Source organism: Pseudomonas sp. zfem002 (genome assembly GCF_032621685.1).
GTDB lineage: Bacteria > Pseudomonadota > Gammaproteobacteria > Pseudomonadales > Pseudomonadaceae > Aquipseudomonas > Aquipseudomonas japonica.
The window spans coordinates 394,358-449,664 of sequence record NZ_JAVYJH010000002.1; the positions used below are offsets into that span (position 1 = coordinate 394,358).

Consider the following 55,307-nt stretch of genomic DNA (forward strand, 5'->3'; position numbering starts at 1 on the left):
AAATCAGAGGGATTGATCGAATCGACCGGCAAAGGGCGTGGGGCGAAATGGAAGCGCATCACGGCAGGCACCGCCGGTAATACGGTGGTTCTGGCACCCGGTTACCAGATGGATCAGTGAGGCCCCCCAATGGATAACGTTTTTCAATTCCGCGACCAGCTCATTGAACACTATGGTAGTTTTTCCCGCAGCTTCGTTCGCATCGCCACACCCGATATCCAGGCCGAGGTAGAACATCTGGCCGCTCGGTTTTTCAGGCTGTCGACCGCGATCTTGAAGATGCTGAAGCTTGCCAAGGGTTGTGGCAATCCCGATTTTTCAATGTGCGGGTGATCGACTTCGTGGACGAGGGTAGTGTCGCACTGATGAGAATGTGGGATAAGCGCCAAGCAGGCTACAAAGCGATGGGGTACCGCATGACCGACTCCCTGCTTACCCTAGATCTGCTTTGAACGTAACTTCACTGCGCAGAGAGCACCCTCCCCGCTGAAAAATCCCCACGCGACACAACCTGTCGCCCCCCTGGCCGAAGATAGTCGAAAGACCAGGAGGAGCATTCCATGAAGAACGTATTGGCCGTCATCGGTCTGGCCGTGGTGCTGAAGAAAGGCTACGAGCTGTACTGCGAATACAGCGAGATGAAACGCGAACTGGAAACCCGCAAGCCGGCCACGCCGTCCTGAGCGCGCCGTGCCTGTCGACCTTGGTCGCAGGCCCGCGCACGATAAGTAGCAAAGCGCCATTATTGTCGGTAGCATCCGGGCAACGTGGCGCCAGGTATTCAACTCACTGGCGGTCAAAACAAGGTCGTTCCCCCATGTCACAAGCGAAGGATACGCTGCTCAGGCTATTTGCCTTGCTGCGCCTCATTCCCACCGAGCCTCATCGCATCGCGACCACAACGCTGCTGGAAAAACTGCGCGAACGGGGCTTTTCCGTCACCCTGAGATCGATCCAGCGTGACCTCAATCGCCTGTCGATGCCCTTCTCGCTCGTCTGCGATGCCAGCGAAGCGCCGTTTCGCTGGAGCTTCACCCGCGATGCACCGCTGGACCTGGAGGACATGGACGCGCCCACCGCGCTGGCGCTGTTCCTCTCGGAAAACCACCTCAATACCCTGCTGCCGCAGACCGTCCTCGATCAGTTCGGCCCGCAGTTTCGTCGCGCCCGCAACTTTCTCGGCGGCCTGGGCGGCAACGAGCTGGCAGGCTGGGCCAGGCGGGTGCGCACCCTGCCCTACGGCAAGACCCTGATCCCGGCGCCGGTCAGCGCGCAGACCTGGGCCCAGGTGTCCACCGGGCTGCTGGAACGCAGGCTGCTCGACATCGCCTACATGAGTCGCAGCAAAGGCGAACTCAAGCGCCTGCGCATACACCCCGCCGGCATGGTGTCGCGCCATGCCGTCAGCTACCTGGTCGGCTCCGTCGATGGCTATGGCGACCTGCGCCAGTTCGCCCTGCACCGCATCGAGGAAGTCAGCGTGCTTGACCAGCCGAGCCTGGAGCACCAGGACTTCGATGTGGACGCCTATATCTCCAGCGGCGTGTTCAGTCACCGCGAGGCCGAGGCCCAGGTCGAACTGATCGCCGACGTGCGTCCGCAGATCGCGGTGCTGCTCAGCGAAACACCGCTGAGCCAGCAACAGACCTTGAGCGACGGCGAGGAAGAAGGCTGGAAACGCCTGCACGCCACCGTGCCACTGGACCGGGAAACGCTCTGGTGGATCTTCGCCCTCAACGAAAACATTCGCCTGCACGCGCCAGCGGTGTGGGTAGACGAAATTCGCCAGCGCCTGCAGTCGATGCAGGCGCTTTACCAGGACACGCCTGCCTCACCTCAGGCACAACCTGCCTGAACCCAACGAACCCCGAAAAGGATCCTGCCATGCCACTTCCTCTCATCCTCGGCGCCGCGGCGCTGGTCACTGCCGCCTACGGCGCCAAGAAGGGCTACGACGGCTATCAGAAGCACTCGGAAGCCGACGATATCGTCAACGCCGCCAAGCAGCGCTATGACAGCAACCGCAAAACCTTCGACACGCAGGAACGCAACACCGTCCTGGCCCTCGAAGCACTGGGTCAGGAAGAGCTGAGGATCGGGCAGAACTTCAACGACTTCAAAAACCTCGCCGACAAGCTGCTGGAAAAAATGAACGCGGGTCGCCAGGACAAACTGGAACTCAACATTCCCAAGCACAAGCTCAAGCGCGTCGAGAACTACAGCTACACCGCCATCGGTGTGCTGGGCGCCGCCGCCGGAGCCGGCGCCGCGGGCGCGGCCGCAGGGTTCGCGGTGTACGGCGGGGTCATGGCCCTGGGCGCGGCGTCCACCGGCACGGCCATCTCGTCGCTGGCCGGCGTCGCGGCGACCAACGCTACCCTGGCCGCCATCGGTGGCGGTTCGCTCGCCACCGGCGGCCTGGGCATGGCGGGCGGCACCGCGATCCTCGGCGCCGCCGTGGCCGGCCCGGTGCTGGCCATCGCGGGCTGGGCCTACGACAGCCATGGCGAGGAAGCCCTGAAGAACGCCAACAAGGCCAGCCAGGACGTCGACAGCGCGGTCAGCAAGCTGGAAAAGGCCCGCAAGCAGCTGAGCCAGGCGGAAGACTACGCCTTCGACATCAACGATGTGCTGAAGTCGGTGTACGGCCAGTTCGACAAGTACTTCGAACACCTGAAGTACCTCGACCGCCATATCGAGGAAGTGCGCAGCCGTCGCCTCGACCCGCAGGTGGAAATGGCCAAGTTCAGCGACACCATCCTGCAACTGATCGACAACGGCTACGCCCTGGCCGCGATCCTCGTCGACCTGATCACCACCCCGCTGTTCAAGGTCAAGGAAGTCAACGGCGAGGTGGTCAAGGACAAGAACAACGTCCCGGTCATGGCCACCGACGCCGATGGCTCGATGATCCTCAACGCCGCCACCCTGGACCAGCAGATCGCCGACACCAGGACCAAGGCCGCCGCCATCAATCCGGCCTGACCCGCACGGGGCCGCAAGGCCCCGTCTCCCCGCTCGCTCCATTCATTCGTCAGGGACGCACCCCATGCACGCCGCCGCGCGAGATTTCCCCTGGGCCGAAGAGCTCGAAAAAACCGTCGTCACCAGCCTGGTCACCAGCTTCGGCCTGGACTTCCTGTTGTTCCAGGACAAGAAAGGCGGCGAGGTCGACACCATCCACAACGTGCGCAACGGCGTCTGGGCGACGGACGAGGCGAAACGACGCTACGACAAGCACATTGAAGCCGGGTACAACGCCAAGCCCTACCACCAGCACCCCGACTACATCGCCACCGGCGCGGCCGACAAGGCCAGGCAGGCGGCGGGCACGCTGCACGACCCCTACCGCAACACCGTCATGGCGGCCCACGAGCAACGCAACCTGGACCACGTGATCAGCGCCAGGGAAATCCATGGCGACCCCGGGCGCGACCTGGCCGGGCTCGACGGCGTGGCGCTGGCCAACCAGCGCAGCAACCTGCAGACCACGCACGAAAGCGTGAACAAATCGAAGAACCAGACGCCCATCAAGGAATACCTGGGCGAACTGCCCCGCCTGATCAGCCAAAATGAGGCAACCCTGAGCAAGGACCGCGAGCGCCTCACCCGCCTGCCCCGCAATACGCCGCAGGAGCAGCACAAGGCCCGCGAGCTGGAAGACAGCATTCGCAAGACCGAAAAGAAACTCACCGCGCTCAAGGCGGTGGACGCCGAAGGCATGCTCAAGCGCGATGCCGAGGCCCGGGCCGCCTACGACAGCCAGATCAACCACGCCTACTACACCAGCACGGCCTTCCTCCAGAACAGCGCGATCGCGGCCAGGAACGCGGGCTTCGCCATGGGCACCCGGCAGATGCTCGGCATGATCATGGCCGAGGTCTGGTTCGAACTGCGCGAGCAACTGCCCGCCCTGCTGGACAAACTCAGGCACCAGTTCAGCTTCGAAGCCTTCGTGGACAGCATCACCCGCTCGCTCAAAGGCATCTGGGAGCGCGTGCAACGGCGCTTCAGCGATTTCCTCGTGGCCTTCAAGGACGGCGCCTTCGCCGGCATCCTCGGCAGCCTGACCACGACCCTGTTCAACATCCTCGCCACTACCCAGGCGATGGCGATCAAGATCATCCGCGAGGTCTGGGGTCAGTTGGTCAAGGCCGTCAAGCTGATGGTCTTCAACCCCGATCAGCTGAGCTTCGTCGAACTGTGCAAAGCCGTGACCAGCCTGTTGTCGGTGGGCGCCGCCACCGTGGTCGGCTCCATGGCCTACGCCCAGTTGCTGCCGGTCTGCAGCTTCCCGTTTGGCGCCGAGCTGGCCGCCTTCGCCAGCGCGCTGGTCACCGGGGTGATTACCCTGGGCCTCAACTATTTCCTGCTGCACAGCGGGATGGCCGCCAAGCTGTGGGCCTTCGTCGAATCGCTGACCCCGCATGCCGGGGTCATCCGCGAATTCCAGGCGATCAACGCGGAGCTCGACCGCTACCTGCTCGAACTGGGCCGGCTGGAGTTCAACCTGGACGTGGAAGAGCTGCAGCTCTTCGCGATGGAACTGCAGGCGTGCAGCGACGAAACCCAGCGTGGCGCGGTCCTGCAAAAGGCCGTGGAGGCCCGCGGTATCGAATTGCCGTACGAGATGGGCAATGCGGCGAGTACACGCAGCTGGCTGGCTTCGCTGGTATGACCTTGCCGGCGTTCCCCTGCAGCCAGTGCGGCCTGTGCTGCCGCAATGTGCATCTGGCGCCGGTCACGCAGTATCTGGACCGCGGTGACGGCACCTGCCGGCATTACCACGATGCCGACCGCAGCTGCCTGATCTACGAGACCCGTCCGGACATCTGCCGCGTCGACCGCCAGTACCGCCAGCACTACGCCGGGCAGTACAGCTGGGAGGCCTTCGTGCAGGCCAACCTCGAGGTCTGCCACACGCTGCAACGCCTCGACGGTGCCTGACTGCGCAGTGCGCCTCACCCTGCCCGCAGGGTGAGGCACGGCTCTGTCAGTTGCGCAGCAACTCGTGGCGGAAGCGTGCTTCCAGCGACGGGATCTCCAGCAGGACTTCCTCATCCTTCCACAGCTCGTAGGAACGAATCATCTCGACGTCCCCGGACATGAACGCCTCATCGAACGGCGCATCGTCATCGATCTCTTCGTGCAGCTCCGAGGTATAGCCCTTGATCCACAGCTTGCGCATGCCGGCACTGACCACGTAGCCGGAGGTGTACTCGGTGCCGGGCAGGCGATCGGGCATCGCGCTGCCCTTGCGCCCCAGGGCGGTGATGGCGATGACCAGGTGAGCCAGCTCATCCATGTCCGGGCAGACCTCCTCATGGAAGGCCGGCCAGAATTCCTCGTCGTCCTCCGAGGCACGCCAGCCCTTGGCATCGTTGACCTGGCTGAGGTCCCTGTAGGGGTGCGAATGGAAGGTGCCGATCAACTCCAGTTGCGGCCAGTATTCGCGGAAGAAATCCCGCTTCATCCGGATCGATTTGAAATCCGGCTGGACCCACTCGGCATGGCGCAATGCCGAGGTTTCCACGGTCGCGACCACCGCGACGAGACGCGCCGGGACACCCTCGCGCACGGGCAACGCATAGCCCCACAGCAGGCCGAAGGTTTCCAGGCGGTCGTTGCCGCGCCCGCGGGCATGGGCCTTGTGGGACACCTCGTAGGCCTCGATCGCCGATGTCAGCAGCTGTGGCACAACGTGGTCTTCAATGATGATCTGGGTGCGCATGGTTTCTCCCTGATGACGGCAACGTCCTGCAAGCGCCTGGGCGCCGGGTTGATCGAAGGGCAGGATGATGGCAGATCGACACTTCCCCAGTCACCCTCACCTTCGCCACTCAGACGTGAGACAACCACGGCAATCCCTCCGGCTTTTTTGCACATCTACCCGGATTTTCTGCGCGTACTCCGCCACGCCACCCCCACCTATACTCGGCCGAAACCGTATCGCCCCCATAACAACAATCCAGGGCCGCCCGCCATGAACGACCGTCATGCTTTCCTCGCCGCGCGCGATTTTCTCCTCGACCACCGTACTGACTACACCACCGCCAGCCGCGATTTCCGCTGGCCGCAACTCGACGAATTCAACTGGGCCCTCGACTACTTCGACGAGATGGCCCGCGGCAACCAGGCCACCGCGCTGTGGATCGTCGAGGAGGACGGCAGCGAGCGCCGCTACAGCTTCGAGGAACTGACGCAGCGCTCCAACCGCGTCGCCAACCATCTGCGCGCCCTTGGCGTGAAGCGCGGCGAGCGGATCCTGCTGATGCTCGGCAACCACATCGCCCTGTGGGAAACCATGCTCGCCGCATTCAAGCTCGGCGCGGTGGTGATCCCAGCCACCGCCCTGCTCACCGCCGACGATCTGCGCGATCGCCTGGAGCGCGGCCAGGTGCGCCACCTGGTGGTCGGCGGCGCGCATCTGGAGAAATTCGCCGGGCTGGCCGACGCCTGCACGCGCATCAGTGTCGGCGCCCAGGCACCGGGCTGGATCGCGCATGAAGCGGCGCACGAGCAGTCCAGCGCGTTCGAGGTCGACGGCACCACCCGCGCCACCGACCCGATGCTGCTGTACTTCACCTCCGGCACCACCTCCAAGCCGAAGATGGTCCTGCACAGCCACCAGAGCTACCCGGTCGGCCACCTGTCGACCATGTACTGGATCGGCCTGCAGCCCGGCGACCTGCACCTGAACATTTCCTCGCCAGGCTGGGCCAAGCACGCCTGGAGCTGCTTCTTCGCGCCGTGGAACGCCGGCGCCTGCATCTTCATCCACAACACCTCGCGCTTCAGCGCCAGCGCCCTGCTGCGCGTACTCGAGCAATACGGCGTGACCAGCCTGTGCGCGCCGCCGACGGTGTGGCGCATGCTGATCCAGGAAGACCTCGCCGCCTGTCGCCCACGCCTGCGCCTGCGCGAGCTGGTCGGTGCCGGCGAGCCGCTCAACCCGGAAATCATCGAGCAGATCCACCACGCCTGGGGCCTTGACCTGCGCGATGGCTTCGGCCAGTCGGAAACCACCGCGCTGGTCGGCAATACCCCCGGCCAGCCGCTCAAGCCCGGCTCCATGGGCCGCCCCCTGCCCGGCTACCAGGTGACCATGCTCGACCCCGACGGCCAGCCGGCCAGCGAGGGCGAAGTGGCCCTGCCGCTGACGGTACGGCCGCTGGGCCTGATGCTGCGCTACGAGGACAGCCCGGAGAAAACCGCGGAGGTCATGCGCGACGGCTACTACCGCACCGGCGATACCGCGCAGATCGACGCCGAGGGCTACATCACCTTCGTCGGGCGCGCCGACGACGTGTTCAAGGCTTCGGACTACCGCATCAGCCCCTTCGAGCTGGAAAGCGCGCTGATCGAACACCCGGCGGTGATGGAAGTGGCCGTGGTGCCCAGCCCCGACCCGGTGCGCCTGGCGGTGCCCAAGGCGTTCCTGATCCTCGCCCACGACCAGCCGGGCAGCGCCGAGCTGGCTCGCGAGATCCTCGCCTTCGCCCGCGACAACCTGGCGCCGTACAAGCGGGTGCGGCGCATCGAGTTCGTCGTCGAACTGCCCAAGACCATTTCCGGCAAGATCCGCCGCGTGGAACTGCGCCAGATGGAAGTGCTGCGGCGCCAGGGCGACGGACGCGGGGAGTGGGAATTCTTCGAGGAAGACTTCACCCAGTCGTCGAACTGAGTCGCCATTCCCGATGTGAAACAGCCACTGTCTCATCCAGAGACAGTGGCTGCGCAGGACACCCGGCAAATCCCCGTGGCGCCGGCGTCTGCGCAACTGGCGCAGGCGTTGCTTGGGCCCCTGTGTGCCACACAACAAGGAAGCCCCCATGCCCGGCCTGCGCAACATACCCATCCGCCACCGTCTCTGGCTGATCCTGCTGACCTCGCTGCTGATCCCGACCGTCCTCGTCGCCCTGATCCTGCGGCAGAACTTCGTCGACCTGCACGCCGCCACGGCGTTGAAAACCCGCCATGTGGTGGAAACCGCCAGCGGCATCCTGCGCTACTACCAGGGCCTGGAAAGCAGCGGCCGCCTCGACCGCGAGCAGGCCCAGCAACAGGCGATCGAGCAGATCCGCGCCCTGCGCTACAACGGCGACGACTATTTCTGGCTGGAAGACCTCGACGCGCGCATGCTCGTGCACCCCAGCCCCACGGTGCAGGGCAAGGTCATGGCCGGCACCCGCGACCCGGACGGTCACCTGCCGTTCGACGAAATGGTCAGCCTGGCCAAGCGCGACGGCGCCGGGGTGGTCGCGTACCGCTGGCCACGTCCCGGCGCCCAGGCACCGGTGCAGAAGGTGTCCTATGTCGAGCTGTTCAAGCCGTGGGGCTGGATCATCGGCTCGGGGATCTACGTCGACGATGTCCAGCAAGCCTTCCAGGCCCAGGCCTGGCGCGCCCTCGGCATCCTCGCGGTGGCGGGCCTGCTGCTCGGCGCGCTGGTCCTGCTGATCGGCCGCAGCATCGCCACGCCGCTGGACGCCGCGGTCGGCGCCATGGCCAACATCGCCAGCGGCGACGCCGACCTGACCCGCCGCCTCGACGAACAATGGCGCGACGAGCTGACTGCCCTCGGTGGTCATTTCAACGCCTTCACCGGCAAGCTGCGCGGGGTCATCCAGCAGTCGCTGGGCACCGCCGGCGCCCTCGACGACGCCTCGCGCGCCCTCGGCAACCTGGCCGGCGATTCGCAGCGCCAGAGCCTGGAGCAATCGCAGCAGATGGAACTGGTCGCCACCGCGGTGCAGGAGCTGTCCTACGCCGTGCAGGAGGTGGCGCGCAACGCCGAGCATGCCGCTAACGAAGTGCGCAACGCCGAAGAGCAGGCGCTGCAGGGCCAGGACACCATCCACGGTGGCCTCAAGCAGGTCGACCTGCTCAACGACACCATCGCCAGGGCGGTCTCGGTGATCCAGTCCCTGGCCCAGGAAAGCAGCCAGATCAGCAGCGTGCTGGAAGTCATCCGCGCCATCGCCGAGCAGACCAACCTGCTCGCCCTCAACGCCGCCATCGAGGCGGCGCGGGCCGGCGAACAGGGCCGTGGTTTCGCCGTGGTCGCCGACGAGGTGCGCCTGCTGGCGCAGCGCACGCAGAGCTCCACCGCGCAGATCCAGGAAATGATCGAACGCCTGCAGCACAACTCGCTGGCCGCGGTACAGGTCATCGACGAAAGCAGCCAGGCCTCGGCGCACACCGTCGAACTGGCGAGCCAGGCGGGTCAGAGCCTGGCGCAGATCACCACATCGATGCGCAACCTGACCGGGCTCAACGCCTCGATCGCCAGTGCCACCCTGGAGCAGTCGCAAGTGGTCGAGAGCATCAACCAGAACGTCACCCAGGCCGCCTCGCTGGCGGACGACAGCGCCCAGGCCGCTGATCAGTCGAGCCAGGCCAGCCGCCAGCTGGAACGCCTGGCCAGCGAGCTGAACCAGTCGCTGCGGCAGTTCAGCGTGTAGCCGGGACGGCGAGGATTTCCTCGACGAAGGCGATGAAGGCGCGGATCCGGCTGGAATCGCGATGGCTCGGCAGGTACAGCGCGTTGATCAGCCCGCTGGCACTGCCGGGACTGACCTCGAAGCCTTCCAGCACCCGGTTCAGGCGGCCCTGGCGGACGTCCTCGGCGACCAGCCAGTCGGCCAGCAGAGCCAGGCCGGCGCCGCCCAGCGCCGCCTCGCGCAGCACATCGGCATTGTTGCTGCGCAGGCGGCCCTGGACCGGGACCTGGAGGCATTCGTCGCCGTCGCGGAAGCTCCAGTGCTGCAACGCCGGCGCGTAGTCGAACAGCAGGCAGGCATGCGCCAGCACGTCGTGGGGCTGGCGCGGCAGGCCGGTGGCTTCCAGGTAATCGGGACTCGCCACCAGCCAGCGCTCGAAGCGGCCGATGGGCTTGCTGACGATATCGTCATTGGTCAGGGCGGAGCCGAGGCGGATGCACAGGTCGACGCTTTCCTGCAGCGGATCGACCATGCGGTCGCTGAGGTTCAGGCTGATCTCCAGCTCCGCATGCCGCGCCAGCAGGCGCCCGAGGTGCGGAGCGATGACGCGCCGGCCGAACTCCACCGGCACGCTGACCCGCAACCGCCCGCGGGCCTCGCTGCCGCGGTCGAACACCGCGGCATCGGCTTCGGCCAGGGCATCGAGGATGGCCACGGCCTTGTCATAGTAGTCCTGGCCGACCAGCGTCGGGCTGCTGTGACGGGTGCTGCGATTGAGCAGCGTGGTGCCCAGCCCGGCTTCCAGGGCGGCGACCTGGCGGGTCACCGACGACGTCGCCACACCGAGTTTGCGCGCCGCGGCGGAGTAGCCACCGCAACGCACGGTTTCGACGAACATGCTCAACGCTTGCAACTTATCCACAACCTGGCTCCCGGCGAATCGATTCCCTGGCCGCCGAGTGTGAACGAAAGCGCCACGCAGTGCTTGCAACGCTGCGCTCAAGCGCGCGGACGGAAGACGAACAGGACCAGGGCCGCCAGCGGCGGCAAGGCCGACATGCAGGCGAACATCTCCCAGCCGAGCCGTTCGTACAGCGGGCTGGCGATCAGCGAGCCGAGGGCGCCGCCGACGAAGATGCTGGTCATGTACACCGCATTGAGCCGCGCCCGGCTGTGGGGGTCGAGGGCGTACACCTCGCGCTGGCCGAGGACCATGTTCAGCTGCACGGCGAAGTCCAGGGCCACCGCGGTGACCACCATCCACAGCCAGCCGGCCCCCTGCAGCGCCCCGGCAAGCAGCGCCAGCGGGGCCAGGACCAGCGCCGCCGCGGTACTGCGCAGGCCATGCCCGGCATCGGCCAGACGCCCGGCGATCGGCGCGGCGATGGCGCCGACCGCACCGACCAGGGCGAACAGCGCCACCTCGGTCTGGCTGAAGCGGTAATGGCGCACCAGCTCGACCGGGGCGATGGTCCAGAAGCTGCTGAAACTGGCGAACAGCAGGCCCTGGTACAGCGAGCGCTCACGCAGCGGCGCATGACGCCGGGCCAGGGCGAACACCGAGGCGATCAGCGCCGGGTAGCTGGCCCGGTGCGCGGGCAGGCGACGCGGCAGGACCAGGCCCATGACCAACGCCATCAGGGTCATCAGGACGGCAGCGCCGAAGAACACTCCGCGCCAGCCGAAGGCTTCGGCCAGGGTGCTGGACAGCGGGCGCGACAGCAGGATGCCCAGCAGCAGGCCGCTCATGATGTTGCCGACCACCCGCCCACGGGAGGCCTCCGGGGCCATGTGCGCGGCCAGCGGCACGAGGATCTGCACCGCCACCGAGGTCAGGCCGATCAGCAGCGAACAGACCAGGAACAGCGACGCGGTGCTGCTCGCCGCCGCCGCGGCCAGGCACAGCGCCGCAGCCAGGGTGAACGCCACCAGCAGGCGGCGATTTTCCAGCAGGTCGGCCAGCGGCACGAGAAACAGCAGGCCGACGGCATAGCCGAACTGGGTCAGCGACACGATCAGGCTGGCACTGGCGCTGGACAGGCCGATGCTCGGCGCGATCAGCTCGATGATCGGCTGGGCGTAATACAGGTTGGCGACCACCGCGCCACAACAGATGGCCAGGAAGATCACCAGGGAACTGGACAGCGCGGGAGTCGCCAGCGCCGAGCGGGACTCGGCGGCGACGGGATTGCCAAGGGACATGGCGGGCCTCATCGAAAGGACTGAACGGGATGGCGCCAGACTAGAGGGTCAGGTGCCGTCCCGGAATCCGTGCGCGAGGCAAAACAGCGGTGCGCGCGGCGCAACGCCGCGCCTCAGTCCATGGTCTTGAGCTTGCGGTACAGCGTCGCGCGACCGATGCCCAGGGCCCGCGCCGCCGCCGACAGATTGCCCTGGCAGGCGTCGATGGCCGCACGGATCGCGCGCTGCTCCGATGCCTGCAGGGTGCCCTCGGGAACCTCCAGCGGCGGCACGCTGAGCGGACGCGCCTGCAGCACTTCCGCGGGCAGGTGGTCGAGGCGGATGATGCCTTCGTCCTCGGCGAACGCCGCCGCCAGCCGCAGCACCTGGTGCAGCTGGCGGATATTGCCCGGCCAGTGGTAGGCCAGCAGCGCCTTCAGCGCCATGCCGTCGAGCGCCGGTGGATGCTGGCCGGAGGTTTCGCCGCGCAACAGGTGCTGGATCAGCCGCGCCAGGTCGCTGCGCTCGCGCAACGCCGGGAGAGCGACACGGAAGCCGTTGATGCGGTAGTAGAGGTCCTCGCGAAAACCCTGCTCGCCGGTGAGCTGCAACAGATCGCGGTGGGTCGCGCAGACCAGGGCGAAATCCACCTCGATCAGGCTGGTACCGCCCAGCCGGCACAGGCTGCGCTCCTGCAGCACGCGCAGCAGGCGGCCCTGCAACTCCATCGGCATGTCGCCGATCTCGTCGAGGAACAGCGTGCCGCGGTGGGCCTGTTCGATCTTGCCCGCGGCGCCGCCCTTGCGGCTGCCGGTGAAGGCGCCCTCGACATGCCCGAACAGCTCCGACTCGATCAGGCTCGCCGGAATCGACGAGCAGTTGATCGCCACGAACGGCCCGGCGGCGCGCGGCCCGCCATCGTGCAGCAGGCGGGCGAAGACTTCCTTGCCGGTGCCGGTCTCGCCATTGAGCAGCACCGGAATGTTCCGCGCGAAGGCTTTGCGCGCCCGCTCCAGCGCTTCACTGACCACCGGGTCTTCCAGGCACGGTCCGCGTTCGGCGACCTCGGCACGACGGCCTTCGAAGGCGATCCGCGACGGCGTGCTCGCGCCCTTGGCCGGCGAGGCCGTGACACAGGCGTGCAACTGGCCGCCGGCGTGGGTCTGCAGGCGGAACGGCACGCTGAGGTCGTAGCGGCGGTAGCACACAGCATGGGCGAAGGGCATGTCGAACAGGTCGGCGAAGTCCATGCCGACCTTCAGTTCGGGGTCGCCGAACAGTTGATGGGCGATACGGTTGGCGCCGCGCAGCTTGCCGCCGGCATCGAAGGCCAGCAGGCCCTCCATGGGCGTGCCGAGGATATCCAGGCGGCAATGCAGGTGCACCAGCAGCACGTCGCCGAGCTGGGTGAACAGGCGCCGCTCGATGGCCCGCGCGGCGATCACCAGCGACTCCAGGGTATACACCGAGGACACCGGCCCCTTGCGGCTGGCATCCAGCACCCCGACGATGCCGCCATCGACGCCGAAGATCGGCGTGGCCATGCAGGTGAAGGCCCGGGCCTCCTCCAGGTAGTGCTCGGGGCCGGCGATCACCACGCTCTCCTTCTCCGCCAGCACACAGCTCGGCGCCGTGGTGCCGACCAGGGTTTCGAGGAATTGCGCGCCCTGGCGGAACACCTGGTTGAGTTCGCGGTTGGCGCTGTTGCATTTGCCGATGGCGTTGAGCACCACGCCGTCCATGTCGATGCAGGCGAGCACCCAGTCGCGCGGGGCCAGGGACGCATGCAACTGCTCCATTTCCGGCCGCGCCGCCTCCAGCAGCGGGCCGCCGTACTCGCGCAGCTCGCGCGGGCGAACCCGCTGCGGGGCCTCGAACAGCACCCGGTCGGCGGGGGAAATACCGTAGCGCAGGGAACGCGCCCAGGAGCGCTCGATCAGTTGCGCATCGAAGGCGCGGCCACGCTCTTCGAAGCTGGGATACACGGAGATACCGCGGGCAGCGGAAGGATCGTCAGGCTTGTTCATGACTCATGCCTCGGGACGGTTGTATCAGTTCGGTACAGCCAGGCGGGGCAAAGACTGTCCCAGACTGAGACACCCGCACCCACCCGCTCGCCAAAGCTGTTCGACCATCACACTTATTGTTATTCAAGCCATTGATATTGAAGGATTTTTTCATAACCTTCAAAACATGGCACAGGTCCTGCTCAAGCTCTTTCCGCGTCCGGGATCTTCCGTGAAGTAAAGGCCGGGACACAGGAAACGATCATAAACAAAAACAATAAGAAGGTGATGACATGTCGAAGAGCGGTACAGCTCGCATGAACCCACTGCGCGCGCCACTGGCCTGCGCCGTTACTCTGCTGGCCGGCATCGTGCCGCCGGCCCATGCCGTTGATGTCGATGCCGGCGACTACACCGCACTGCCGGAAGGCACCAACCTGGGCGTGGTCTACTACCAGCACGCCGAACGCAAATCGCTGTACAGCGACGGTCACAAGGTACCGATCGACGCCCGCCTGGACTCCGACGTCGGCATCCTCCGGGGCGTGCATTTCATGAAGCTCGGTGATTACATCATCGACCCGCAGTTCCTCCTGCCATTCGGCAGCCTGCGCGGCAAGGACGACACCAAGGGCCTGGGCAACGAAAAAGGCACCGGCGACCTGATCCTCGCCTCGACCATCTGGCTGGTGAATGACCCGGCCAAACGCCAGTACTTCGGCATCACCCCCTACGTCTACGCGCCCATCGGCAGCTACGACAAGGACGATGCGCTGAACCTCGGCGAAAACCGCTGGAAGTACGTGCTGCAGGCCGGCTACATCACCGGCCTGACCGAAAAGCTCACCCTCGACCTGGTGGGCGACGTGACCTTCTTCGGCAAGAACGATGACTTCGGCCCCGCTGGCGCCACCCTCAAGCAATCCGCGCAGTACCAGGGCCAGGCGTTCCTGCGCTACAACTTCACCGATCGCTTCGACGTCCGCGCCGGCGTGTCACGCCTGTGGGGCGGCGAGACCAAGGTCAACGGCGTGCGTATGGACGACGAGCCGGAAACCAGCAAATTCACCGTGGGCGCCTCGTACTTCGTCACCCCGGGCACCCAGCTGATGGTCAACTACGGACGCGACATGTCCGTGGAAAACGGCTTCCGTGAAGAAGACCGCATCAACCTGCGGCTGCTGCAGATCTTCTGAGCCATCCTCCGAACGCTTCACCCATAACAATTAGATTCAGGAGTCTCGCGTACATGAACATCGCGCAACCGACCCGTCTTGCCTTAGCCCTGATGCTCGCCCTGCTCGGCCCCGCCGCCCAGGCCGGCAACGTCGACCAGGCCGCCATCGTCGCCAGCAAGAATGACGGCAGCGAATGGCTCAGCCATGGCCGCACCTACGAAGAACAACGCTACAGCCCGCTCAAGCAGATCAGCACGGCCAACGTCGACAAGCTCGGCCTGGCCTGGTCCATCGACCTGGAAAACAACCGCGGCCTGGAAGCCACGCCGCTGTACCACGACGGCGTGCTCTACGCCTCGCTGTCCTGGAGCCGGGCCATCGCCGTGGACGTCGCCACCGGCAAGGTGCTGTGGACCTTCGACCCGCAACTGGCCCGCGACAAGGCCCGCGATGCCTGCTGCGACGCGGTCAACCGCGGCGTCGCGCTGTGGAACGGCAAGGTCTTCATCGGCACCCTCGACGGCCGCCTGATCGCCATCGACGCCAAGACCGGCAAGCAGCTCTGGAGCCAGCAGACCACCGACAACAGCAAGCCCTACACCATCACCGGCGCGCCGCGCGTGGTCAAAGGCAAGGTGATCATCGGCAACGGCGGCGCCGAGTACGGCGTGCGCGGCTACTTCTCCGCCTACGACGCCGAGACCGGCAAGATGGCCTGGCGCTTCTACACCGTGCCGGGCGATCCGGCCAAGCCGCACGAAAACCCGGAACTGGCCGAAGCCGCCAAGACTTGGAAAGGCGACAGCTACTGGAAAGGTGGCGGTGGCGGCACCGTGTGGGACGGCATGGCCTACGACCCGGAACTGGACCTGCTCTACGTCGGCACCGGCAACGGCTCGCCCTGGAACCGTGAAGTGCGCAGCCCTGGCGGCGGCGACAACCTGTACCTGTCGTCGATCCTGGCCATCCGTCCGGACAGCGGCAAGCTGGCCTGGCACTACCAGGTCACCCCTGGCGACACCTGGGACTTCACCGCCACCCAGCAGCTGACCCTGGCCACCCTCGAACTCGACGGCAAGCCGCGCAAGGTGATCATGCAGGCGCCGAAGAACGGCTTCTTCTACGTTCTCGATCGGGAAAGCGGCAAGCTGCTGTCCGCCGAGAAATTCGGCAAGGTGACCTGGGCCGAACGCATCGACCTGAAGACCGGTCGCCCGGTCGAAGCCCCCGGCGCACGCTACGAGGACAAGCCCATCGTGATGTGGCCAAGCCCGTTCGGCGCGCACAACTGGCACTCCATGTCGTACAACCCGGACACCGGCCTGGTCTATATCCCGTACCAGGAAATCCCCGGCGTGTACCGCAACGAGGGCAAGGACTTCGTCCGTCGCAACGGCTTCAACACCGCCTCCGGCTTCTCCGATGCCAGCGATATTCCGCAGTCGGTGGTCGGCGGCGCGCTGCTGGCCTGGGACCCGGTGAAACAGAAGGAAGCCTGGCGCGTACCGCGTCCGACCTACTGGAACGGCGGCACCCTGAGCACCGCCGGCAACCTGGTGTTCCAGGGCACCTCCACCGGCAACCTGGAAGCCTACTCGGCGGACAAGGGCCAGAAGCTCTGGTCGTTCGGCGCCCAGACCGGCCTGATCGCCGCGCCCATGACCTACAGCTACAAGGGTGAGCAGTTCGTGGCAATCATGGCCGGCTGGGGCGGCGTCGCCCCGCTGATCGGCGGCGAAGCGGCCAAGGCACCGGGCGTCGGCAACATCAGCCGCCTGCTGGTGTTCAAGCTCGGCGGTAACGCCAGCCTGCCGCCGATTCCGGAAACCCCGGTGGCCAACAACACGCGCATTCCCCACCCGACCAACGCCAGCGCTGCCGAAATCGAAGAAGGCAAGGGCCTCTACGCCGCCTACTGCTCCGTGTGCCACGGCGTCGGGGCGAGAAGCGGCGGGCTGATCCCCGACCTGCGCAAGACCGACGATGGCCGCCGCGCGCTGTTCCAGCAGATCGTCCGCGACGGCGCCCTGCGCCCGCTGGGCATGCCGGCCTTCGCCGACTCGCTGGATGCCACCCAGGTCGAGCGGATCAAGGCCTATGTCATGACCCGCGAGCTCGAGGACTACAGCGCCGCGCAGCAGACGGCGAAAACGACTCCGTGATGCAACACCGGGCCGGCAATGGCCCACCCACTGCCAATGTGTCATCAACTGCAAAGAGGGCTTCAGCATGATGTGGACCAAACCTGCCTACACCGACCTGCGTCTCGGCTTCGAGGTGACCCTGTACTTCGCCAACCGTTGATGCGACACCCGGCCCGGCGCCGTCCCCCTGGCGGCGCCGGACCGCGATCACCACTCCAAGCCTTTGCCCCGCGCAAGCGGGGCTCTTTTTCAGCGAAGCGCTCCCCGTCATGTACATCCATATTCTCGGCTCGGCCGCCGGTGGCGGATTTCCCCAGTGGAACTGCAATTGCCGCAACTGCCACGGCCTACGCACCGGCCAGGTGCTGGCGCGGGCCCGCACGCAGTCGTCGATCGCCCTGTCCGACGACGGCAAGCAGTGGATCCTGTGCAACGCCTCGCCGGATATCCGTGCCCAGATCGGCGCCTTTCCCGCCCTGCAACCGGCGCGTGGACCACGGGACACGGCGATCGCCGGAATCATCCTGCTGGACAGCCAGATCGACCATTGCACCGGCCTGCTGAGCCTGCGCGAAGGCTGCCCGCACGACGTCTGGTGTACCGACGTGGTGCACCAGGACCTGAACAGCGGCTTCCCCCTGTTTCCCATGCTCTCGCACTGGAATGGCGGACTGCGCCACCAGTCGATCGGCCTGCACGGCGACCCCTTCGAGATCGCCGCCTGCCCGCGCCTGCGCTTTACCGCCATCCCCTTGCGCAGCGCCGCACCACCCTATTCGCCGCACCGCCACGACCCGCAACCGGGTGACAACATCGGCCTGTTCGTCGAGGACCTGCGCAGCGGCGGCAAGCTGTTCTATGCCCCGGGCCTGGGCCAGGTCGACGAGGCCTTGCTGGCCTGGATGCGACGTGCCGACTGCCTGCTGGTGGACGGCACGCTGTGGCAGGAAGACGAAATGCGCCTGTGCGGCGTCGGCGACAAGACCGGGCGCGAGATGGGCCACCTGCCGCAGAGCGGGCCCGGTGGCATGCTCGAAGTCCTCGAACAGTTGCCGGCGCGCCGCAAGGTGCTCATTCACATCAACAACACCAACCCCATCCTCGACCCGGCTTCGCCCGAGCGCGCCGAACTCGATGCCCACGGCATCGAAGTGGCCTGGGACGGCATGCCGATTCACCTCTAGGAGCGCGCCATGTCCAGCGCCATGAGTCCCGCGCAATTCGAACAGGCCCTGCGCGCCAAGGGCGCCTGCTACCACATCCACCATCCCTTCCATGTGGCCATGCACGAAGGCCGCGCCAGCCGCGAGCAGATCCAGGGCTGGGTCGCCAACCGCTTCTACTACCAAGTGAACATTCCGCTGAAGGATGCCGCGATCCTCGCCAACTGCCCGGACCGCGAGGTACGCCGCGAGTGGATCCAGCGCCTGCTCGACCACGACGGCGCCCCCGGCGAGGACGGCGGTATCGAAGCCTGGCTGCGCCTGGCCGAAGCCGTGGGCCTGGAGCGCGACGAGGTGCTCTCGGGTGAGCGGGTGCTGCCCGGCGTGCGTTTCGCCGTGGACGCCTATGTCAACTTCGCCCGCCGCGCCAGTTGGCAGGACGCTGCCGGCAGTTCGCTGACCGAACTGTTCGCCCCGCAGATCCACCAGGCCCGCCTGGACAACTGGCCGCGACACTACCCGTGGATCGAAGTGTCCGGCTACGCCTACTTTCGCGGACGCCTGAGCCAGGCACGGCGGGATGTCGAGCACGGCCTGCGGATCACCCTGGCGCATTGCACCAGCGCCGAAGCCCAGGCGCGCATGCTGGAGATCCTGCAGTTCAAGCTCGACGTACTGTGGAGCCTGCTCGACGCCCTGAGCATGGCCTACGAACTGGACCGCCCGCCGTATCACACGGTGAGCCACGAACGCCTCTGGCATCGAGGATTGAGCGTATGAACAGGCAACGCATACCGCGTCTGCGGCGCGGCTACCGGCTGCAGTTCGAAGCCGCGCAGAACGGCCATGTGCTGCTCTACCCGGAAGGGATGGTGAAACTCAACGGCAGCGCTGCGGCGATCGCCCTGCACCTGGATGGCCTGCGCAGCGTCGCCGCCATCATCGCCGAGCTGGACCGGCAGTACCCGGGCGCCGCGGAACTGGCGCGAGACGTCGACGACTTCATGGTGAGCGCCCATGCACAAGGTTGGATCGAATTCGCCTGAGACCGTCGGGCCGCCCCTGTGGCTGCTCGCCGAACTGACCTGGCGCTGCCCGTTGCAATGCCCGTACTGCTCCAACCCGCTGGACTTCGCCGGGCATGGCAGCGAGCTGTCCACTGCCGAATGGATCGAGGTGTTCCGTCAGGCCCGTGAACTGGGCGCGGCGCAACTGGGCTTTTCCGGCGGCGAGCCGCTGCTGCGCCCGGACCTTGCCGAACTGATCGGCGCGGCGCGCGGGATGGGCTACTACACCAACCTGATCACCTCTGGCATCGGCCTGGACGAGAAGCGCCTGGCGCAGTTCGCCGAGGCCGGGCTCGATCATATCCAGATCAGCTTCCAGGCCGCCGACGCCGAGGTCAACGACATGCTCGCCGGCTCGCGCAAGGCCTTCGCGCACAAGCTGGCGATGGCCCGGGCGGTCAAGGCCCACGGTTATCCGATGGTGCTGAACTTCGTCACCCACCGGCACAACATCGACCAGATCGAACGCATCATCGAACTGTGCATCGCCCTGGAGGCGGACTTCGTCGAACTCGCCACCTGCCAGTTCTACGGCTGGGCGCACCTCAACCGCGCCGGCCTGCTGCCGACCCGCGCGCAGCTGGAGCGCGCCGAGCGCGTCACCAACACCTACCGGGAGCGACTCAAGGCCGAAGGCAACCCGTGCAAGCTGATCTTCGTCGTGCCGGACTACTACGAGGAACGGCCGAAAGCCTGCATGGGCGGCTGGGCCAGCGTGTTTCTCGACATCACCCCGGACGGCACCGCCCTGCCCTGCCACAGCGCGCGGCAACTGCCGGTGCGCTTTCCCAATGTGCGCGAGCACAGCGTGCGGCACATCTGGTACGAGTCGTTCGGTTTCAACCGCTATCGCGGCGATGACTGGATGCCCGAGCCCTGCCGCTCGTGCCCGGAGAAGAGCCAGGATCATGGCGGCTGTCGCTGCCAGGCGTACCTGCTGACCGGCGACGCCGATGCCACCGATCCGGTGTGCGATCGCTCGGCGAACCACGGCATCATTCTCGAAGCGCGGCGCCAGGCAGAAGAGGCGCCGGGGCGCCTGGAGGACCTGCGTTACCGGACGCTCAAGGCGTCGCGGCTCATCGCAGTGGAAAAATGAATGCCGGGGGCCGCGAGACGGCCCCCGGGATTCGACTCAGCGATAACGTTCCAGCCAGTGCGCATAAGGTGCCGGCAGCGTCCAGGACGCCTTGTCCACACCCAGCTCCTTGGCCGCGAAGTAGGCCCAATGAGGATCCGCCAGATGCGCGCGCCCCACCGAGACGATATCCAGCTGCCGCGAGCTCACCGCCTCCTCCGCCAGTTGCGGAGTGCCAAAGCCCCAGGCCGAAGTCACCGGGATACCCGCTTCGTCGCGCACCCGGCGCGACACCTCGCCGAGGAACGCCGGGCCCCACGGGATGTTGGTTTCGGCGATGGTGAAACCGACGCTGACGCTGAGCAGGTCGAGGCCACCGGCCTTGAAGCGGCGGGCCAGTTCGATCGACTCGGCGAGGGTCTGCTCGTCGCGACCGTCGTACTCGATCACGCCGAACCGCGCGGTCAGCGGCAGGTGCTCCGGCCACACTTCACGCACGGCGGCGAGGGTTTCCAGGAGGAAGCGGCTGCGGTTGTCGAAGCTGCCGCCGTAGGCGTCGGTGCGCTGGTTGGAGTGCTCGGAGAAGAAGCTCTGGCCCAGGTAGCCGTGGGCGAAGTGCAGCTCGATCCATTCGAAGCCGGCGTCACGGGCACGGCGGGCGGCGTCGACGAAGTCCTGGCGAACCCGGGCGATATCGTCGAGGGTCATTTCCCGTGGGGTTTTCGGCAGGTGGTGACCGAAGGCAATCGCCGACGGCGCGATGGTCTGCCAGCCGCGTGCATCGCCTTCAGGGATATGGTCGTCGCCGTCCCACGGACGGTTGGCGCTGGCCTTGCGCCCGGCGTGGGCGATCTGGATGCCCGGCACCGAACCGGCCGCCTTGATCGCCTTGACCACCGGCACGACGGCCTGGGCATGGGCGTCGCTCCAGATGCCGGTGCAGTTCGGCGAGATGCGCCCTTCGGGAGCGACCGCGGTGGCTTCCACCACCACCAGCCCGGCACCGCCGCGCGCCATGCCGGCGTAGTGCACCTGGTGCCAGTCGTTGACCAGGCCGTCTTCGGCCATGTACTGGCACATCGGCGGAATGGCGATGCGATTGCGCAGGGTGACGTCTTTGAGGGTGAAGGGTTGGAACAGTGCAGTCATGGGAATACTTCCTACAATCGAGATACGATTGTTCGATAGTATTCGAACTTTGGCATTTAGTGAAGCCTCCGGTATCATTCGAACTATGCGTGCCTACAAACACCCCGAACCTCAAGACTTCGTCCTCGAACGTGTGCTCTATGCGCTGAGCGATCCCGTGCGCATGGAGATCGTCCGTCGTCTGGCCGACGTCGCCGAAGCCAGTTGCGGCGACCTCGACGGCGGCCGGCCGAAGTCGAGCATGTCCCATCACTTCCGCGTGCTGCGCGACGCCGGCCTGGTGCAGACCCGCGCGGTCGGTACCACGCACATGAACTCGCTGCGCACCGACGCCCTGGACGGGCGTTTTCCCGGGTTGATCGGGGCGATTCTGCAGCACACTTGAAAGTCCCCGCTGTCCAGCAGACTCCTGCGGCCAAGCACTCTCCAGACGAGTATCCGGAGAGTGGTGGCAGGAGAGCGGGATGGGGTGTTCAGCGCATGAACGTCAGCGATCGACCCTGTCGATGTACGACTCGAAGAACCAGTCCGGAATATCCTCTGTGCGGTATTCCAGTTGCGTGCCGTCGGTGATTTCCGCAAGCAGTACCGCACTGTCGCCCGAGTTGTCGAAGATATAGGCTCGGTTGCTCGCGGCTACAGCACCGGGAAGCAAGCCCAGCGACTTCGCATACCGTTCGTGCACCTTCTCCGGGGCCACCGGATGGCCTCCCTCGTGGACCCTGATCGTTACCCGGTCCACATTGATGTCGGGGTTTTCCGTAGAGACGAAGTACAGATAGGTCCGGTATCCGCAGGCCCGGGCCTCGCGCATGAAGTCCACCTTGCTCGGGTGGGACATCACCGTTTCGAAGGTGAAACTCGCGCCTTGGTCCAGCAGGTGCTGGCGTATGAAATCCGCAATGACCGAGGCGAAGTAGGAATCTACCTCGATAGCTCGATAGTCGACTTTGTCGCCGACCAAACCCAGTTTGACAGCCTGCTCGGCCAGTCCCTTCTTTCTCAGCAGATAGTGCTGCGCATGAAAGGCCTGAAGTTCTGCGAGATCGACTTCGATGGCAAACGCCGACAGATCGATGAACCCGGTGGCTTTTGCCTGTTTTTCGAGTTCGTCGGCATTGACGTAGGTTTTGATAAGGGCCAGCGGCAGGCTTTCTTTGATCGTGCTTTTGCCGGAACCATTGGGACCGGCGAAAACCCTAAGCCTGGGCATCGGGCGACGTACGCTCGACAAGACGGACGGTGATGACCTCGCCAACCTTGACCTTGCGACGAGGCTTGGCTTTGCCCACTACAACTTTTTCGCCATCCTGGGATACGCGCACCAGATTGCCGGATTCGACGCACAGCACACCTTCGGGACTCGCGGCCAGCGCACGGGTGTAGGCGTTGTGAGTCGCGTTCCAGGCATGCCTGGGGACCTGGCGCTCCAGCGTGTCCAGTTCACGGTCTGTAGGTTGCGATTGGCTCATCGAAGGCCTCCGAGGGAGCAGTGTCTTGGCACCTGTGTGCCGGGATGATAGCGCCGTTGGAAAGGCTTCGACAGATCTTGTGTGCGGATCGCGACGAACGCCGGACATTTTGAGGCTCGAACCTGTCGCATTCCGCCACGAAAATTCACCTATCTCCGACTTTCTTGTAGGCAATTTCCCAAGCATACTCGCCACCCCCGCCTGGTGGTTGCGTCCCCCGGAAACGCTGCCTAATCTCCGCCGGTCGTTGCCAAATCAACGACCCGGATTAGCAGTCCGGCATTGGGAAAACCACCAGCAACCTTTCATGGCGGCTGTGCGTGTGGGCACCTTCGGGTGCGCCGAGTTCCCAATGTTCGGTCTGCTAACCCACGTACAGTCGCCACCCTCGTTTAGCAGCGACGTGTGTCGGCTCCCGCCATCCATTGGGAGTTGCACCATGAAAAAACTCGTCCCCGATCCACCCCCGGTACTCTGCGTCCGTCCCGGCCTGTCGCCTGAAGACGCGCTGCGCAATGTCGACGAACACCTCAAGGGCGCCCTCTGCGCGCTGAACCACCTGCCCCGGCAAGCCCTGCCCAGGCACCAGACCCTGATCAGCGATGCCATCCTCGACCTGAAGATCTGCAAGGCCTTGCTGACGGTGGCGAGGTACCGGACAACGGCGAGCGTGCCGATTCCCTGACCACCCCGTGGGAGCGCGCTCCGTCGCGAAACCTGGATGCACGACGGCCCTGACACTCATACGTCAGGCCCGTCGCACAGCGCTTCGCGACGGCTCGACGCCCCAGGGCGGGCCTGCAACACAGCCACCAGCAGCACCACGCCACCCGCCACCAGCGCCACGACGAATCCCGCCTCCACCCCGCCCCGGTCCACCACCTGTCCCGCCAGCGCCGCGCCCATCGCCACCCCGACATTCAGCCCCGCCAGCAGCCAGGTCATGCCCTCGGTCAGGCGCTGCGGCGGCACACACCGCTCGACCAGCGACATCGCCACGATCATGGTCGGCGCAAAGAACAGACCCGCCACGAACACCGCCAGCGCCAGCCCGCCAATCGACCCGGCCAGCAGCATCGGCAGGGTACTCGCCGCGGTCGCCAGCGCCCCCAGCAGCAACAGGCGCGCCAGAGGCTGGCGCAGTGTCAGCGCACCGAACAGCAACCCCGCCAGGCACGAGCCCAGTGCATAGGCCGCCAGCACCAGGCTCGCCGCCGCCGGCAGGCCAAGTGCGCCGGCGAAGGCGACGCTGACGATGTCCACCGTGCCGACGATCACCCCCATCGCCATCATCAACAGGCTCAGCGTGCGCACCGCGCCAAGGCGCAGCAGCGAACCCCGCGCCGCGCTGTCCAGCGGCGTCAGTGGCGGTTCGCTGCCGCGCTGCACCACCAGCGCGGCGACCCCGAGCGCCAGCAACAAGGCCGCAACCAGCGGTCCGGCCTGGGGGAACAGCCCCACGCACAAACCCACCGACAGCGGCGGCCCGACGATGAAGGTCACCTCATCCAGCACCGTCTCCAGCGAGTACGCCGTCTGCAATTGCGCCTGCCCGCGATAGAGCGCGGTCCAGCGCGCCCGCACCATCGCCGACAGGCTCGGCATGGCGCCGGCGAGCAAGGCGCCGAGCAGCAGGCTCCAGTCGCCCAGGGACCACCAGGTCCCGGCCAGCAACAGCGCCGAGCCGGCGACGCTGACCAACGTAGCCAGCGGCAATACCCTGGCCTGGCCATACCGGTCCACCAGCCGCGAAATCCGCGGCGAGAGCAAGGCGTAGGTCATCACGAAGGCCGCCGCCAGCGCGCCGGCCAGGGCGTAGCTGCCGCGCAACTGGGACACCAGGGTGATGATGCCGATGCCGGTCATCGGCAATGGCAGCCGCGCCAGCAGTCCGGCCAGGGCGAAGCCACGGGCTCCGCGGGCGTTGAACAGGTCTCGGTAAGGGTTGGGCATTGCACACTCCTTGGCAGGTGCGCCGGCCTTGACGGCACCGCGCGGGAAAGATACATACATCGCGTATGTTTAAATCCTATTTACATACGACTCGTATGTAAACCCATCAGAGGAGTAATCGATGGCCCGTCGTACCCGCGCCGAAATGGAAGAAACCCGCACCACCTTGCTCGCGACTGCCCGCCGCGCCTTTGCCGAAACCGGCTACACCGACGCCTCGATGGACGACCTCACCGCCCGGGCCGGGCTGACCCGCGGTGCGCTGTATCACCACTTCGGCGACAAGAAGGGCTTGCTGGCCGCCGTAGTGGCGCAGATCGACGGGGAAATGGATGAGCGGCTGAAAACGATTTCCGATAACGCCAAAAGCCCGTGGCAAGGCTTGCGCGAGCGCTGCCGGGCGTACCTGCGCATGGCGCTGGAGCCGGAGATCCAGCGCATCGTGCTGCGCGATGCGCGGGCGGTGCTGGGGGGCAGCGCGGTGGGCGAGGAGCAGCATTGCATCGCGTCGCTGCAAGGCTTGCTGGAGCAGATCGGGGCTCAGCCGGCAGAGGCACTGGCGCGCCTGATCTACGGCAGCCTCAGCGAGGCGGCGTTCTGGATCGCCGAGGGGGACGAGGGTGAAACGCGCCTGGCGCAGGCCGATGCTGCGTTGAAGGTGCTGCTGCGCGCGGTACGACCCGAGCAGGACTGAAGCAGTTGCTGCCACGCTACCTAGCATTTCTGCCAGCTAGACAACCCGCCGCACGCGCTCAGACTAACGCTCAGGCGGATGGCACATGACCTGTCGGCCCAGGCGAGCCCTTGCGTGACGTTCATGGGCTCGCCCCCTGGCAGCGCTTCTGGCGAAGCGTATCTGCCCAGTCATTCATCCACACGAGCGCAAGGGGATCGAAATGGCAGAGTATTCCTACGTCGCCACCGCAGTGGACAGCAAGAACCCCACCAGATCGGGACTCCTGAGCGCGACCAACCGCCAGGAGGCGGAAAAGCAGGTCAAGGCGTTGTTTGCCTATCCGGTGACGGTCTCCCTGAAGGAGTTCGCCTTTGTTGGATCAGAGGAAATCGAGAAACTCATAGACAGCCAGGACGTGAAGGCCGCACCGGTGGCGGTATCCGCAAACACCCCATCGAAGACGTGACCCAAAACCTCCACGACTAACCCTGCCCCGGTGACCAAGACCGTCACAAGGAGTTGAAGCATGCCGAACTTCGCCTTTACCGCCACAACCACCGATGGCAAACACACCATCATGAAGGCCCAGGTGACCGCGACCGACACCCAGGCCGCGGAAAAAAAGGTCAAGGCCATGTTTTCCCAACCGGTGAGCGTGACCCTGGTGGAACTGCCCCCTTCCAACCTCCTCGAGGTTCCCGAGGGCAGGAACGTCATGGTCCGGGGCGATCATCTTGGCGGCGGCCCCGAATATTGAGCCCCCACCCCGCCGCTGATCCCGCCGTGCAGCGGCTCACTCCGCCGCCGAAAGCCGATACGCCCGGCGACTCGCCGACTGGGCGAAGCACACGAACAACGCCGCCATCAGCGCCAGCGCCATGGGCAAGCCATGGGGCGCAGCGTCCATCGCCGCGCCACTGACCAGCGGCCCGACCAGGCTGCCCACGCCCCACAGCAGACCGACACTGGCGTTCGCCGTGACCAGGTCCTGGCCCTTGAACTGCTGGCCGATCAGCACCAGCGCCAGGGTGTAGACCCCACCGGCCACCGCGCCAAGCACAATCAGCGCCGGCCACAGCAGCCACTGCATCTGGATCAGCCAGGGCAGGGCCAGGCCGATGAGCATCGCCACCACGCCACAGACCAGGTGCAGGGTGGTGCGTTCGCAGCGGTCGGCGAGCCAGCCGATGGGCAACTGGAACAGCATGTCGCCGGTCAGGATCACCGTCACCATCAGCGCCGCCACCCCCACCGCATACGCATGGTGGGTGGCGTAGACCGGCAGCAGCGAAAGAACCACCGCATCGAAGAAGGAGAAGAACAGCACGCCCATGCACAGCGCCGGCGCGACGCGGAAGAAGCCGGCCAGGGAGAAGCTCTTTTCACCCTCCTCGCCATGCTCGACGTGGTCGTTGGGCACGCTCCAGACGATGCAGGCCAGGGCCAGGGCATAGCCCACCGAGACCATCACGATCAGCCACGGCCCCTGGGCACCGAGCAGCGAGAGCATGGCCGGGCCGAGCATCTGGCAGCCGGTGAAGGCAGTGGCGTACAGGGCCATGACCTTGCCGCGGTTGTGCTCCTCGCTCAGTTCGTTGACCCACGACTCCCCCAGGATGATCGCCACGCCCATGCCGATGCCCAGGGCCAGGCGCAGGGCGGCGAGCAGGTAGATCGAGGAGAACGCCCACTCGATCAGGCCGACGCTGAGCGCGCAGACACTGAAACTGAGCAGGTAGATGACACGCCGGGTCAGGTGCCGGCAGCAGGCGTCGACGAGAAACGCCGAGAGCATCATGCCCGCCGCGGGCATGGCCGAAAGCAGGCCGATGCGCAGGCTGCTCGCCCCCGCCTCCAGCAGGCGCAGGGACACCAGCGGCAGGGTCGCGCCCAGGCTGAAACCGATGATGGACACGACGAACAACAGACCACAGAGAAAACGCTTGTTCACAACTCACTCCACAACCGCCGGCGCGCAAGCCGCAGGCTCGCGCGCGGACGCACAGACGCTGAAATCGAAAGAAGACGGACGAGCCAGGACGGCCCGCCAAGGTCAGCCGGCGATGCGGTGTGGCGAGAAGGTGAAGGCGAACAGCACGCTGCGCCGGCGCTTGAGCACGCTGTCCTGCGGCCAGGCACGGCGAAGCACCCGGGCGACGGGCAGCTTGGCGGTGAAGGGACGGACGACGGCGTTCATGTTCGGCTACAGCGAAAAAACAAGAGAGGGGCGGCACTCTAGGCCATGGCTGGCGCGCGCGTCAATCGCCGCGCAGCCGCACAGTGTGGCCGAGGGACCTGATATTTTTGCCAGTAGACGGCCATCACCTCCCGGACTTAAAAACAAGTCTCCATCTCCCCTGCCCTGAAGGCCCGGCCATGGCGACTCACAACAATAACCAAAGCCCCACCGCATTCGATCGCGGCTTCACCCCCGCGGACTACCTGCCGCTACCGTCCGTGGCGCCCCTGGAGCAGTCGACGTTGCTGGCAGATGGCAAGATCCTGACCGCCAGCGTCGATACCGACAGCGGTGAATTCGTCCTCGCCCGGCACCTGAAAAGCGGCTGGCTCGATGACGCTTTCGGCCTCTATGGCGTGCAGCGGATCGCCAGCGATATCGCCCGTAGCGTCACCAGCCTGACCTTGCGCCTGGAGGCGAATGGCCGGGTGGTGGTGCAGGGCCGCCTGAGCGACCGGGTCACCGGGCGCAAGGGCATCTACCTGCTGCGGATCCTGCCGGGCGCGCCGGCGCAACCCTGCCTGGGTGTCGATGCCTTTCTCATCCTGTCGCTGCTGCCCACCGCGAGCACCGCGCCCGATCCGGTCGGTGGTGTCGATGAGTGGACCTGGCTGCGCTGGCCGGCCTGACCGACTCAGTGAGACGGCAGCGCTTCTTCCTGCCCACCCTGGACCAGACGATTGCGCCCCTCCTGCTTGGCCCGGTACAGGGCGAGGTCGGCCACTCGCAACAAGGCGCCGAGGGCCACGCTGTCGTCGGCCTGGTCGGGGTCGTGGCTGGCACTGCCGATGCTCAGGGTCACCCGTTGCAGCGGACTGGCGACATGGGGCAGGTGGGCGTCGAAGACCTGATGGCACAGGTAGCGCGCCACGCAGCGGGCCCCCTGGGCGTCGGTGTCGGGAAGGATCACCGCGAACTCCTCGCCCCCGTAGCGACAGACCTGGTCGCCCGGGCGTTGCAGGGACTGCGCGAGGAGCATGGCGATGCGCCGCAGGCAGTCGTCGCCAGCCTGGTGCCCGTAGTGGTCGTTGAACACCTTGAAGTGATCCACATCCACCATCAGCAGCGACAGCGGCCGCCCCTCGCGGCGAGCGCGAGCCTTCTCCTGCAGCAGCGCCTCGTCGAAGCGCCGGCGATTGGGCAGGCCGGTGAGGAAGTCCTCGCTGGCCAGGGCCTGCAGGCGCGCATTGGCTTCGGCCAGCTGCGCGATGCTCGCGGCCAGGGCCTGGCGCATCAGGCGCTGCTCGGTGATATCGCTGAAGGCCAGGGTCATGCCGAGGATTTCGTTGTCCAGATCGCGCACCGCGCCGATCTGCAACAGGTAGGTGCGCTCGCGCCAGTCCAGTTCGCGATCGGCCAAGGCCTGACCTTGTTCCAGCTCATCCAGGCATTGGCGCAGGTCCAGGTGCGAGGCCGGCAGCAGGCTCGCCAGCGAACGGCCGACCAGTTGCGTGGCCTCGCCCCCGAGCAACTGGCCCAGGGCATGGTTGACGTTGACCAGCACGCCCTGCCGGTCCACCAGCCCCAGCGCCACCGAAGCGGCGGCGTACAGGGCTTCGAGCTGCACCTCGCGGCGATCCAGCGGGCCGATGGCCGGCGTTACGTCGCGGTCGATGCCGCGGTAGCCGGTGAACATGCCCTGGGCGTCGAACACCGGCACACCGCTGGTCTCCAGGACCACCAGACGCCCGTCGGAACGCAGGTTGCGGTTGATCAGCCCGGCGAACGGCCGCTGCTCGGCGACGATCCCGGCGAAGATCGCCCCGACCCGCGCCGCCTCTTCCGCCGGCATGAAATCGAAGGGCGTCTTGCCCAGCACGTCGGCGGGGGCATAGCCGAGCATCTGCCGACTGTGCTCGGAACAGAAGGTGTAGCGGCCCTGGCTGTCGACTTCCCAGAGCCAGTCGGAGTTGTGCGCGATGATCTCGCGCAGGCGCAGGATTTCCTGGCCTTCGGGTAGCGGCTCGGGGTCGGAGGCGTTGGGCATGGGCAGCGACTTCGGCGGACAACCGGATGATTGCAAAGCGCCACGGTACTGGATCGGGGCCCTCACGGGCAAATCCGGCGCAACCTGGCGGATCTGCCTTGATCGCGGGAGCTGCACGGATGGTTTCCGGCTAAGCGGTTGAAACCCCGTAAAATTTTTGAAAAAGAGTGTTGACAGACATCCGTTTCGAGCGAATAATGCGCGCCACTTGGCTACATAGCTCAGTTGGTTAGAGCATAGCATTCATAATGCTGGGGTCCGGGGTTCAAGTCCCTGTGTAGCCACCATACCCCGCCCTGAAGTTGCAGTCTGACTTCAAGGAAAACGAAAAAGCCCGCCTCACGCGGGCTTTTTTGCGTCTGTCGTTTGGCGCCGATCCTGTGCTGCGATTTCAAGGCAACCGCTCAACGCCCACGCGAGGCACGCCGCTCCAGCAGACGCACACCCAGCGACAGCGGATAGCACATCGCGAAGTACATCGCCCCGACCAGGATGTAGATCTCCAGCGGCATGAAGTACACCGAGCTCAGATCCTGCGCGCGCAACATCAGGTCCGGCGCGGCGATCAGCGATGCCACCGAAGTGTCCTTGAGCAACGAGATCGCCACATTGCCGATGGGCGCCAGCACGATGCGGATCGCCTGCGGCAACACCACCCAGCGCAACACCCGGGCCCTGGTCATGCCGATCGCCCGCGCCGCCTCCACCTGGCCCTTCGGCACAGCCTCCAGCCCCGCGCGGTAGATCTCCGCGAGATAGGCGGCAGCGTTCAAGCCCAGGCCGATCATCGCCGCCTGGAACGAACTGAAGTGCACGCCGACCTCGGTCAGGGTGAAGTACACGATGAACAACTGCACCAGCGCCGGTGTACCGCGGAACAGTTCGATGTAGCACAGCGCCGCGCGGCGCAGCGGCCGGCGGCTCGACAAGCGCGCCAGCGCCACCAGCAGCCCCACCAGCAGACCGATCAGCAACGCACCGAACGCCAGGCGCAAAGTGGCCCAGGCCGCCTGCAGAAACTCCACATGAGTCGCCTCCCACAGTTCGCCATACCCCATGTCAATGCTCCCGAAGCACGTTGAGACGCCGCTCGGTCCGCGCGGCCAGGTGCGACAGCACCAGGCTCAGCAACAGATAGATCAACGCCAGCAGGAAGTAGATCAGATTGGTCTGGTAGGTCTCGCTGACCAGCATGCGCGCCTTGAAGGTCAGCTCCGGCACCGCTGCCGCCGAAGCCAGCGAGGTGTCCTTGAGCAGGCCGATGGCGAAGTTGGCCATCCCCGGAATCGCCACCTTGAACGCCTGCGGCAGGACGATGAGGCGCAGGGTCATCGCGCGGGTCATGCCGATCGAGTAACCCGCCTCGCTCTGTCCCCGGTCGATGGTGCGAATGCTCGCCCGAAAGACCTCCGAGAGAATCGCCGCGCCATTCAGGCCGAAGCCGATGATCGCCGCGCCCACCGCCGGCAGGGTGATGCCGATGTAGGTCAGGCCGAAATACAGGATGAACAGCTGGGTCAGAATCGGGACGTTGCGCAACACCTCCAGGTAGGTACTGGCGATCAGGTTCGCCAGGCGGCTGCGCGACAGCCGCATCAGCGCCAGGCAGAACCCCAGCAGCGCGGCGACGACGAATGCGGCCAGGGTCAGGCCGACGGTGGTCAACGCGCCCACGCCCAGCACACCGAGAAAATACTCGAGCATTTGCCCATCCATGCTTCAGTGCTCCTGCACGGCGCGCAGGAAGGCGCGGGTGCGCTCCACCTGGCTTTCGCGAAACACCTGGCGCGGCGGTCCCTGCTCGACAATGTTGCCATCGGCCATGAACACCACCTGGTCGGAGACAGTCTCGGCAAAACGCATTTCGTGGGTGACGATGATCATGGTCATGCCCTCCTCCGCCAGCTTGCGCATCACCGCCAGGACCTCGCCCACCAGCTCCGGGTCCAGCGCCGAGGTGGCCTCGTCGAACAGCATCAGCTTGGGCCGCATCGCCAGTGCGCGGGCGATGGCGATGCGTTGCTGCTGCCCACCGGACAGCTGTTCGGGGAAGGCATCGCGCTTGTTCAGCATGCCGACCTTGTTCAGCAGATCCTCGGCCAGTTCGACGGCCTCGCCACGCTCGCGCCCCAGCACCTTCAGCGGACCGAGAATGATGTTCTCCAGCACCGACAGATGCGGGAACAGGTTGAAGCGCTGGAACACCATGCCGATCCCCGCGCGCATCCGCGCCAGCTCGCCATCGCCCATGGGCAGGCGGCGAGCGCCGACCTGGCGCTGACCGATCAGCTCGTTATCGATGTAGATGCTTCCCCGGGTCGGTTCCTCCAGGTAGTTGACGCAGCGCAGCAAGGTGGTCTTGCCCGAGCCGCTGGGGCCGATCAACGAGATTTTCTGGCCCTGCTGCACCTTGAGGTCGATCCCCTTCAATACATCCAGCCTGCCGAAGGACTTGTACAGCCCCTCGATCCGCACCAGCGGCGCGACATCTGCCATGGACAGTCTCCGTAGCTCATGGAAAAGCGGGGATCAGGCGAAGGCCTGGCTGAAATCTCGCGGCGCATGTTGGAACGGCCCGATCAGGTTGCCCTGCTCGTCGCGATCCACACCGATGCGCGGATCCTTGGCCGGGGGCACCAGGTAGTCGGGATTCTTGATGCCATAGCGGGCCAGCACCGGCTGGATCTGGTTGCTCGCCTTGAGCCAGCGCACGCCCTGGTTGATCCCGTCGAACAGGTCCTGGTGCTGCGGGTGCACGCCCCAGATCGCTTCGAACTTGGCCGTCAGGCTCGGGAAGCGTTCGTCATAGCCCATGGGGATCTGCTTGAGCTTGAGGCTGGGGTCCTTGAGGATCATGTAGTCGATGGTCGGCGCGTCGAGCACGGCGAAGTCCAGGCGCCCGGCACGCACGTCACGCAGGCAGGCATCGGTGTTGTCGTACAGCTTGACCTCCTTCACGCCGTCGATCTTCTTCATGTCCGGGATGGTGAAGTAGCCGGTGATCGCGCCGATGGTGCGGCCCTTTACATCCTCGACCTTCATCGAGGTGGTGAAGGGTTCGCTCTCGCGCATGATCACGTAGGCGCCGGTGTAGAACACCGGGTCGGTCAGCAGAAGGATCTTCGAGCGCATAGGGTTCCAGGCGAAGTTGCCGCCGAACCAGTCGGCGCGGCCCGAACGCACCGCCTCGACGACCGCCGGAAAGCCCATGGTCAGGACATCGAGCTTGAGTTCGAGGCGATCGGCGATCAGCTTGAGCAACTCCAGGTCGGTACCGATCGGCACACCATCGCGCAGCGCGCCCAGGGGCATGTCGCCGAGGCAGGCCGCGGTGAGGTAGCCGGGCCGGACCGTCTTGATCGGCGCGCTGGCGAAGGCCAGGGACAGCGGCCCGATGGCACTGCTGGCGAGGGCCGCCAGCGAGCCATAGCCGGCCGCCTTGAGCAGGCCACGACGGGAGAATTGCGGGTTATCGAAGGAGAAGTCGGACATGGGGGTCACCTGCCAAAGCGATTGTTGTTCTGGTTTGACTTCAGGTGTTGCAGGATCGATGGCCGTCCCTGGCCGGACGCCCGGCGCCTATGACCGGGCGGGCAATCGGGCGAGCAGGTCGGCCGCCTTGACATGCGCCTGGCCGCCGCGCGCGCCGCGACGCACGAACAGCATGTAGGCCGCCGAAACCACACCCAGGCTGACCAGGCTGGCGAGGAACTGGGTGCGCAGCGACTCCTGGAACGCCATGGCCGCCAATACCCCTGCGATGACCGCCACCACAGCATAGGACAGCCAGGGGAACAGCCACATCTTCAGGGTCAGGCGCTGCGGAGCGCTCGCCTCGACCTGCCGGCGCACCTGGATCTGCGCCAGGGCCACGGCCAGGTAGACGAACAGCATCACCGCGCCGGAGGCATTGACCAGGAACAGGAAGACACCCTCCGGCGAGATGATCGCCGCCATGATCGCCAGGTAGCCGATGACGCTGCTCGACAGCACCGCCGCGCGCGGCACCTGGCGCCCGGTCAGCTTCGACAGCCCGGCCGGGGCATCGCCGCGCTGGCTCAGGCCGAACAGGATGCGCGACGACACGTACAGCCCGGAATTCAGCGCCGAGAGCACCGCCACCAGCACGACGGCCTCCATGATCAGGCTGGCACCGGGAATGCGCAGCACCTCCAGCGCGGCCACGAACGGCGAATGGCCGGCGACGATCTGCCCCCAGGGCACCACGCAGACGATGAGGAAGATCGAGCCGACATAGAAGGTGATGACGCGGAAGATCACCGAGCGCGTCATGTTCGCCACGTTGCCGGACGGGTCGTCCGATTCGGCGGCGGCAATGGTGGCGATCTCGGCCCCGCCGACAGCGAAGATCACCGTCGGCACGCCGGCCAGGATCGCGCTGACGCCGTACGGCATGAACCCGCGGTCGTTCACCAGGTTGTCGAGCAGGGCGCTGGTGCTCGGCGCGACACCGAACAGGTAGGCCCCCAGCACACCGATGAAGACGATGATGGCGAAGACCTTCAAGGAGGCGAACCAGTACTCGAACTCGCCATAGGACTTCACCGACAGGCAGTTGATCGCCGTCATGATCGCCAGCAGGCCGAGGCCGATCACCCACGCCGGCAGGGGTATCCACTGCTCCAGGATGTTCGCCCCGACCACCGCCTCGACCGCCACGACGATCACCCAGAAGTACCAGTACAACCAGCCGCTGGTGAAGCCGACCCAGTTGCCCAGGCCGATGCGCGCGTACTCGGTGAACGAGCCGACGCCGGGCAGCGCGACGGCCATCTCGCCGAGCATGCGCATGACCAGCATCACCACCAGGCCGGCGGCGAGATAACTGAGGAATGCCGCCGGGCCGATGGCCTGGATCGTAGCACTGCTGCCGACGAACAGACCGGCGCCGATGATGCCGCCCAGCGAGATCATGGTGATATGGCGCTGCCGCAAGGCTCCGCTCAGGCGCGGTTGCGAGGTGTTTGCAGAGGGGGACGGAGTGCTGTTCATCGGGAGACCTGCGCGATACGGGAAGGGGTCGGGTGACCGGATAATTTCTCGGAAGACTTTGCGCGAGGCGGACAACACACCGGATACTCTGGTCCGCCCGCTGCGCGGCGGTCCCATGGCGATTGTCGAAATGCCGGGGCCGGGCCCCGTGGAGGTGTTCTGTCGGTCATGTGCATACCCATCGGGGGCTGCCTGGTGCAGCCAATTTTTATTGTGTTGCATGACAAGCATTACAATTCACACACTAATCACGAGTTTTTCGCTTGTCAATGCTCTTTGTATCGGATAGAAAGCAATACAAACTTGCCACTTATCTCGCAACAAGCATGACAAACAGGGATGAACACCCATGAGTCAATTCGAACAACTGCTTGCCGAGCTGAAGAACAACGCCGCCCTGCAGCGCGATTCGGCCGAGACCCTGTATGCCCAACTGGCGGACGCCCTGAGCGAAGCGATCGGCTCGGGCCGCCTGCAGCCCGGCGAACGCCTGCCGCCCCATCGCGACTTCGCCAGCGCGCTGGGGGTGAACATCACCACGGTGACCAAGGCCATGGCCGTGCTGCAGCAGAAAGGTCTGATCCAGAGCCGTCCCGGCCGCGGCACCCAGGTCGCCCCGCCGCGCCACCCGGCCACGCAGTTCCAGTCGGCGCCGAGCAATGAGCCGGGCACTCTCGACCTCAGCGTCAACCGCCCCGCCACCGATGGCTTCAACCGCGTACTGGCCCAGCTGTTGCCGCGCCTGGCCGACGATCCGCGCTTCAGCGACATGAAGGACTATCACCCCTCCGAAGGTCCGCTCTGGGCCCGTGAAGCGGCGGCGCAGTGGCTGCGCCACACCGGTGTCGAGGCCAGCGCGGCGCAGATGCTGATCGTCGAAGGTGCCCAGCACGGCATCGCCAGCACCCTGCGCAGCCTGACCAGCAGCGGCGATGTGGTGCTGGCCGACAGCGTGACCTACCAGGGCATCAATGCCCTGTGCCGCTCGCTGGGGCTGATTCTCGTCGGCGTCGACGGCGACGCCCGTGGCATGGACCCCGAGGCCCTGCGCCAGGCGTGCGCCGAACACCTGCCACGGCTGTTGTTCCTGGTTCCGTCGATCCACAACCCGACCACCGTCACCCTAGATGCCGAGCGACGTGCGGCGCTGGCGGCGGTGATCCGCGAAACCGACCTGCTGGTGATCGAGGACGACGTCTACCGGCCACTGCTGGATGCCTCGCCAGCACCCATGGCGGCCTTGCTGCCGGAGCGCACGATCTACATCTGCGCCCTGTCCAAATGCATCGCCCCCGGCCTGCGCATGGGCTTCGTCATGGCCCCGCGCGAGCTGGTCCAGGACATTGCCGCCATGCAGCGCATCGACTGCTGGAGCACCTCGCCGCTGACCGCGCTGATCGCCACCCGCCTGATCGAAGACGGCCAGGCCGAGCAACTGGTGGCCGAACAGCGCGAGGAACTGCGCGCGCGCCAGGCACTGCTCGCCACCCATCTGGAAGGCCTGGCGTTCCGTCATGGCAGCACCGGCACCCACGCCTGGCTGGAGCTGCCCGAGCCATGGACCGGGTCGCGCTTCGCCCGCCTCTGTCAGGAGCGCGGCGTGGTGCTGCTGGCCGGCGGCGCCTTCGCCCTGCATCCGGAACTGTCGCCGCAGGCGGTGCGCATCAATATTTCCGCTGCGCTGTCACGGCAGCAGCTGATCAAGGCCCTGAATGTCATCAGCCAACTGGCGCGTCAGGGGCATCTCTACATGCACAACCGGATCTGACATGACCTCACCCGTTCATTGTGAAATCGCCGTTATCGGCGCCGGCGTCGTCGGTGTCGCCACTGCTCGCTGGCTGCGTCGGCAGGGCTACGACGTGCTGTTGCTGGAGCGCGACGGCATCGCCGCCGGCGCCTCCTATGGCAACGCCGGCACCCTGGCGCCCTATGGCGTGATGCCGATTGCCCAGCCCGCGTTGCTCGGTGCGATTCCTTCGCTGCTGTTCTCCAGGGAATCCCCATTCGTCATCAACTGGGCTCGCCTGCCCCGCCTGATGCCGTGGCTGGTGCGGTTTCTCAATGAATGCCGGACCTCGCGCTGCGCGCTGAATACCCAGGCCCTGAGCCGCATCCTGCAACACACCTACAGCGGTTACGCGCCGTTGCTGCAGGAGACACCGCAAGCCGACCTGCACCTGCGTCACAAGGGTTGCCTGTACGCCTATGGCACCACCAACGGCTTCGCCGCCGCCCAGGCGGCGATCGAGCTGCGACGTTCGCTGGGTATCGCCCAGGAAATCCTCGACGCCGACCAGCTCGGCCAGCTGGAGCCCGCCCTGGCGGGCAAGGCGCTGGCCGGCATCCTGTTTCCCGAGTCATCGCACATGGACGACCCCAAGGCTTTCATCGAGGCCCTGGCGGCACCGCTGATCGCCGACGGCGCGCTGCGCACGGCGCACATCACCCGGGTGCAGCGCCAGCCCGATGGCTTGCGCCTGCTCGACGCCGCCGGCACCCACTATCACGCCCAGCGCGTGGTGCTGTGCGGCGGGGCCTGGTCCGCCGGGTTGGCAAGGCAGCTCGGCGATCACATTCCGCTGGACACCGAGCGCGGCTATCACATCGAGTTCGACCTGCCGGAGCCCCTGCTCGAACGGCCCTGCTGCCCGGTGGAAAGCGCCTTCTACATGACACCGATGGCCGGCCGCCTGCGCGTGGCCGGCACGGTCGAGCTGGGCTCGATCAAGGACCCGGCCAATACGCAACGCTTCGACTACCTGGAGCGGCATGTGCGCCGGGTCATGGGCCTGAGCCAACCGGTCGCGCGCAGGTGGCTGGGGTTCCGCCCGTCGCTGCCGGACTCGCTGCCGGTGATCGGCCCGTCGCCGAACGAACCGCGGATGATCTATGCCTTCGGCCATCAACACCTGGGCCTGACCCTCGCCGGCGCCACCGGCCAACTGGTCGCCGACTGCATCGCCGGCAAGGCGCCCGACTGGCTGCAGGATTTCTCGGTACAACGTTTCTGAACAGGTTCCACATCAAAGGAGAGCAACCGATGCAGACCATCGAACGCCGGCACACCGGTGCCCGCATGAGCCAGATCGTCATTCATGGCGACACCGTCTACCTCGCCGGCCAGGTCGGTGACGCCGACGCCAGCGTTGCCGAGCAGACCCGCCAGGCGCTGGCGCGGGTCGACGCCTTGCTCGAAGAGGCCGGTTCGTCGCGCACCCGGATCCTGCAGGCCACCGTGTGGCTGGCGGACATGGCCGATTTCGCGCAGATGAATGAGGTATGGGATGCCTGGGTGCCGGCAGGTCATGCACCGGCGCGGGCCTGTGGCGAGGCCCGGCTGGCCGACCCGGCGCTGCGGGTGGAAGTGATCGTCTGCGCGGCAACCGAACGCCCGTGAAAAACGCAGAACGGGACGCACCGCGTCCCGTTCTTCCGCATCAGCGCATCACTCAGACCAGCGCAGCATCCGCCCGCAGCTCACGCGCCGCGGCCACCATGTTCACCAGCGCCGCCTCGGTCTCCGGCCAGGCGCGGGTCTTCAGGCCGCAGTCCGGGTTGACCCACAGGCGCGCGGCGGGAATCCGCTTCGCCGCCTTGCGCAGCAACTGGACGATCTCGTCCTTGTCCGGCACCCGCGGCGAGTGGATGTCGTACACGCCCGGGCCGATCTCGTTCGGGTAGTCGAACTTCTCGAACGCTTCGAGCAGTTCCATATCCGAGCGCGAGGTCTCGAGGGTGATGACGTCGGCGTCCATGGCCGCGATCGCTTCGATCACGTCGTTGAACTCGCTGTAGCACATGTGCGTGTGGATCTGGGTTTCGTCACGCACGCCGCTGGCGCACAGGCGGAAAGCTTCGGTCGCCCAGCCCAGGTAGTGCGCCCAGGCGCCCTGGCGCAGCGGCAGGCCTTCGCGGAACGCGGCTTCGTCGATCTGCACGATCCTGATCCCGGCGGCTTCGAGGTCGAGCACTTCGTCGCGAATCGCCAGGGCCAGCTGCCGCGCCTGCACTTCGCGGCTTACATCTTCGCGCGGGAACGACCACATCAGCATGGTCACCGGGCCCGTCAGCATGCCCTTCATGACCTTGTCGGTGAGGCCCTGGGCGTAGCGGATCCAGTCCACGGTCATGGCCTGCGGACGGCTCAGGTCGCCGAAGATCAGCGCCGGCTTGACGCAGCGCGAGCCGTAGCTCTGCACCCAGCCGAAGCGAGTGAAGGCGTAGCCGTCCAACTGCTCGGCGAAGTACTCGACCATGTCGTTGCGCTCGGCTTCACCATGCACCAGCACGTCCAGGCCCAGTTGCTCCTGGATCTGCACGGCGTGGCGGATCTCGCTGCGCATGGCTTCGACATACTCGGCCTCGGCCAGCCTGCCCTGCTTGAACGCCTGGCGCGCCAGGCGGATCGCCGAGGTCTGCGGGAACGAACCGATGGTGGTGGTGGGGAACGCGGGCAGGTCGAGGCCGGCACGCTGCCGGACGATGCGCTGGGCGAACGGCGAGCGACGCTGGCTGTGCGCCGGCTCGATCGCCGCCAGACGCGCCTGCACCGCCGGCTTGTGGATACGCGGCGAGGCGGCGCGGCTGGCCTGCACGGCACGGCTCTGCTCCACGGCGGCGAGCACCTCGGCGGCTTCCGGCTGGTTGACCGCCTTGGTCAGCAGAGCGACTTCCGCGCATTTCTGCACGGCGAACGCCAGCCAGCTCTTCAGCTCGGCATCCAGCGCGTCTTCGCGCCCCAGGTCGACCGGGCTGTGCAGCAGCGAGCAGGACGGCGCGACCCACAGGCGCTCGCCGAGGCGCTCGGCGGCGTGGCGCAGGACCTCGAGCGCCTTCTCCAGGTCGCAGCGCCAGACATTGCGGCCGTTGACCACACCGAGGGACAGCACCTTGTAGGCCGGCAGGCGGTCGAGGATGGTCGGGTACTGCTCGGGGGCACGCACCAGGTCGATGTGCAGGCCATCCACCGGCAGGTTGGCGGCCAGGCCGAGGTTGTCCTCCAGGCCGCCGAAGTAGGTGGCGACCAGCTTCTTCAGCGGCGCGCGCTGAAGGATGTTGTAGACACGCTCGTAGGCGTTCTTCCAGTCCTGGGGCAGGTCGAGGGCCAGGATCGGCTCGTCGATCTGCACCCATTCCACGCCCTGGGCGGCCAGGCGGTTGAAGATCTGGTCGTACAGCGGCAGCAGGCGATCGACCAGGTCCAGCTTGTCGAACGACGCGCCCTTGACCTTGCCCAGCCACAGGTAGGTCAGCGGACCGATCAGCACCGGCTTGACCGCGTGGCCCAGGGCCCGGGCTTCGTCGACTTCCTCGAACAACTGGTCCCAGCTCAGGACGAACTGCTGCTCGGCACTGAATTCCGGGACCAGGTAGTGGTAGTTGGTGTCGAACCACTTGGTCATTTCCTGGGCATGGGCGCCGCCGCAGCAGCTGTCGGAGACGCCTCGCGCCATGCCGAACAGGGTCTGCAGGGTCGGCCTGGCGCCGTGGGCAAGAAAGCGCTCGGGGATCACGCCGAAAGTCAGCGAGTGGGTCAGGACCTGGTCGTACCAGGCGAAGTCGCCGACCGGCAGCAACTCGATGCCGGCGTCCTTCTGCAACTGCCAGTGGGCGGCACGCAGGTCGCGGCCCACCGCACGCAGGCCGGCTTCGTCCAGCTCGCCTTTCCAGAAGGCTTCCTGGGCTTTCTTCAGTTCACGGTCGCGTCCGATGCGTGGAAAACCCAGGTTGTGTGCCAAGGCCATGTGCAGTTCCCTCGGTGGAAAAATGAATGAAGGAATTGTCCGGGCCGGGCTTTAATGAGACAAACTCATTTTCCTAACGATGATCTAGAGATTCACTCATGATGCAACCGCTGTGCATGTCTCTTTCAAACCATTCTCCTGCGCTTTTGGACAAGGGACGGGCAATGGCCTGTCGGAAAATCGGCCGATCGATGAACTGAGCCGATGGCGCCCCCCATGAATCCGTTGAAACAGGCCTTGCGTGAGCAGCAGTTCGTCTGCGTCATGGAGTTCGTGCCCAAGCCGCAGCGCCTGGCGGCGTTCGAGACGCTGATGCAGCGCGGCCACCTGTGCGGCTGGCCGCTGCTCGCCGGGATCGCCGATCGGGTCGGCAGCAACCTCGACCTGTCGCCACTGGACGCTTACACCGCGCTCTCCTCTCCCGTGCCGGTGATGCCGCACTTTTCCGGCAAGGACCGCGAGCGCCAGGACCTGCTGGCGCAACTGCAGCGCATGGACGCCCTCGGTCTCGAACAGTTGCTGCTGCTCACCGGCGACCGCCTGCACGGCCACGAACCGGGTCAGCGCCCGGTGCGCTACCTGGAGTCGGTGGCGGCCCTCGGCATCGTCCGCCAGGCGCGGCCGCACTGGCTGCTGGGGGCCGCGCTGAACCCGTTCAAGTACCGTGAGGAGGAAGGCGGCGCGCAGTATTTCAAGGCGCAGAAGAAACTCGCCGCCGGTGCCGACTTCCTTATCCTGCAACTGGGCTTCGACATGGCCAAGTACCGCGAGGCCATGGACTGGATGCAGCGCCAGCCGACACCGCGGCCGATGCTGGCGTGCATCATGGGCCTGACCCATGGCCGGGCGAAGATGCTCGAGCATGTCGCCGGGGTCACCGTGTCGCCGTCGATGCGCGCGCTGCTGGCGGCCGAGGAAGCCGTGTCGAAAGCCCATGCCCAGGCCCGCGCCACTCGCCGCCTGGCCTTGCAGATCATCGGCCTGCGCCTGATGGGCTATGCCGGGATCAATCTGTCCGGGGTGCACGAACGGGAGCAGTTGCTGGCCCTGGAACGGGCGCTGGACGAGTGCCACGACACGATCCGCAGCGAGCAGGACTGGGCCAGCGCCTGGGCCGAGAGCTGGCGGATGCCCGGGGTGCCGGCGGTGAGCTTCCATCCACCGCAGGCGGACTGGAAAGCCGGTGAGTCGCAGGTCGAAGCCAGCACGCGGGAGAAGCTGCGCTATCACCTGCTGTCGGCGTTTCACACGCAGTTGTTCAGCCGTACCACCCTGCTGAGCCGCGCCTTCGGTTGGGCGGTGCGGCGCCCGCTGTGGTCGTCGCCCGCCGGTGCGCGCTGGCTGCACCGCCTGGAACGCGGGGCGAAACGACCGCTGCTGGGCTGCGATACCTGCGGCAGTTGCCGGCTCGAAGACACCCTGTATGTCTGCCCCGAGACCTGCCCCAAGGGCCTGGCCAACGGGCCCTGCGGCGGAACGCGGCTGAACCGCTGCGAGTTCGGCGATCGCGAATGCATCCACAGCTTCAAGTACCGCACCGCGAAATCCGTGGGCCAGACCGCGGTGCTGACCGAGCGCCTGATTCCCTGCGTGGAAGTCGGCGGGCGGCACCGCAGTTCGTGGCCGCGCTGGTTCCCTGAACGGCAATAGATCGCGCCTTTCTCCCTGCCGGCCCCCCGAACTCCACTCCGCCATGGGGGGCGGTGCCGGCACGCCAATCCCATAAGCTGGCCCTGCTTCCCGGTACCGGCACCTCCCCTGCTCGCGGCCGTTGAGCATGCACCACCCACATCCATGAACCAGGGCCAGCAAGCCCTGGCGAACCTATGCATCGGCGGCGGGCAAGGCCGCGCCGCCATCCTCGAGCGCGTCTGAACGGGGCCGGGGCGGCGTCAGCCAACCCACGACGCGGCCTCGCCGCTCCGGGCCCGTCGGCGCGTACTGCCTGGAGGCACGATCATGAATACCGCCACGCGCCTGGCCGCCTTGCCGCTGCCCGCTCCTGCCGGCTCGCGCTTCGAGCGCAACCGCCCGCGGGCGCTGGAACTGTTCGCCGAGCGCGGCTTCGCCCAGGTCAGCCTGCGCGAGCTGGCGCGCCACCTGGAACTGACCGCCGGCTCGATCTACAACCACTGCGCGAGCAAGGAAGAGCTGCTGCTGGAGTTCATCGAGGAGCACTACATGGCCTTGCTCGGGCTGTTCGGCCGCCGCCCGCGCCAGGCATCGCCGGCCACCACCCTCAACGACATCGCCCGCGAGCTGCTTGCCCTGTACGCGAGCCAGCCGGCGTATTTCCACCTGGCGCTGCGCGACGCCATCTTCCTCGGTGCCGAACAGCGCCAACAGGTCAACCAGTTGCGCCAGCGCCTGGGCCAGAAGCTCGACGCCCTGCTGCTCGCCGCCGGCTTCGCCAACCCCGGCCATCACGGCGTGCCGGCACTCGAGCTGTTCGAGCACCTGCCGCTGTGGCTGGCCAGCCTGGACCTCAACGAGAGCCAGCGCCACGGCGCGCTGCTGCGCGCGCTCACAGCCCCCCTACACCCCCGTCAGGAGATCGGACCATGACTGTCTACCAAGCGCCCATCCGCGATATCCACTACCTGCTCGAAGAAGTCTTCGCCGCCGAGGCGGCCTGGGCGGCCTTGCCAGGCCTGGAGAGCCAGCCCGACGCCGGCATGGCCCGGGCCATTGTCGAAGAGGCCGGCAAGCTGGCCAGCCAGGTCCTGGCGCCGCTCAACCGCAATGGCGACGAACAGGGCGCGCAATGGACCGAAGGCCGGGTCAGCACCCCCAACGGCTTTCGCGAGGCCTATGCCACCTACATCGAAGGCGGCTGGGTCGGCCTGTCCGGCAACCCGCAGTACGGCGGCATGGGCATGCCCAAGATGCTTGCCGTGCATGTCGAGGAAATGCTCTACGCGGCCAACGCCAGCTTCACCCTGTATTCCGTGCTGAGCAGCGGCGCCTGCCTGGCCATCGACACGCACGCCAGCGAGGCGCTCAAGGCCACCTATCTGCCGCCGATGTACGCAGGTCGCTGGGCCGGCTCCATGTGCCTCACCGAGGCCCACGCCGGCACCGACCTGGGCCTGATCCGCACCCGCGCCGAACCGCAGGCCGACGGCAGCTACCTGGTCAGCGGCAGCAAGATCTTCATCACCGGCGGCGAACAGGACCTGACCGAGAACATCATCCACCTGGTGCTGGCGCGCCTGCCGGACGCCCCGGCCGGCCCCAGGGGCATCTCGCTGTTCCTGGTGCCCAAGGTGCTGGTCAACGCCGACGGCAGCCTCGGCGCGCGCAACGCGGTGAGCTGCGGATCCATCGAGCACAAGATGGGCATCAAGGCCTCGGCCACCTGCGTGATGAACTTCGACGGCGCCGTCGGCTACCTGGTGGGCGAGCCCAATCGCGGCCTGGCGGCGATGTTCACCATGATGAACTACGAGCGCCTGTCGATCGGCATCCAGGGCACCGGCTGCGCCGAGGCGTCCTACCAGGCTGCGCGGCAGTACGCCCGCGAGCGCCTGCAGAGCCGCGCCCCCAGCGGTCCGCAGGCGCAGGAGCTGTCCGCCGATCCGATCATTCATCATCCCGATGTGCGGCGCATGCTGCTGACCATCAAGGCCCTGACCGAAGGCGGCCGCGCCCTGGCCACCTACCTCGGCGCCTGGCTCGACCAGGGCAAGTACGCCGACGACGAACGCACTCGCGCCGCCGCCCAGGCCCGGGTGGCGCTGCTCACCCCGGTGGCCAAGGCGTTCTTCACCGACACCGGGCTGGAAAGCTGCATCCATGGCCAGCAGGTGTTCGGTGGCCACGGCTATATCCGCGAATGGGGCCAGGAGCAACTGGTGCGCGATGTGCGCATCGCGCAGATCTACGAAGGCACCAACGGCATCCAGGCCCTCGACCTGCTCGGGCGCAAGGTGCTGGCCGACGCCGGTGCGGCGCTCGAGGCGTTTCTCGGCGAGATCCGCGACTACGCCAGCACCGCCGTGGCATACCGCGAGGCACTGCTCGGCGCCGTGCAGCGCCTGCAGGACACCAGCCGCTGGGTCGCCGACCAGGCCGCCGCCGACCCGCGCCAGGTCGGGGCCGCCTCGGTGGAATACCTGCACCTGTTCGGCTACGTCGCCTATGCCTACCTGTGGTCGAAGATGGCCACCACCTCCCGGGCCAGGCAGGCAGAGGACCCGGCCTTCCACACGGCCAAGCTGGCCACCGCGCAGTTCTTCTTCGAGCGTCTGCTTCCGCGCATCGACGGCCTCGACGCCTGCCTGCGCGGCGGCGTCGCCAGCCTGTATGCGCTGGACCCCGAGCAGTTCTGAGCGCCCCCCATCCGCCCCCCGATCGCAGGGGGCGTGTCACCCGGGATTTTCCCTAACCTCGTGCTGTCGTCCGGGCAGTTTCGCCTGGGCGGCGGCCATCCAAGGAATCCCTCATGACAAGAAAAACAGTAACGGTATTCTCGGCCACCGGTGTCGCCGGAACGGCTTGTGTCGAAGAACTGCTTGCCCAGGACCTGTTCGATGTTCGCGTACTGCTGCGCCAGGGTGAAGCGCCGGAAAAATCCTCGCTGGGAGTCACCCAGGCCGCCTCGGTGAAACAGCGCAAGTGGGCGGACTGGCAGGCCCGCGGCGTCGAGCTGCGTGAAGCGGACTGCGCCAGCAACGAGTCGCTGATCCCCGCCCTGCGCGGCACCGACTACCTGGTGTCGTGCGTGCCGCTGAGCGCCACCGAAGCCCAGTACCCGCTGGTGCATGCCGCGCGCGAGGCCGGCGTGGAGCGCTTCGTGCCCTCCGAGTTCGGCTTCATCTACGAGTGGGAAGCCCAGCAGACCGTCAGCACCGTGCACAGCCGCACCGCCCGGCAGAAGGTGTTCATCCGCCGCATGATCGAGCTGGCCGGCATGGACTTCACCATCATTCCGGCTGGCCTGTGGCCCGAGTACTACATGCTGGAGCCGATCGGCATCATGGGCGACGGCACGCAGAAGGTGGCCTGGTCGAGCGGCACGGACCTGGGCCGGATCATCCCCCATGTCCTGGCCCACCCGGCCTCGCGCAATGCCGTCTGCCCGGTGGCGGCCAGCGCTTACTGCAGCTGGGACGACCTGCTCGAGGTGCGCGAACGGGTGCTGGGACGTCCAGTGGCGCGGCGCTACCTGGATCACCAGCAATGGCAGCAGGCCCACGACGCGGCCAGCGACGGCCCGATGAAAACCCTGCTCGGCATCGGCGTCGCCGCCACCGGGCAAGCCGAAGGCATGCCGCTGTGGGGCAACTGGAACGGCCTGCACCTGCCGCAGTTCGAGGGCACCCCGCTGGAGCGCCTGTTCCGCGACTACATCGAACCGTTCACTGCGGATCTGCGCCAGGCCCTGGCCTGAGCCCCACCCACTCGCGAAAGGATCATCCCATGCAGACCCATGCCCGCTGGCTCATGGGTAGCGCCGCCCTGTTCAACTGGGCGGTGGTACTCGGCCTGCTGTTCTTCGACGAGCGCCTGGCGCCGCTGCTCGGCCTCGACCCCAGCAGCGGCAGCAACCTGGCCCTGCGCGACCTGGCCCTGGTGCTGATCGCCACCTTCGGCGGTGCCTACCTCTACGCCGCGCGGGATCCCGTGCGCGGGCGCCCCTACATCGTCCTCGGTGCCATCGGCAAGGCCCTGGTGGCGCTGGCCATCTACGGCCACTGGGCGCTGGGCCACATCACCTGGCAACTGCCGGCGCTGGTGGCCGGCGATGTGCTCTACAGCCTGCTGTTCATCCACTTCCTGCGTCGCTACTGATGTCCCGATCGGGGCGGGCTATAGGCCTGCCCCGATGCTTGCGCTACAGTTTCAGGCGCGCTTGACGCGCCTGGTATAACAAAAAGAAAGCAGGCCATTGCCGTGTTGATTACCAAACTGCTACCCCCGCGCTACCACCACGTCCCGCTGCTGCGCGAGCGGCTGCTGGAGCGCCTGAACAACGTCGCCTTCCAGGCCCTGATCCCGCTGCGCGCGCCCGGCGGTTTCGGCAAGACCACCCTGCTCACGCAATGGCGCAAGACCCTCATCGAACAGGGTCACAAGGTCGGCTGGATCAACCTCGACGACACCGACAACGAGGAAAACCAGTTCCTCGGCTACTGGCTCGCCGCCCTCGACCAGGCCGAATGCCCGGTGCCGCAGCAACTGGTCGATACCTACGAGCGGGGCCGCCCGGAAACCCTGGACAACTTCCTCACCGTGCTGGTCAACGTGCTCGCCGAGTTCGAACACGAGCTGTACCTGATCCTCGACGACTACCACAGCATCGACAATCCGCGCCTGCACGAACTGCTCCGGCGTGTGGTGCAGTACGCCCCGGCCAACTTCCACCTGGTGATCAGCTCGCGCACCGAACTGCCGGCGTGCCTGGAAGGTACCCGGCAACGCAGCCGCGGCAACGAGATCAACGTGCGCAGCCTGCGCTTCTCCGAAAGCGAGACCCAGGCGTTTCTCGGCGAACGCATGAAGGAGCCGTTCAGCGCCGACTCCTGCCGCGCCCTGTTCGAGGCCACCGAGGGCTGGATCGCCGGCATCCAGATGCTGGTGCTGTCCAACGAGCGCAAGGACCCGGATTTCGCCGACTGGTCCAAGGGCCTCTACCCGCTGGCCGAAACCATCCTCGAAAGCACCCTCAGCGTCCTCCCGCGGGAAACCCAGGACCTGCTGCTGCGCCTGTCGGTGCTGGACCGCTTCAATGTCGAGCTGTGCGAAGAAGTGCTTGGCGTGCGCAATGCCCAGTGCATTCTCGAAGGCCTGGCCGCCGACGGCCTGTTGCTGGTGCCGCTGGACCACGACGAGAAGTGGTACCGCTTCCACGCGCTGTTCGGCGAGCACCTGCGCCAGCGCCTGGCCGAGCGCGTGGTGGCCAGCCTCGGCGACCTGCACCAGCGCGCCCGGCACTGGCTGGAGAGCGACAACCCGCGGCAGCGTTCCAACCTCTCCGCCTTCCTGCGTGAATGCCGCAGCGAGCTGAACGCCATCGACCTGCCGTCCTTCCACTACCGCGCCAGCCTGTGGTTCGAGCGCCGCGGTCACCTGGTCGAGGCGGTGCACCATGCCCTGGCCTCGGAAGGCGAAGAGCGCGCCTACGACCTGATCGACCGCTGCGTGATGACGGTGCTCGCCACCGGCGACTTCAACACCATCCTGGCCTGGACCGACAAGGTGCCGGCGGCCGAACTGACCCGCCGCGGGCACCTGCGCGTGGCACGCTTCTGGGCCCTGGTGCTGGGTGGCCTGCACCTGCAGAGCGCGCACCAGGAGCTGCGCGACCTGCAACAGGCGGTGGATGTCGAGGGCGGTATCAGCGCCTTCGAATACCAGGTCTGCCAGCGCACCTTCGACGCCCTCAGCGGCAACAGCCCGTCCGCCCTCGGGCTGCTCGAACACTGGCCGCCCAGCGGCGATCCCTACCACAACGGCGTGGCCTGCAACGCGCTGATCTATGCCCTGGCCAGCGCCGGGCGCTACGACGACGTGCCGAATATCCTCAGCCATCACCCGGAACCGCCGCCCAGCGCCACCCGTGGCCTGACGTATGCCTACCGGCAGTCGTTCATCGGCTGGATACAGTTCCTCAAGGGCAACCTCAGCCGTGCCAGCGCCAGTCTGGGCGAAGCGCTGTTCCGCCTCGACGAGTGCTTCGGCCGGCGCTCGGCGCCCGCCTGCGTGGTGGCCGGCTACCTCGCCGAAGTGCTCTACGAGAGCAACGACCTCGATGCCCTGAAGACGGTGCTCAGCGGACGCATCGAGGTGATGAACGAGCGGGTGTTCTTCGAGAGCTACCTGCGCGCCTTGCTGGCCGGCGCGCGCCTGCTCTACCTGCAGGGCAACGTCGACGGCGCCAGCGAACTGCTGGAACGCCTGCAACTGTTCGGCCGCAGCACCGGCCTGCAACGGCCGACCGCCGCCGCCCTGGCCGAACGCATCCGCCTGTCCCTGCACAGCGGCGACCTCCAGGCCGGCAAGCGCCTGCAGGCCCAGCTGGACAGCCTGGCCGGGCAGCCCGAGGCAGCGCTGACCCCGTCGGCGCTGGGCAGCACCTTCGACGTGCCGGTGCTGGCCCTGCTCTCGCGAGTGCGCATTGCCCTGGCCGAGGGCCTGTCGCAGTGCGCGCTGGACGCACTGGCGCCCCTGCGCGAACTGACCCCGGACGTACGCCTGGACTACTGCGTGAAGGTGCAGTTGCTGCGCTGCCTCGCCCTGTACCAGCTCGACGACCCGGGCTGGCGCGACGCGCTGCTGGAGCTGCTGGAAGTCAGCGCGCGCTGCCAGATGCTGCGCAGCCTGTGCGACGAGCTGCCGCAAGTGCAGGGGATGCTGATGGAAATGAGCGGCGGGCTGCCCTCCTCCGCGCTGGAGGAATACCTGGCGCAGGTCCTTGCCGGCCTGCAGCGGCCACGCACGGAGCAGCCGGTGCGCCAGCACTCCGAGTACAACCTCAGCGGCCGCGAGCAGGACATCCTCGACCTGCTGGTGCAGGGCATGCCGAACAAACGCATCGCCCTGGCGCTGAACATCTCGGCGGAAACCGTGAAGTGGTATTTGAAGAAGCTGTTCGCCAAGCTCAACGTCAGCGACCGGGTGCATGCGATCGACAAGGCGCGGCGGGAGAAGCTGGTGGGTGAGCGGAATTCGGGGTGATCGGCCGGGGCGGGCCATGGGGGATGCTTTGAAAGCTCGCCGGGGAACCGCATCAAGGCTGCCAAGTGCTTGCCGTGACAGGTGCAGTGCCCTTGAGATCGAGCGCCGCCCGCGCGGCGCATCGCGGATGAATCCGCTCCCACATTTGTTGCAACGTGCCATGGCCTGTGGGATTTGGGTTGTCAGCCTTTGTTTTTTCGGCGATGTATCGCGGGGAGGCTGTTGGGTTCGGCTCGGTATCGCGTCGTACCAACAAGGCGAACAACCATGGCCTGTCAGGCATAGGCACGTTGCAACAAATGTGGGAGCGGATTCATCCGCGATGCGCCGCGCGGGCGGCGCTCGATCTTGAGGGCGCTGCAGGGCTCAAGACAGGAACCGCTGTCAGAAGAACCGCGTCACACTCACCTTCGCATTACGCCCCACGCTGTACACGTTGTCGTCGCTGAGCATCGGCGCGTAATCGCGGTTGAACATGTTGTCCAGGGTGAAGTTGACCTCGGTGCCCTTCAGGTACGGCTGCTGCGGCTTCCAGCTGGCGAACAGGCCCTGGACGTTGTAGGCGTCGTTGGCGCGATGGTCGAAGAAGGTGTCACCCGTGGCACTGCCCAGGTCGCCCGGGCCGTACTTGTCGCTGGGCAGGCGATCGGTCTGGCGGACCCACAGGCCTTTCCAGCCGACCACCGCATCCCACTCGGGAATCTTCACCCCCAGGCGCGCCACCCACTTCGGCGCCTGCACATCCTGGGCCCAGACATCCCGGGCCCAGGGGTTGGTGTAGGCACCTTCATGCTTGCCGGTCATCCAGGTGTAGGACAGGGTGCCGAACAAGTAGGTCGAGTCGTAGAAACTCTCCACCTCGAAGCCCTTGTAGGTCACCCCGTCGAGGTTGCGGTAGTTGCCGATCAGGTAGTTGCCGCAGGTCTTGGCGATGCTGCCGCCGACCACGTTCTGCGCCTGGCACTCGACCCCCAGGTTCTTGAAGATCTCGTCCTTGACCTTGTTGTGGAACAGGGTGGTGCGCACCTGCAGGTTGTCGTCGCTGCTGAACAGCCCGGAGAAGTCGGTGACGTTGCCGACGCGCAGGGCGGTGATGCGCTCAGGGTCGAGGTCGCGGCTGGTGGCGCTGCGGGTGCTGGCCGCGCTCTGGACTTCGTACTGCTCGTCGATCACCGGCGCGCGCCAGGTCTTCGAGTAGTCGGCGAAGAAGGCGGTATCGTCACTGGCACGCCAGAACAGCGACAGGCGCGGCGACCAGCCGGTGTAGGTCTTGGCGCCATAGTCATGCCCGGCTGAGGCGACGTTGTAGTAGGGCGCGTCGTTCTTCTCGCCGCGGTTGCGCACATGGTCGTAGCGCAGCGACGGGGTGATGGTCACCTGGCCGAGGGTGATGGCGTCCTGCACGTAGGCGCTGTTGGTGTCGACCTTGCCATGGGGCATGAACCCCGGCTGGAAGTGGCCGTAGTTGTAGTTTTTGGTGTTGTAGGTGGCGCCGGGCATCCACATCTCGGTCTCGCGGACATGGCGGTGCAACTCGACACCGGTGGTCAGCGAGTGCTCCAGCGCGCCGGTGCTGAACTGCGCGGTGTTGCGCACCTCGACATTGCGGTCCTTGTAGTCGGTCTGCATGCGCCGGCCGCCCGTGGCGAGCTGGAAGAACGCCGTGGCACCGCGCTTGTCGGTCTGGTCGACATCGGACTCGGAGTACTTCACTTCCAGGTTGACCAGCGGATTGTCCACCGGCTGGTAGCGGTACTTGGCCGACCAGGTGGTGTCGATGGTCTCGCGGTGGGCGAGGTAGCGGCGGATCGCCTCGTCGTAGCCGTAGCGGTCGATGTTGGCCTGGGTCGGCGGCGTGGCGTAGTTGGTCGACGAGTAGCGGGTCATGCGTTCGTTTTTCGAACGCGAGTAGGACAGGCCGAGGGACTGTTCCTCATCGAACTGCACGTTCAGCTTGAACAGGCCGCCTTCCAGGTCCTGGGCGCTGTCGGGCAGGCGCTTGGGGTTGATCGGGTACTGATTGCGCTCGTCGGGCAGCGACGAGGCCAGCTTGAAGTCGCCGCCATCACGCTTGGTCAGGTAGACCAGGCCGTCGATGCGGCGGTCCTCGGTGCGGCCGAACAGCGCCGAGCTGTACACCTGCTGATGGTCGTTGCTGGAGTAGCCGTACTTGAGCATGGCGCCGCTGTCGCGGCCTTCCTGGAGCAGGTCCGGGGCATCCTTGGTGGTCATGTGCACGCTGCCGCCCAGGCCGGCGTTGCCGACGAAGGGCGAGTGCGGGCCTTTCTCCACCTCGATGCTCTTGATCAGTTCCGGCTCGATGAACATCGTGCCTTGCTGGTAGCGCTCGAAACCGGTCTTGGTGGCGCCATCGACGGTCAGTTGCACGTCCTCGGCGTCGCCCATGCCCCAGATATTGATGGTCTGCCCGCCGGGCAGCATGGAACCGCCCATTTCCACGCCGGGCAGGGTGCTGAGCAGGCTGGGGACGTTGTTCGCCTGTTCGCGGTCGATGTCGCGCTGGGTCAGGGTCGAGCGGCCGACGGTGGCCGGGGTCACTTCCTGGCCGTTGCCGACGATGCTCATGGCGCCGAGCTGGATGCTGGTGTTGGCGTTGCCGGCGGGGGTGGTTTCGCTGTCCCGGGCCCGTACCACGTAGGTGTTGCCGACCTTGACCAGGGTGAAGCCACTGCTGGCCAGCAGGCGGGTGATGGCCTCCTCGGCGCTGAACTGGCCGTCGAGGGCCGGGGCCGAGACATTGCGCAGCAGCGCCTCGTCGAACAGCAGTTGCACCTTGGCCTGCTGCGCCACCTGGCTCAGCGAGGTGGCCAGCGGCTGCGCCGGCAATTGCAGCTGCACGGGTGCGGCCTGGGCCTGCAGGCTCAGGGCCAGGCACACGGCAAGCAGCGATGGCTTGGAAGCTCGAAACGCACGAAACATGAATTCCCCCACTACGGCCAAAGGCCAAAAAAAGACGGTGTCGACGGCGCAGTCGGGGAGGAAGACGCGGGGCGTGGGAAAACCCTCACATGCGAATGAAAAATATTCTCAGGTTTTTTGACGGTCATGTCCCCCCGTAGGAGCGCGGCTTGCCCGCGAAAGGACCGCGCAGCGGTCCCAGAACCCCGATTGGCTGGGCCGGGACCGCTTTGCGGTCCTTTCGCGGGCAAGCCGCGCTCCTACGGGGGGCGAGCAGTGTGGTTTTACTTGCGACGCTCGATCCGCAGTCGCCCATCCGCCAGTGCCACGGTCTTCACCGGCAGCAGCGCCGGCAGGGCATTGAGCAACGCATCCGGATCATGCACATCGAGATTGCCCGAGACCTTGTAGCCGGCCAGCGCCGGATCGGCCAACAGCACGGCAGCCGGGCGATACAGCGAAAGCTCGTCCACCAGGCTAGCCAGCTCGCGGTTGCGGAACGACACATGGCCACCGCGCCAGTCGGCCACTTCGGCGTCGCTCAGGGTCTGCCGGCTCAGGTCGCCGCGGGCGAGGTTGTACACCGCGCGTTCGCGGGCCCCGAGCAGCAGCGGTGCGCGCCGCTCGCCCGGGGTCTCGAAGGCCACCAGGCCGTGGGCCACGCTGAGCACCAGTTCGCGCTGGCCGCGACGCAGGTCGAAGGCGGTGCCGACCACCCGCACCCGCGCCGTGCCGGCATCGACGAACAGCGGCCGCTCCTTGTCCGGTGCCACGTCCAGGTAGACCTGGCCCTGCTGCAGGTGAATCACCCGGCGCTCGGCGTCGAAGTCGATGCTCAGGCGGGTATTGGCATTGAGTTCGAGACGGCTGCCGTCGGGCAGGGTGACGCTGCCCGCCTGTCCGTCCTGGCTCGCCAGTTCGCGCTGCCAGGGCGTCGCGGTGCTGCCCGGGTTGCCGGCCATCAGGGTGCACAGCAGCGCCGCCGCGGTAGCCAGCGCCGGACGCCAGTAGGCCTTCTTGCGTGGGCGCAACGGCACCGGGCGGTTCAGTTCCTTGAGCGCGGCGAGGTCGTCCCACAGGTGTTCGAACTGCTGGTAGGCCTGGGCATGGCCGGGTTGTTCCAGCCATTGGGCGAAGGCCTTGCGCGTGCTCCGCGAGTGGTCGTTGCGATTGCGCGTGAACCAGCTCGCCGCCTGGGCGTCGACCGCACGGCTGTCCATGTCAGGTAGGGTCATTCCGCTTGCTCCGCAACGTTGTCACTGTCCAGGCGCTGCTTGCAGTACAGGAGCGCGGCGGCGATATGTTTCTCCACCATGCTGATGGAAATCCCCATGCGTTCACTGATCTGCGCCTGACTCAAACCTTCGAAGCGGTGCAGCATAAGGGCTTCACGGCGACGCGGCGAGAGTTCGGCGAGGACAATCTTCAGCTGTTCGAGGCGTTGCAGACGCTGCGCGCCAGCCAGGGGGTCGGAGCCGGGGGCCTCGCTGGCGCGCTCGTCCTCGCGGGCATCGGCCTGCTCGTCGAGCACCTCGTGGCGGACTTTCTGCCGCCGCCAGTGATCGCGCAGCAGGTTGCGTGCCATCTGGAACAGGAAGGCGCGCGGCTGATCCACCCTGGCCTTGTCGCGGTAGCCGAGCCACTGGGTGAAGACGTCCTGGGTCATGTCCGCGGCATCGCTGGCGCTGTCCGTGCGCTTGCGCAGGAAATGCAGGATATCGGCGTAGAAACCGTGGCAGGCATCCTGCGCGAAGCGGTCGGGTTTGGGGCGCTGCATGCGAACTTTCCAGGGAGACCGGAGAGAAAGGTCGCGGATGTTATCGAGAATTATTGTTATTTGCTATGAGTTTTCAACGCCGTGTCGCGCTCAGCGGCGGCGCCGGGTTATCGCGGCAGGGGCGGGCACATTGAGCGCGGGGTGCCCCAGCGGATGGGTCGAGGCATCGAAGAAATGCACCACGATCTCCGGCGTTTCTTCGAAGATGGCCGCGTAATGCTGCTTCTGGCTGACGATGGCCGCCTCGCTCAAGGGCAGGATCGAAATCGCCACATGGGCCGGTCGGGCCTGCTGGATGGCGCGCAGCAGATGGCGGTCGGCGCGGTCCAGGTGATGGCCGAAAATGCACAGGCCCTGGTCGTGGGCGGCGAGCGCGGCGTAGCTCCAGGTCAGGTAGTCGGAACTGCGGATCGCCCGCAGCTTGTGCTCGCTGGTGCATTCGTTGACGAACAGCGGCACATCGCCGGGGGTGTTGATGGCGAAGCCGTCGAGCAACTGGCTGCCATGGGCGCCGCGCTGGCGGGTACGGCCGTCCTCGGTGCGCAGCAGGTGCAGGCCGCCATGCAGGTAGTGCAGGCGCGTGCCGTTGCCGGCGGTGCGGCTGACATCGAAGTGGCCGTCCTCGTCGAACAGTGGCTGGAAATCCTCCGGTGCCTGGCTCACCGCCCAGTGGCAGAGCAGGTCGTAGTTGCCGGAGAACACGCTGCGGTAGTTGCGCAGCTCGGCATTGATCGCGGCCAGGGTGCTCGCGGGCAGCAGCTTCCAGGGGATATGCACGCTGCGCACGGCGTGGATCAGCGCTTCCTTGATCGCGTAGTAGCGGTTCAGCGGCGCCGAGGCGCCGATCGCCAGCGCGGCGTTGACCCGCACCGTGGTGTTGAGGGCGCTGAGCACAGGTTCGAACAGCTCGCTGCCCAGCGACTTGAACAGCGCCTGGTCGCTGACCCCCAGCGGTTTGTTGCGCACCCGCTGGGCCAGCTCGAACAGCGAGAAATAGCTGAACGGCCGCCAGATCGCCCGGCTCGCGCCGTTGCCCAGGAGCAGGCCGGAGCAGGGGTGGCGGGCCGCGAGGTCCGGCCAGGAGGCGAGGGAGGCGTCGAAATCGGCGGGCATGGTGTTCTCGCAGGCAGCGGTGGCAAATCGGCAGGGCGCGACTTTATCACGGCTGGCACGGAAACTGGCCGGCTGCCCTGGAGGCGGCGTAGACTGCGACGTCCAACCGATCCGGATGCCGTTTTCATGACCCTCTCGCTGCTCTTCGCCGTGCTCGCTTCCGGCTTTATCTATGGCATCACTCCCGGCCCCGGCGTGCTCGCCGTGCTGGGCATCGGCGCGACCCGTGGCCGTCGCGCCGGCGCCGGATTCCTCTGCGGTCATCTGCTCGGCGATGTGCTGTGGTGCAGCACCGCGCTGGTGGCCATCGTCGGCGCGCGGCA

Annotated in this window: 52 protein-coding genes, 1 tRNA gene and 2 pseudogenes (2 of these 55 running past the window's edge); 34 read left to right on the forward strand and 21 right to left on the reverse strand. The window is 66.5% G+C overall.

The window, feature by feature from the left end:
- From RTI28_RS05145 to RTI28_RS05175, 7 genes are all read left to right on the forward strand, one after another.
- Window positions 1-120: the final stretch of a Fic family protein gene (locus RTI28_RS05145; protein ID WP_316919431.1), read on the forward strand. It extends 981 nt beyond the left edge of the window; only the last 120 of its 1,101 coding nucleotides appear in the window; its start codon lies beyond the left edge, outside the window; the stop codon is at window positions 118-120.
- A gap of 9 nt (window positions 121-129) precedes the next feature.
- Entirely contained in the window at window positions 130-333 is a 204-nt protein-coding gene (locus tag RTI28_RS05150) for a hypothetical protein (RefSeq protein WP_316919621.1), read from the forward strand.
- 227 nt (window positions 334-560) lie between these two features.
- Complete coding sequence (locus tag RTI28_RS05155) at window positions 561-683, forward strand: hypothetical protein (protein WP_281177165.1); 123 nt, start codon at window positions 561-563, stop codon at window positions 681-683.
- A 134-nt stretch (window positions 684-817) separates the two neighbouring features.
- Window positions 818-1,855, forward strand: coding sequence for a WYL domain-containing protein (locus RTI28_RS05160; RefSeq protein ID WP_316919432.1), 1,038 nt, complete (start codon window positions 818-820; stop codon window positions 1,853-1,855).
- A gap of 29 nt (window positions 1,856-1,884) precedes the next feature.
- Window positions 1,885-2,985: a hypothetical protein gene (locus RTI28_RS05165; RefSeq protein WP_316919433.1), complete on the forward strand. Its 1,101-nt coding sequence runs from the start codon at window positions 1,885-1,887 to the stop codon at window positions 2,983-2,985.
- A gap of 64 nt (window positions 2,986-3,049) precedes the next feature.
- Window positions 3,050-4,678, forward strand: a complete 1,629-nt coding sequence (locus tag RTI28_RS05170) for a hypothetical protein (RefSeq protein WP_316919434.1) — start codon at window positions 3,050-3,052, stop codon at window positions 4,676-4,678.
- Window positions 4,675-4,947 carry a YkgJ family cysteine cluster protein gene (locus RTI28_RS05175; RefSeq protein WP_316919435.1) on the forward strand — a complete coding sequence of 91 codons (273 nt, stop codon included), beginning with the start codon at window positions 4,675-4,677 and terminating at the stop codon, window positions 4,945-4,947. Before RTI28_RS05170 ends, RTI28_RS05175 begins: the two co-directional genes overlap by 4 nt.
- Window positions 4,948-4,993: 46 nt before the next feature.
- Here RTI28_RS05175 and RTI28_RS05180 read toward each other — a convergent pair whose 3' ends face one another.
- The gene (locus tag RTI28_RS05180; RefSeq protein WP_316919436.1) at window positions 4,994-5,731 is read right to left on the reverse strand and encodes a hypothetical protein; all 738 of its coding nucleotides are present in this window, start codon (window positions 5,729-5,731) and stop codon (window positions 4,994-4,996) included.
- 252 nt (window positions 5,732-5,983) lie between these two features.
- On the opposite strand from RTI28_RS05180, the gene RTI28_RS05185 reads away from it, so the two are divergent.
- From RTI28_RS05185 to RTI28_RS30255, 3 genes and pseudogenes are all read left to right on the forward strand, one after another.
- The gene (locus RTI28_RS05185) at window positions 5,984-7,684 is read left to right on the forward strand and encodes an AMP-binding protein (RefSeq protein ID WP_316919437.1); all 1,701 of its coding nucleotides are present in this window, start codon (window positions 5,984-5,986) and stop codon (window positions 7,682-7,684) included.
- Between the two features lie 148 nt (window positions 7,685-7,832).
- Window positions 7,833-8,606: pseudogene (locus tag RTI28_RS30250) on the forward strand (cache domain-containing protein); the annotation flags it as partial.
- A 267-nt stretch (window positions 8,607-8,873) separates the two neighbouring features.
- Window positions 8,874-9,464 (forward strand): annotated as a pseudogene (locus RTI28_RS30255) (methyl-accepting chemotaxis protein); the annotation flags it as partial.
- On the opposite strand, the gene RTI28_RS05195 reads toward RTI28_RS30255, so the two are convergent.
- The 3 genes from RTI28_RS05195 to RTI28_RS05205 all read right to left on the reverse strand — a co-directional run bounded on the left by RTI28_RS05195 (window position 9,454) and on the right by RTI28_RS05205 (window position 13,651).
- On the reverse strand, window positions 9,454-10,365 hold the full coding sequence (locus tag RTI28_RS05195; RefSeq protein WP_316919439.1) for a LysR family transcriptional regulator: 912 nt from the start codon (window positions 10,363-10,365) through the stop codon (window positions 9,454-9,456). The pseudogene RTI28_RS30255 and the gene RTI28_RS05195 overlap by 11 nt on opposite strands.
- Before the next feature lie 77 nt (window positions 10,366-10,442).
- Entirely contained in the window at window positions 10,443-11,645 is a 1,203-nt protein-coding gene (locus RTI28_RS05200) for an MFS transporter (RefSeq protein WP_316919440.1), read from the reverse strand.
- Between the two features lie 113 nt (window positions 11,646-11,758).
- Window positions 11,759-13,651, reverse strand: coding sequence for a sigma-54-dependent Fis family transcriptional regulator (locus tag RTI28_RS05205; protein WP_316919441.1), 1,893 nt, complete (start codon window positions 13,649-13,651; stop codon window positions 11,759-11,761).
- A 296-nt stretch (window positions 13,652-13,947) separates the two neighbouring features.
- On the opposite strand from RTI28_RS05205, the gene RTI28_RS05210 reads away from it, so the two are divergent.
- From RTI28_RS05210 to pqqE, 7 genes are all read left to right on the forward strand, one after another.
- Window positions 13,948-14,826: a transporter gene (locus tag RTI28_RS05210; protein ID WP_316919442.1), complete on the forward strand. Its 879-nt coding sequence runs from the start codon at window positions 13,948-13,950 to the stop codon at window positions 14,824-14,826.
- A 53-nt stretch (window positions 14,827-14,879) separates the two neighbouring features.
- Window positions 14,880-16,970 (forward strand): PQQ-dependent dehydrogenase, methanol/ethanol family, encoded by a 2,091-nt coding sequence (locus RTI28_RS05215; protein ID WP_316919443.1) that lies wholly within the window; start codon window positions 14,880-14,882, stop codon window positions 16,968-16,970.
- Window positions 16,971-17,040: 70 nt separating this feature from the next.
- The gene (gene pqqA / locus RTI28_RS05220) at window positions 17,041-17,112 is read left to right on the forward strand and encodes a pyrroloquinoline quinone precursor peptide PqqA (RefSeq protein WP_141137333.1); all 72 of its coding nucleotides are present in this window, start codon (window positions 17,041-17,043) and stop codon (window positions 17,110-17,112) included.
- A 109-nt stretch (window positions 17,113-17,221) separates the two neighbouring features.
- On the forward strand, window positions 17,222-18,136 hold the full coding sequence (gene pqqB, locus RTI28_RS05225) for a pyrroloquinoline quinone biosynthesis protein PqqB (protein ID WP_316919444.1): 915 nt from the start codon (window positions 17,222-17,224) through the stop codon (window positions 18,134-18,136).
- 9 nt (window positions 18,137-18,145) lie between these two features.
- Window positions 18,146-18,895 (forward strand): pyrroloquinoline-quinone synthase PqqC, encoded by a 750-nt coding sequence (gene pqqC / locus RTI28_RS05230; protein ID WP_316919445.1) that lies wholly within the window; start codon window positions 18,146-18,148, stop codon window positions 18,893-18,895.
- Window positions 18,892-19,161 carry a pyrroloquinoline quinone biosynthesis peptide chaperone PqqD gene (gene pqqD / locus RTI28_RS05235; protein ID WP_316919446.1) on the forward strand — a complete coding sequence of 90 codons (270 nt, stop codon included), beginning with the start codon at window positions 18,892-18,894 and terminating at the stop codon, window positions 19,159-19,161. Before pqqC ends, pqqD begins: the two co-directional genes overlap by 4 nt.
- Complete coding sequence (pqqE, locus tag RTI28_RS05240; protein ID WP_316919447.1) at window positions 19,133-20,281, forward strand: pyrroloquinoline quinone biosynthesis protein PqqE; 1,149 nt, start codon at window positions 19,133-19,135, stop codon at window positions 20,279-20,281. Before pqqD ends, pqqE begins: the two co-directional genes overlap by 29 nt.
- A gap of 36 nt (window positions 20,282-20,317) precedes the next feature.
- Here the strand turns inward: pqqE and RTI28_RS05245 are convergent, their stop codons facing one another.
- Window positions 20,318-21,409, reverse strand: a complete 1,092-nt coding sequence (locus tag RTI28_RS05245; RefSeq protein WP_316919448.1) for an NADH:flavin oxidoreductase/NADH oxidase — start codon at window positions 21,407-21,409, stop codon at window positions 20,318-20,320.
- Between the two features lie 85 nt (window positions 21,410-21,494).
- Here RTI28_RS05245 and RTI28_RS05250 point away from each other — a divergent pair, with 85 nt between their 5' ends.
- On the forward strand, window positions 21,495-21,794 hold the full coding sequence (locus RTI28_RS05250) for an ArsR/SmtB family transcription factor (protein WP_401256621.1): 300 nt from the start codon (window positions 21,495-21,497) through the stop codon (window positions 21,792-21,794).
- A 102-nt stretch (window positions 21,795-21,896) separates the two neighbouring features.
- On the opposite strand, the gene RTI28_RS05255 is transcribed toward RTI28_RS05250, so the two are convergent.
- Window positions 21,897-22,622 carry a zeta toxin family protein gene (locus tag RTI28_RS05255; RefSeq protein ID WP_043861287.1) on the reverse strand — a complete coding sequence of 242 codons (726 nt, stop codon included), beginning with the start codon at window positions 22,620-22,622 and terminating at the stop codon, window positions 21,897-21,899.
- Window positions 22,609-22,881: a hypothetical protein gene (locus RTI28_RS05260; RefSeq protein ID WP_316919450.1), complete on the reverse strand. Its 273-nt coding sequence runs from the start codon at window positions 22,879-22,881 to the stop codon at window positions 22,609-22,611. Before RTI28_RS05260 ends, RTI28_RS05255 begins: the two co-directional genes overlap by 14 nt.
- A gap of 439 nt (window positions 22,882-23,320) precedes the next feature.
- Here RTI28_RS05260 and RTI28_RS05265 point away from each other — a divergent pair, with 439 nt between their 5' ends.
- Window positions 23,321-23,566, forward strand: coding sequence for a hypothetical protein (locus tag RTI28_RS05265; RefSeq protein WP_316919451.1), 246 nt, complete (start codon window positions 23,321-23,323; stop codon window positions 23,564-23,566).
- Between the two features lie 56 nt (window positions 23,567-23,622).
- Here RTI28_RS05265 and RTI28_RS05270 read toward each other — a convergent pair whose 3' ends face one another.
- Window positions 23,623-24,834, reverse strand: coding sequence for an MFS transporter (locus RTI28_RS05270; protein ID WP_316919452.1), 1,212 nt, complete (start codon window positions 24,832-24,834; stop codon window positions 23,623-23,625).
- Window positions 24,835-24,955: 121 nt separating this feature from the next.
- Here RTI28_RS05270 and RTI28_RS05275 point away from each other — a divergent pair, with 121 nt between their 5' ends.
- The 3 genes from RTI28_RS05275 (at window position 24,956) to RTI28_RS05285 (ending at window position 26,267) form a co-directional block, all read left to right on the forward strand.
- Window positions 24,956-25,528, forward strand: coding sequence for a TetR/AcrR family transcriptional regulator (locus RTI28_RS05275; protein ID WP_316919453.1), 573 nt, complete (start codon window positions 24,956-24,958; stop codon window positions 25,526-25,528).
- A gap of 202 nt (window positions 25,529-25,730) precedes the next feature.
- Entirely contained in the window at window positions 25,731-25,976 is a 246-nt protein-coding gene (locus RTI28_RS05280; RefSeq protein WP_316919454.1) for a hypothetical protein, read from the forward strand.
- Between the two features lie 60 nt (window positions 25,977-26,036).
- The gene (locus tag RTI28_RS05285) at window positions 26,037-26,267 is read left to right on the forward strand and encodes a hypothetical protein (RefSeq protein WP_316919455.1); all 231 of its coding nucleotides are present in this window, start codon (window positions 26,037-26,039) and stop codon (window positions 26,265-26,267) included.
- Window positions 26,268-26,303: 36 nt separating this feature from the next.
- On the opposite strand, the gene RTI28_RS05290 is transcribed toward RTI28_RS05285, so the two are convergent.
- Together RTI28_RS05290 and RTI28_RS05295 are read right to left on the reverse strand one after the other, a co-directional pair.
- Entirely contained in the window at window positions 26,304-27,461 is a 1,158-nt protein-coding gene (locus RTI28_RS05290) for an MFS transporter (RefSeq protein WP_316919456.1), read from the reverse strand.
- A gap of 102 nt (window positions 27,462-27,563) precedes the next feature.
- Window positions 27,564-27,707, reverse strand: a complete 144-nt coding sequence (locus RTI28_RS05295) for a hypothetical protein (protein WP_316919457.1) — start codon at window positions 27,705-27,707, stop codon at window positions 27,564-27,566.
- A 179-nt stretch (window positions 27,708-27,886) separates the two neighbouring features.
- On the opposite strand from RTI28_RS05295, the gene RTI28_RS05300 reads away from it, so the two are divergent.
- Window positions 27,887-28,378, forward strand: a complete 492-nt coding sequence (locus RTI28_RS05300) for a hypothetical protein (protein ID WP_316919458.1) — start codon at window positions 27,887-27,889, stop codon at window positions 28,376-28,378.
- Between the two features lie 5 nt (window positions 28,379-28,383).
- On the opposite strand, the gene RTI28_RS05305 is transcribed toward RTI28_RS05300, so the two are convergent.
- Window positions 28,384-29,736 carry a diguanylate cyclase gene (locus tag RTI28_RS05305; RefSeq protein ID WP_316919459.1) on the reverse strand — a complete coding sequence of 451 codons (1,353 nt, stop codon included), beginning with the start codon at window positions 29,734-29,736 and terminating at the stop codon, window positions 28,384-28,386.
- A gap of 210 nt (window positions 29,737-29,946) precedes the next feature.
- Here RTI28_RS05305 and RTI28_RS05310 point away from each other — a divergent pair.
- Window positions 29,947-30,023 (forward strand) — tRNA-Met (locus RTI28_RS05310).
- 117 nt (window positions 30,024-30,140) lie between these two features.
- Here RTI28_RS05310 and RTI28_RS05315 read toward each other — a convergent pair.
- The 5 genes from RTI28_RS05315 to RTI28_RS05335 all read right to left on the reverse strand — a co-directional run bounded on the left by RTI28_RS05315 (window position 30,141) and on the right by RTI28_RS05335 (window position 34,749).
- A complete protein-coding gene (locus RTI28_RS05315) occupies window positions 30,141-30,794 on the reverse strand; it encodes an amino acid ABC transporter permease (RefSeq protein ID WP_316919460.1) in 654 nt (217 codons plus the stop codon).
- Between the two features lies 1 nt (window position 30,795).
- Window positions 30,796-31,452 (reverse strand): amino acid ABC transporter permease, encoded by a 657-nt coding sequence (locus RTI28_RS05320; protein WP_316919461.1) that lies wholly within the window; start codon window positions 31,450-31,452, stop codon window positions 30,796-30,798.
- Window positions 31,453-31,455: 3 nt separating this feature from the next.
- Window positions 31,456-32,232, reverse strand: coding sequence for an amino acid ABC transporter ATP-binding protein (locus RTI28_RS05325; protein WP_316919462.1), 777 nt, complete (start codon window positions 32,230-32,232; stop codon window positions 31,456-31,458).
- Between the two features lie 33 nt (window positions 32,233-32,265).
- Complete coding sequence (locus RTI28_RS05330; RefSeq protein ID WP_316919463.1) at window positions 32,266-33,228, reverse strand: transporter substrate-binding domain-containing protein; 963 nt, start codon at window positions 33,226-33,228, stop codon at window positions 32,266-32,268.
- Window positions 33,229-33,315: 87 nt separating this feature from the next.
- Entirely contained in the window at window positions 33,316-34,749 is a 1,434-nt protein-coding gene (locus RTI28_RS05335) for an amino acid permease (protein WP_316919464.1), read from the reverse strand.
- A 349-nt stretch (window positions 34,750-35,098) separates the two neighbouring features.
- On the opposite strand from RTI28_RS05335, the gene RTI28_RS05340 reads away from it, so the two are divergent.
- The 3 genes from RTI28_RS05340 to RTI28_RS05350 are packed head-to-tail and all read left to right on the forward strand — an operon-like array spanning window position 35,099 to window position 38,149.
- Window positions 35,099-36,517 carry a PLP-dependent aminotransferase family protein gene (locus tag RTI28_RS05340; RefSeq protein WP_316919465.1) on the forward strand — a complete coding sequence of 473 codons (1,419 nt, stop codon included), beginning with the start codon at window positions 35,099-35,101 and terminating at the stop codon, window positions 36,515-36,517.
- 1 nt (window position 36,518) lies between these two features.
- On the forward strand, window positions 36,519-37,763 hold the full coding sequence (locus RTI28_RS05345; protein WP_316919466.1) for an FAD-binding oxidoreductase: 1,245 nt from the start codon (window positions 36,519-36,521) through the stop codon (window positions 37,761-37,763).
- A 29-nt stretch (window positions 37,764-37,792) separates the two neighbouring features.
- Window positions 37,793-38,149: a RidA family protein gene (locus RTI28_RS05350; protein WP_316919467.1), complete on the forward strand. Its 357-nt coding sequence runs from the start codon at window positions 37,793-37,795 to the stop codon at window positions 38,147-38,149.
- A 52-nt stretch (window positions 38,150-38,201) separates the two neighbouring features.
- Here the strand turns inward: RTI28_RS05350 and metE are convergent, their stop codons facing one another.
- Complete coding sequence (metE, locus tag RTI28_RS05355) at window positions 38,202-40,496, reverse strand: 5-methyltetrahydropteroyltriglutamate--homocysteine S-methyltransferase (protein WP_316919468.1); 2,295 nt, start codon at window positions 40,494-40,496, stop codon at window positions 38,202-38,204.
- Between the two features lie 216 nt (window positions 40,497-40,712).
- Here metE and RTI28_RS05360 point away from each other — a divergent pair, with 216 nt between their 5' ends.
- From RTI28_RS05360 to RTI28_RS05385, 6 genes are all read left to right on the forward strand, one after another.
- Complete coding sequence (locus tag RTI28_RS05360) at window positions 40,713-42,146, forward strand: methylenetetrahydrofolate reductase C-terminal domain-containing protein (protein ID WP_316919469.1); 1,434 nt, start codon at window positions 40,713-40,715, stop codon at window positions 42,144-42,146.
- Window positions 42,147-42,455: 309 nt separating this feature from the next.
- On the forward strand, window positions 42,456-43,061 hold the full coding sequence (locus tag RTI28_RS05365; RefSeq protein ID WP_316919470.1) for a helix-turn-helix domain-containing protein: 606 nt from the start codon (window positions 42,456-42,458) through the stop codon (window positions 43,059-43,061).
- Complete coding sequence (locus RTI28_RS05370; RefSeq protein ID WP_316919471.1) at window positions 43,058-44,827, forward strand: acyl-CoA dehydrogenase C-terminal domain-containing protein; 1,770 nt, start codon at window positions 43,058-43,060, stop codon at window positions 44,825-44,827. The genes RTI28_RS05365 and RTI28_RS05370 overlap by 4 nt, the downstream gene beginning before the upstream one ends.
- A gap of 113 nt (window positions 44,828-44,940) precedes the next feature.
- Window positions 44,941-45,888 (forward strand): NmrA family NAD(P)-binding protein, encoded by a 948-nt coding sequence (locus RTI28_RS05375; RefSeq protein WP_316919472.1) that lies wholly within the window; start codon window positions 44,941-44,943, stop codon window positions 45,886-45,888.
- A 29-nt stretch (window positions 45,889-45,917) separates the two neighbouring features.
- A complete protein-coding gene (locus tag RTI28_RS05380) occupies window positions 45,918-46,289 on the forward strand; it encodes a hypothetical protein (protein WP_316919473.1) in 372 nt (123 codons plus the stop codon).
- A gap of 102 nt (window positions 46,290-46,391) precedes the next feature.
- Complete coding sequence (locus RTI28_RS05385; protein WP_316919474.1) at window positions 46,392-49,175, forward strand: LuxR C-terminal-related transcriptional regulator; 2,784 nt, start codon at window positions 46,392-46,394, stop codon at window positions 49,173-49,175.
- Window positions 49,176-49,559: 384 nt separating this feature from the next.
- On the opposite strand, the gene RTI28_RS05390 is transcribed toward RTI28_RS05385, so the two are convergent.
- From RTI28_RS05390 to RTI28_RS05405, 4 genes are all read right to left on the reverse strand, one after another.
- On the reverse strand, window positions 49,560-52,115 hold the full coding sequence (locus RTI28_RS05390; protein WP_316919475.1) for a TonB-dependent receptor: 2,556 nt from the start codon (window positions 52,113-52,115) through the stop codon (window positions 49,560-49,562).
- A gap of 263 nt (window positions 52,116-52,378) precedes the next feature.
- Entirely contained in the window at window positions 52,379-53,329 is a 951-nt protein-coding gene (locus RTI28_RS05395) for a FecR family protein (protein ID WP_316919476.1), read from the reverse strand.
- A complete protein-coding gene (locus RTI28_RS05400) occupies window positions 53,326-53,871 on the reverse strand; it encodes an RNA polymerase sigma factor (RefSeq protein ID WP_042130591.1) in 546 nt (181 codons plus the stop codon). The genes RTI28_RS05395 and RTI28_RS05400 overlap by 4 nt, the downstream gene beginning before the upstream one ends.
- 90 nt (window positions 53,872-53,961) lie before the next feature.
- Complete coding sequence (locus RTI28_RS05405; RefSeq protein ID WP_316919477.1) at window positions 53,962-54,984, reverse strand: DUF4917 family protein; 1,023 nt, start codon at window positions 54,982-54,984, stop codon at window positions 53,962-53,964.
- A 126-nt stretch (window positions 54,985-55,110) separates the two neighbouring features.
- Between RTI28_RS05405 and RTI28_RS05410 the strand changes: the two genes are divergently transcribed.
- Window positions 55,111-55,307 carry the beginning of a LysE family translocator gene (locus tag RTI28_RS05410; protein ID WP_042130596.1) on the forward strand. 439 nt of this gene lie beyond the right edge of the window, so the window shows 197 of its 636 coding nt (coding positions 1-197); the start codon lies at window positions 55,111-55,113; the stop codon falls past the right edge of the window.

What these genes read in the sequence shown, in the direction of transcription:
- RTI28_RS05375 (WP_316919472.1), top strand. Translation starts at nt 44,941, where the DNA reads ATGACAAGAAAAACAGTAACGGTATTCTCGGCCACCGGTGTCGCCGGA.
- RTI28_RS05245 (WP_316919448.1), bottom strand. Translation starts at nt 21,409, where the DNA reads ATGACTGCACTGTTCCAACCCTTCACCCTCAAAGACGTCACCCTGCGC.
- RTI28_RS05270 (WP_316919452.1), bottom strand. Translation starts at nt 24,834, where the DNA reads ATGCCCAACCCTTACCGAGACCTGTTCAACGCCCGCGGAGCCCGTGGC.
- pqqE (WP_316919447.1), top strand. Translation starts at nt 19,133, where the DNA reads ATGCACAAGGTTGGATCGAATTCGCCTGAGACCGTCGGGCCGCCCCTG.
- RTI28_RS05175 (WP_316919435.1), top strand. Translation starts at nt 4,675, where the DNA reads ATGACCTTGCCGGCGTTCCCCTGCAGCCAGTGCGGCCTGTGCTGCCGC.
- RTI28_RS05160 (WP_316919432.1), top strand. Translation starts at nt 818, where the DNA reads ATGTCACAAGCGAAGGATACGCTGCTCAGGCTATTTGCCTTGCTGCGC.
- RTI28_RS05365 (WP_316919470.1), top strand. Translation starts at nt 42,456, where the DNA reads ATGAATACCGCCACGCGCCTGGCCGCCTTGCCGCTGCCCGCTCCTGCC.
- RTI28_RS05210 (WP_316919442.1), top strand. Translation starts at nt 13,948, where the DNA reads ATGAACCCACTGCGCGCGCCACTGGCCTGCGCCGTTACTCTGCTGGCC.
- RTI28_RS05360 (WP_316919469.1), top strand. Translation starts at nt 40,713, where the DNA reads ATGAATCCGTTGAAACAGGCCTTGCGTGAGCAGCAGTTCGTCTGCGTC.
- RTI28_RS05335 (WP_316919464.1), bottom strand. Translation starts at nt 34,749, where the DNA reads ATGAACAGCACTCCGTCCCCCTCTGCAAACACCTCGCAACCGCGCCTG.
- RTI28_RS05165 (WP_316919433.1), top strand. Translation starts at nt 1,885, where the DNA reads ATGCCACTTCCTCTCATCCTCGGCGCCGCGGCGCTGGTCACTGCCGCC.
- RTI28_RS05250 (WP_401256621.1), top strand. Translation starts at nt 21,495, where the DNA reads ATGCGTGCCTACAAACACCCCGAACCTCAAGACTTCGTCCTCGAACGT.
- RTI28_RS05185 (WP_316919437.1), top strand. Translation starts at nt 5,984, where the DNA reads ATGAACGACCGTCATGCTTTCCTCGCCGCGCGCGATTTTCTCCTCGAC.
- RTI28_RS05400 (WP_042130591.1), bottom strand. Translation starts at nt 53,871, where the DNA reads ATGCAGCGCCCCAAACCCGACCGCTTCGCGCAGGATGCCTGCCACGGT.
- RTI28_RS05180 (WP_316919436.1), bottom strand. Translation starts at nt 5,731, where the DNA reads ATGCGCACCCAGATCATCATTGAAGACCACGTTGTGCCACAGCTGCTG.
- RTI28_RS05155 (WP_281177165.1), top strand. Translation starts at nt 561, where the DNA reads ATGAAGAACGTATTGGCCGTCATCGGTCTGGCCGTGGTGCTGAAGAAA.
- RTI28_RS05380 (WP_316919473.1), top strand. Translation starts at nt 45,918, where the DNA reads ATGCAGACCCATGCCCGCTGGCTCATGGGTAGCGCCGCCCTGTTCAAC.
- RTI28_RS05285 (WP_316919455.1), top strand. Translation starts at nt 26,037, where the DNA reads ATGCCGAACTTCGCCTTTACCGCCACAACCACCGATGGCAAACACACC.
- RTI28_RS05390 (WP_316919475.1), bottom strand. Translation starts at nt 52,115, where the DNA reads ATGTTTCGTGCGTTTCGAGCTTCCAAGCCATCGCTGCTTGCCGTGTGC.
- pqqD (WP_316919446.1), top strand. Translation starts at nt 18,892, where the DNA reads ATGAACAGGCAACGCATACCGCGTCTGCGGCGCGGCTACCGGCTGCAG.
- RTI28_RS05315 (WP_316919460.1), bottom strand. Translation starts at nt 30,794, where the DNA reads ATGGGGTATGGCGAACTGTGGGAGGCGACTCATGTGGAGTTTCTGCAG.
- RTI28_RS05205 (WP_316919441.1), bottom strand. Translation starts at nt 13,651, where the DNA reads ATGAACAAGCCTGACGATCCTTCCGCTGCCCGCGGTATCTCCGTGTAT.
- RTI28_RS05275 (WP_316919453.1), top strand. Translation starts at nt 24,956, where the DNA reads ATGGCCCGTCGTACCCGCGCCGAAATGGAAGAAACCCGCACCACCTTG.
- RTI28_RS05150 (WP_316919621.1), top strand. Translation starts at nt 130, where the DNA reads ATGGATAACGTTTTTCAATTCCGCGACCAGCTCATTGAACACTATGGT.
- RTI28_RS05300 (WP_316919458.1), top strand. Translation starts at nt 27,887, where the DNA reads ATGGCGACTCACAACAATAACCAAAGCCCCACCGCATTCGATCGCGGC.
- RTI28_RS05350 (WP_316919467.1), top strand. Translation starts at nt 37,793, where the DNA reads ATGCAGACCATCGAACGCCGGCACACCGGTGCCCGCATGAGCCAGATC.
- RTI28_RS05305 (WP_316919459.1), bottom strand. Translation starts at nt 29,736, where the DNA reads ATGCCCAACGCCTCCGACCCCGAGCCGCTACCCGAAGGCCAGGAAATC.
- RTI28_RS05330 (WP_316919463.1), bottom strand. Translation starts at nt 33,228, where the DNA reads ATGTCCGACTTCTCCTTCGATAACCCGCAATTCTCCCGTCGTGGCCTG.
- RTI28_RS05280 (WP_316919454.1), top strand. Translation starts at nt 25,731, where the DNA reads ATGGCAGAGTATTCCTACGTCGCCACCGCAGTGGACAGCAAGAACCCC.
- RTI28_RS05255 (WP_043861287.1), bottom strand. Translation starts at nt 22,622, where the DNA reads ATGCCCAGGCTTAGGGTTTTCGCCGGTCCCAATGGTTCCGGCAAAAGC.
- metE (WP_316919468.1), bottom strand. Translation starts at nt 40,496, where the DNA reads ATGGCCTTGGCACACAACCTGGGTTTTCCACGCATCGGACGCGACCGT.
- pqqB (WP_316919444.1), top strand. Translation starts at nt 17,222, where the DNA reads ATGTACATCCATATTCTCGGCTCGGCCGCCGGTGGCGGATTTCCCCAG.
- RTI28_RS05295 (WP_316919457.1), bottom strand. Translation starts at nt 27,707, where the DNA reads ATGAACGCCGTCGTCCGTCCCTTCACCGCCAAGCTGCCCGTCGCCCGG.
- RTI28_RS05405 (WP_316919477.1), bottom strand. Translation starts at nt 54,984, where the DNA reads ATGCCCGCCGATTTCGACGCCTCCCTCGCCTCCTGGCCGGACCTCGCG.
- RTI28_RS05395 (WP_316919476.1), bottom strand. Translation starts at nt 53,329, where the DNA reads ATGACCCTACCTGACATGGACAGCCGTGCGGTCGACGCCCAGGCGGCG.
- RTI28_RS05215 (WP_316919443.1), top strand. Translation starts at nt 14,880, where the DNA reads ATGAACATCGCGCAACCGACCCGTCTTGCCTTAGCCCTGATGCTCGCC.
- RTI28_RS05340 (WP_316919465.1), top strand. Translation starts at nt 35,099, where the DNA reads ATGAGTCAATTCGAACAACTGCTTGCCGAGCTGAAGAACAACGCCGCC.
- RTI28_RS05345 (WP_316919466.1), top strand. Translation starts at nt 36,519, where the DNA reads ATGACCTCACCCGTTCATTGTGAAATCGCCGTTATCGGCGCCGGCGTC.
- pqqC (WP_316919445.1), top strand. Translation starts at nt 18,146, where the DNA reads ATGTCCAGCGCCATGAGTCCCGCGCAATTCGAACAGGCCCTGCGCGCC.
- RTI28_RS05325 (WP_316919462.1), bottom strand. Translation starts at nt 32,232, where the DNA reads ATGGCAGATGTCGCGCCGCTGGTGCGGATCGAGGGGCTGTACAAGTCC.
- RTI28_RS05170 (WP_316919434.1), top strand. Translation starts at nt 3,050, where the DNA reads ATGCACGCCGCCGCGCGAGATTTCCCCTGGGCCGAAGAGCTCGAAAAA.
- RTI28_RS05370 (WP_316919471.1), top strand. Translation starts at nt 43,058, where the DNA reads ATGACTGTCTACCAAGCGCCCATCCGCGATATCCACTACCTGCTCGAA.
- RTI28_RS05265 (WP_316919451.1), top strand. Translation starts at nt 23,321, where the DNA reads ATGAAAAAACTCGTCCCCGATCCACCCCCGGTACTCTGCGTCCGTCCC.
- RTI28_RS05260 (WP_316919450.1), bottom strand. Translation starts at nt 22,881, where the DNA reads ATGAGCCAATCGCAACCTACAGACCGTGAACTGGACACGCTGGAGCGC.
- RTI28_RS05200 (WP_316919440.1), bottom strand. Translation starts at nt 11,645, where the DNA reads ATGTCCCTTGGCAATCCCGTCGCCGCCGAGTCCCGCTCGGCGCTGGCG.
- RTI28_RS05320 (WP_316919461.1), bottom strand. Translation starts at nt 31,452, where the DNA reads ATGGATGGGCAAATGCTCGAGTATTTTCTCGGTGTGCTGGGCGTGGGC.